The 57,671-nt window shown below is 49.0% G+C and carries 53 protein-coding genes (1 of these 53 running past the window's edge); 31 read left to right on the plus strand and 22 right to left on the minus strand.

Going from position 1 to position 57,671, the window contains the following annotated elements:
* The 8 genes from ICL07_RS27060 to ICL07_RS27095 form a co-directional block, all read right to left on the minus strand.
* Nucleotides 1–149 (minus strand): transposase (locus ICL07_RS27060; RefSeq protein ID WP_188091200.1); only part of this gene is annotated, 149 nt, incomplete at its 3' end.
* Nucleotides 150–237: 88 nt separating this feature from the next.
* Nucleotides 238–1,542, minus strand: coding sequence for a thioredoxin family protein (locus tag ICL07_RS27065; RefSeq protein ID WP_188091201.1), 1,305 nt, complete (start codon nucleotides 1,540–1,542; stop codon nucleotides 238–240).
* A gap of 29 nt (nucleotides 1,543–1,571) precedes the next feature.
* Complete coding sequence (locus ICL07_RS27070; protein ID WP_188091202.1) at nucleotides 1,572–3,014, minus strand: RagB/SusD family nutrient uptake outer membrane protein; 1,443 nt, start codon at nucleotides 3,012–3,014, stop codon at nucleotides 1,572–1,574.
* Nucleotides 3,015–3,024: 10 nt separating this feature from the next.
* Nucleotides 3,025–6,393: a SusC/RagA family TonB-linked outer membrane protein gene (locus tag ICL07_RS27075; RefSeq protein ID WP_188091203.1), complete on the minus strand. Its 3,369-nt coding sequence runs from the start codon at nucleotides 6,391–6,393 to the stop codon at nucleotides 3,025–3,027.
* A gap of 123 nt (nucleotides 6,394–6,516) precedes the next feature.
* Complete coding sequence (locus ICL07_RS27080; RefSeq protein WP_188091204.1) at nucleotides 6,517–7,635, minus strand: FecR family protein; 1,119 nt, start codon at nucleotides 7,633–7,635, stop codon at nucleotides 6,517–6,519.
* A gap of 161 nt (nucleotides 7,636–7,796) precedes the next feature.
* The gene (locus ICL07_RS27085; protein WP_188091205.1) at nucleotides 7,797–8,339 is read right to left on the minus strand and encodes an RNA polymerase sigma factor; all 543 of its coding nucleotides are present in this window, start codon (nucleotides 8,337–8,339) and stop codon (nucleotides 7,797–7,799) included.
* A gap of 210 nt (nucleotides 8,340–8,549) precedes the next feature.
* On the minus strand, nucleotides 8,550–9,155 hold the full coding sequence (locus ICL07_RS27090) for a dihydrofolate reductase family protein (protein WP_188091206.1): 606 nt from the start codon (nucleotides 9,153–9,155) through the stop codon (nucleotides 8,550–8,552).
* 26 nt (nucleotides 9,156–9,181) lie between these two features.
* The gene (locus ICL07_RS27095) at nucleotides 9,182–9,667 is read right to left on the minus strand and encodes a VOC family protein (RefSeq protein ID WP_188091207.1); all 486 of its coding nucleotides are present in this window, start codon (nucleotides 9,665–9,667) and stop codon (nucleotides 9,182–9,184) included.
* 114 nt (nucleotides 9,668–9,781) lie between these two features.
* Here ICL07_RS27095 and ICL07_RS27100 point away from each other — a divergent pair, with 114 nt between their 5' ends.
* The 3 genes from ICL07_RS27100 (at nucleotide 9,782) to ICL07_RS27110 (ending at nucleotide 12,622) form a co-directional block, all read left to right on the plus strand.
* Complete coding sequence (locus ICL07_RS27100) at nucleotides 9,782–10,777, plus strand: GlxA family transcriptional regulator (RefSeq protein ID WP_188091208.1); 996 nt, start codon at nucleotides 9,782–9,784, stop codon at nucleotides 10,775–10,777.
* Between the two features lie 13 nt (nucleotides 10,778–10,790).
* Entirely contained in the window at nucleotides 10,791–11,573 is a 783-nt protein-coding gene (locus ICL07_RS27105) for a helix-turn-helix transcriptional regulator (protein ID WP_188091209.1), read from the plus strand.
* A 74-nt stretch (nucleotides 11,574–11,647) separates the two neighbouring features.
* The gene (locus ICL07_RS27110) at nucleotides 11,648–12,622 is read left to right on the plus strand and encodes a S41 family peptidase (protein WP_188091210.1); all 975 of its coding nucleotides are present in this window, start codon (nucleotides 11,648–11,650) and stop codon (nucleotides 12,620–12,622) included.
* Here the strand turns inward: ICL07_RS27110 and ICL07_RS27115 are convergent.
* From ICL07_RS27115 to ICL07_RS27130, 4 genes are all read right to left on the minus strand, one after another.
* Nucleotides 12,569–13,141, minus strand: coding sequence for a dihydrofolate reductase family protein (locus tag ICL07_RS27115; protein WP_188091211.1), 573 nt, complete (start codon nucleotides 13,139–13,141; stop codon nucleotides 12,569–12,571). The genes ICL07_RS27110 and ICL07_RS27115 overlap by 54 nt on opposite strands.
* A gap of 69 nt (nucleotides 13,142–13,210) precedes the next feature.
* The gene (locus ICL07_RS27120; RefSeq protein ID WP_188091212.1) at nucleotides 13,211–13,963 is read right to left on the minus strand and encodes a hypothetical protein; all 753 of its coding nucleotides are present in this window, start codon (nucleotides 13,961–13,963) and stop codon (nucleotides 13,211–13,213) included.
* Nucleotides 13,964–14,018: 55 nt separating this feature from the next.
* Nucleotides 14,019–14,552 carry a uracil-DNA glycosylase family protein gene (locus tag ICL07_RS27125; RefSeq protein WP_188091213.1) on the minus strand — a complete coding sequence of 178 codons (534 nt, stop codon included), beginning with the start codon at nucleotides 14,550–14,552 and terminating at the stop codon, nucleotides 14,019–14,021.
* Nucleotides 14,553–14,565: 13 nt separating this feature from the next.
* Complete coding sequence (locus ICL07_RS27130) at nucleotides 14,566–15,378, minus strand: glycoside hydrolase family 16 protein (RefSeq protein ID WP_188091214.1); 813 nt, start codon at nucleotides 15,376–15,378, stop codon at nucleotides 14,566–14,568.
* Nucleotides 15,379–15,571: 193 nt separating this feature from the next.
* Here ICL07_RS27130 and ICL07_RS27135 point away from each other — a divergent pair, with 193 nt between their 5' ends.
* Together ICL07_RS27135 and ICL07_RS27140 are read left to right on the plus strand one after the other, a co-directional pair.
* A complete protein-coding gene (locus tag ICL07_RS27135; RefSeq protein WP_223152120.1) occupies nucleotides 15,572–17,074 on the plus strand; it encodes a glycoside hydrolase in 1,503 nt (500 codons plus the stop codon).
* 406 nt (nucleotides 17,075–17,480) lie between these two features.
* Entirely contained in the window at nucleotides 17,481–20,852 is a 3,372-nt protein-coding gene (locus tag ICL07_RS27140) for a M43 family zinc metalloprotease (protein WP_188091215.1), read from the plus strand.
* A 56-nt stretch (nucleotides 20,853–20,908) separates the two neighbouring features.
* On the opposite strand, the gene ICL07_RS27145 is transcribed toward ICL07_RS27140, so the two are convergent.
* Nucleotides 20,909–21,496, minus strand: coding sequence for a histidine phosphatase family protein (locus tag ICL07_RS27145; RefSeq protein WP_188091216.1), 588 nt, complete (start codon nucleotides 21,494–21,496; stop codon nucleotides 20,909–20,911).
* Nucleotides 21,497–21,601: 105 nt separating this feature from the next.
* Between ICL07_RS27145 and ICL07_RS27150 the strand changes: the two genes are divergently transcribed.
* On the plus strand, nucleotides 21,602–21,778 hold the full coding sequence (locus ICL07_RS27150) for a hypothetical protein (RefSeq protein WP_188091217.1): 177 nt from the start codon (nucleotides 21,602–21,604) through the stop codon (nucleotides 21,776–21,778).
* Nucleotides 21,779–21,780: 2 nt separating this feature from the next.
* Here ICL07_RS27150 and ICL07_RS27155 read toward each other — a convergent pair whose 3' ends face one another.
* Entirely contained in the window at nucleotides 21,781–22,671 is an 891-nt protein-coding gene (locus ICL07_RS27155; protein WP_188091218.1) for an NAD-dependent epimerase/dehydratase family protein, read from the minus strand.
* Between the two features lie 125 nt (nucleotides 22,672–22,796).
* Between ICL07_RS27155 and ICL07_RS27160 the strand changes: the two genes are divergently transcribed.
* Entirely contained in the window at nucleotides 22,797–23,870 is a 1,074-nt protein-coding gene (locus tag ICL07_RS27160; protein ID WP_188091219.1) for a class I fructose-bisphosphate aldolase, read from the plus strand.
* A gap of 189 nt (nucleotides 23,871–24,059) precedes the next feature.
* Here ICL07_RS27160 and ICL07_RS27165 read toward each other — a convergent pair whose 3' ends face one another.
* Together ICL07_RS27165 and proB are read right to left on the minus strand one after the other, a co-directional pair.
* On the minus strand, nucleotides 24,060–25,304 hold the full coding sequence (locus ICL07_RS27165) for a glutamate-5-semialdehyde dehydrogenase (protein WP_223152121.1): 1,245 nt from the start codon (nucleotides 25,302–25,304) through the stop codon (nucleotides 24,060–24,062).
* A 12-nt stretch (nucleotides 25,305–25,316) separates the two neighbouring features.
* On the minus strand, nucleotides 25,317–26,351 hold the full coding sequence (gene proB, locus ICL07_RS27170) for a glutamate 5-kinase (RefSeq protein ID WP_188091220.1): 1,035 nt from the start codon (nucleotides 26,349–26,351) through the stop codon (nucleotides 25,317–25,319).
* A 177-nt stretch (nucleotides 26,352–26,528) separates the two neighbouring features.
* Here proB and bla point away from each other — a divergent pair, with 177 nt between their 5' ends.
* From bla to ICL07_RS27205, 7 genes are all read left to right on the plus strand, one after another.
* A complete protein-coding gene (gene bla, locus ICL07_RS27175) occupies nucleotides 26,529–27,422 on the plus strand; it encodes a class A beta-lactamase (RefSeq protein ID WP_223152122.1) in 894 nt (297 codons plus the stop codon).
* A 33-nt stretch (nucleotides 27,423–27,455) separates the two neighbouring features.
* Nucleotides 27,456–28,136, plus strand: a complete 681-nt coding sequence (locus tag ICL07_RS27180; protein ID WP_188091221.1) for a response regulator transcription factor — start codon at nucleotides 27,456–27,458, stop codon at nucleotides 28,134–28,136.
* A 2-nt stretch (nucleotides 28,137–28,138) separates the two neighbouring features.
* Nucleotides 28,139–29,503, plus strand: coding sequence for a HAMP domain-containing sensor histidine kinase (locus tag ICL07_RS27185; protein WP_188091222.1), 1,365 nt, complete (start codon nucleotides 28,139–28,141; stop codon nucleotides 29,501–29,503).
* A gap of 114 nt (nucleotides 29,504–29,617) precedes the next feature.
* Nucleotides 29,618–30,724: an efflux RND transporter periplasmic adaptor subunit gene (locus ICL07_RS27190; RefSeq protein ID WP_188091223.1), complete on the plus strand. Its 1,107-nt coding sequence runs from the start codon at nucleotides 29,618–29,620 to the stop codon at nucleotides 30,722–30,724.
* A gap of 6 nt (nucleotides 30,725–30,730) precedes the next feature.
* Nucleotides 30,731–33,799 carry an efflux RND transporter permease subunit gene (locus tag ICL07_RS27195; RefSeq protein ID WP_188091224.1) on the plus strand — a complete coding sequence of 1,023 codons (3,069 nt, stop codon included), beginning with the start codon at nucleotides 30,731–30,733 and terminating at the stop codon, nucleotides 33,797–33,799.
* 5 nt (nucleotides 33,800–33,804) lie between these two features.
* Entirely contained in the window at nucleotides 33,805–35,064 is a 1,260-nt protein-coding gene (locus ICL07_RS27200; protein WP_188091225.1) for a TolC family protein, read from the plus strand.
* A 4-nt stretch (nucleotides 35,065–35,068) separates the two neighbouring features.
* A complete protein-coding gene (locus ICL07_RS27205; protein WP_188091226.1) occupies nucleotides 35,069–35,623 on the plus strand; it encodes an outer membrane beta-barrel protein in 555 nt (184 codons plus the stop codon).
* Nucleotides 35,624–35,701: 78 nt separating this feature from the next.
* Here the strand turns inward: ICL07_RS27205 and ICL07_RS27210 are convergent, their stop codons facing one another.
* Both ICL07_RS27210 and ICL07_RS27215 read right to left on the minus strand, forming a co-directional pair.
* A complete protein-coding gene (locus ICL07_RS27210) occupies nucleotides 35,702–36,157 on the minus strand; it encodes a hypothetical protein (protein WP_188091227.1) in 456 nt (151 codons plus the stop codon).
* A gap of 79 nt (nucleotides 36,158–36,236) precedes the next feature.
* Nucleotides 36,237–37,325 (minus strand): alkene reductase, encoded by a 1,089-nt coding sequence (locus ICL07_RS27215; protein WP_188091228.1) that lies wholly within the window; start codon nucleotides 37,323–37,325, stop codon nucleotides 36,237–36,239.
* Nucleotides 37,326–37,412: 87 nt separating this feature from the next.
* Between ICL07_RS27215 and ICL07_RS27220 the strand changes: the two genes are divergently transcribed.
* The 3 genes from ICL07_RS27220 (at nucleotide 37,413) to ICL07_RS27230 (ending at nucleotide 39,530) form a co-directional block, all read left to right on the plus strand.
* The gene (locus ICL07_RS27220) at nucleotides 37,413–38,291 is read left to right on the plus strand and encodes a helix-turn-helix domain-containing protein (RefSeq protein WP_188091229.1); all 879 of its coding nucleotides are present in this window, start codon (nucleotides 37,413–37,415) and stop codon (nucleotides 38,289–38,291) included.
* A 65-nt stretch (nucleotides 38,292–38,356) separates the two neighbouring features.
* A complete protein-coding gene (locus ICL07_RS27225; protein WP_078668053.1) occupies nucleotides 38,357–38,626 on the plus strand; it encodes an ArsR/SmtB family transcription factor in 270 nt (89 codons plus the stop codon).
* A 142-nt stretch (nucleotides 38,627–38,768) separates the two neighbouring features.
* Nucleotides 38,769–39,530 (plus strand): glucose 1-dehydrogenase, encoded by a 762-nt coding sequence (locus tag ICL07_RS27230; protein WP_188091230.1) that lies wholly within the window; start codon nucleotides 38,769–38,771, stop codon nucleotides 39,528–39,530.
* A gap of 185 nt (nucleotides 39,531–39,715) precedes the next feature.
* Here ICL07_RS27230 and ICL07_RS27235 read toward each other — a convergent pair whose 3' ends face one another.
* Both ICL07_RS27235 and ICL07_RS27240 read right to left on the minus strand, forming a co-directional pair.
* Complete coding sequence (locus tag ICL07_RS27235; protein WP_188091231.1) at nucleotides 39,716–41,143, minus strand: aminotransferase-like domain-containing protein; 1,428 nt, start codon at nucleotides 41,141–41,143, stop codon at nucleotides 39,716–39,718.
* 49 nt (nucleotides 41,144–41,192) lie between these two features.
* Nucleotides 41,193–42,632 (minus strand): aminotransferase-like domain-containing protein, encoded by a 1,440-nt coding sequence (locus tag ICL07_RS27240; RefSeq protein ID WP_188091232.1) that lies wholly within the window; start codon nucleotides 42,630–42,632, stop codon nucleotides 41,193–41,195.
* A gap of 93 nt (nucleotides 42,633–42,725) precedes the next feature.
* Between ICL07_RS27240 and ICL07_RS27245 the strand changes: the two genes are divergently transcribed.
* From ICL07_RS27245 to ICL07_RS27295, 11 genes are all read left to right on the plus strand, one after another.
* Nucleotides 42,726–43,082: a SnoaL-like domain-containing protein gene (locus tag ICL07_RS27245; protein ID WP_188091233.1), complete on the plus strand. Its 357-nt coding sequence runs from the start codon at nucleotides 42,726–42,728 to the stop codon at nucleotides 43,080–43,082.
* 12 nt (nucleotides 43,083–43,094) lie between these two features.
* Complete coding sequence (locus ICL07_RS27250) at nucleotides 43,095–43,532, plus strand: carboxymuconolactone decarboxylase family protein (RefSeq protein WP_188091234.1); 438 nt, start codon at nucleotides 43,095–43,097, stop codon at nucleotides 43,530–43,532.
* A 131-nt stretch (nucleotides 43,533–43,663) separates the two neighbouring features.
* Nucleotides 43,664–44,575, plus strand: coding sequence for a DNA-3-methyladenine glycosylase family protein (locus ICL07_RS27255; RefSeq protein WP_188091235.1), 912 nt, complete (start codon nucleotides 43,664–43,666; stop codon nucleotides 44,573–44,575).
* Between the two features lies 1 nt (nucleotide 44,576).
* Complete coding sequence (locus ICL07_RS27260) at nucleotides 44,577–45,056, plus strand: methylated-DNA--[protein]-cysteine S-methyltransferase (protein ID WP_188091236.1); 480 nt, start codon at nucleotides 44,577–44,579, stop codon at nucleotides 45,054–45,056.
* Between the two features lie 132 nt (nucleotides 45,057–45,188).
* Nucleotides 45,189–46,601 (plus strand): pyridoxal phosphate-dependent decarboxylase family protein, encoded by a 1,413-nt coding sequence (locus ICL07_RS27265; protein WP_188091237.1) that lies wholly within the window; start codon nucleotides 45,189–45,191, stop codon nucleotides 46,599–46,601.
* On the plus strand, nucleotides 46,594–47,505 hold the full coding sequence (locus ICL07_RS27270) for an EamA family transporter (RefSeq protein WP_188091238.1): 912 nt from the start codon (nucleotides 46,594–46,596) through the stop codon (nucleotides 47,503–47,505). Before ICL07_RS27265 ends, ICL07_RS27270 begins: the two co-directional genes overlap by 8 nt.
* A 124-nt stretch (nucleotides 47,506–47,629) precedes the next feature.
* Complete coding sequence (locus ICL07_RS27275; protein ID WP_188091239.1) at nucleotides 47,630–48,070, plus strand: GNAT family N-acetyltransferase; 441 nt, start codon at nucleotides 47,630–47,632, stop codon at nucleotides 48,068–48,070.
* 26 nt (nucleotides 48,071–48,096) lie between these two features.
* Complete coding sequence (locus ICL07_RS27280; RefSeq protein ID WP_188091240.1) at nucleotides 48,097–48,657, plus strand: NUDIX domain-containing protein; 561 nt, start codon at nucleotides 48,097–48,099, stop codon at nucleotides 48,655–48,657.
* Nucleotides 48,658–48,682: 25 nt separating this feature from the next.
* Entirely contained in the window at nucleotides 48,683–49,492 is an 810-nt protein-coding gene (rlmB, locus tag ICL07_RS27285) for a 23S rRNA (guanosine(2251)-2'-O)-methyltransferase RlmB (protein ID WP_188091241.1), read from the plus strand.
* Nucleotides 49,493–49,549: 57 nt separating this feature from the next.
* Nucleotides 49,550–50,398 (plus strand): hydroxymethylglutaryl-CoA lyase, encoded by an 849-nt coding sequence (locus ICL07_RS27290; RefSeq protein ID WP_188091242.1) that lies wholly within the window; start codon nucleotides 49,550–49,552, stop codon nucleotides 50,396–50,398.
* A gap of 3 nt (nucleotides 50,399–50,401) precedes the next feature.
* Nucleotides 50,402–51,373, plus strand: coding sequence for a GSCFA domain-containing protein (locus ICL07_RS27295; RefSeq protein WP_188091243.1), 972 nt, complete (start codon nucleotides 50,402–50,404; stop codon nucleotides 51,371–51,373).
* Nucleotides 51,374–51,501: 128 nt separating this feature from the next.
* Here the strand turns inward: ICL07_RS27295 and ICL07_RS27300 are convergent, their stop codons facing one another.
* Nucleotides 51,502–52,959 carry an MFS transporter gene (locus ICL07_RS27300; RefSeq protein ID WP_188091244.1) on the minus strand — a complete coding sequence of 486 codons (1,458 nt, stop codon included), beginning with the start codon at nucleotides 52,957–52,959 and terminating at the stop codon, nucleotides 51,502–51,504.
* 141 nt (nucleotides 52,960–53,100) lie between these two features.
* Between ICL07_RS27300 and ICL07_RS27305 the strand changes: the two genes are divergently transcribed.
* Nucleotides 53,101–55,362 (plus strand): patatin-like phospholipase family protein, encoded by a 2,262-nt coding sequence (locus ICL07_RS27305; RefSeq protein WP_188091245.1) that lies wholly within the window; start codon nucleotides 53,101–53,103, stop codon nucleotides 55,360–55,362.
* A gap of 91 nt (nucleotides 55,363–55,453) precedes the next feature.
* On the opposite strand, the gene ICL07_RS27310 is transcribed toward ICL07_RS27305, so the two are convergent.
* Nucleotides 55,454–56,050 (minus strand): MiaE family protein, encoded by a 597-nt coding sequence (locus ICL07_RS27310; protein WP_188091246.1) that lies wholly within the window; start codon nucleotides 56,048–56,050, stop codon nucleotides 55,454–55,456.
* Between the two features lie 80 nt (nucleotides 56,051–56,130).
* On the opposite strand from ICL07_RS27310, the gene ICL07_RS27315 reads away from it, so the two are divergent.
* The gene (locus ICL07_RS27315; RefSeq protein WP_188091247.1) at nucleotides 56,131–57,246 is read left to right on the plus strand and encodes an aminotransferase class I/II-fold pyridoxal phosphate-dependent enzyme; all 1,116 of its coding nucleotides are present in this window, start codon (nucleotides 56,131–56,133) and stop codon (nucleotides 57,244–57,246) included.
* Between the two features lie 55 nt (nucleotides 57,247–57,301).
* On the plus strand, nucleotides 57,302–57,671 hold the 5' portion of the coding sequence (locus tag ICL07_RS27320) for a penicillin acylase family protein (protein ID WP_188091248.1). It continues 2,057 nt past the right edge of the window; only the first 370 of its 2,427 coding nucleotides appear in the window; it begins with the start codon at nucleotides 57,302–57,304; its stop codon lies off the right edge, out of view.

Genomic DNA, 57,671 nt, shown 5'->3' on the forward strand with positions numbered 1-57,671 from the left:
ACTGCATCCAAGCCTCCGTAGCGTTTCTTCCAATTGTAAAAAGTAGCCTGGCTAATCCCTAATTTGCGGCAGACTTCTTCCACTGCAACTGTCTCTGACTGTTTAAGCGCAAATATGATCTGCGCCTCGGTGAATTTTGACCTTTTCATGGGCAATTTTTTCAGATTTAAGGTAAGAAAATTTGCCCCGAAATTTCCAATTTACACCGCTACATTTTTTCGGGGAGACGTCAATATACTAGTTCCCCCAGATAGCTTGATTGAATTCCATCTTTGAAAGTGTTTCTTTATATAATTTAATATGAGAATCTCGCTTTTGCAACATTGAAATTTTAAGTGCTTGTTTTTCTGTTTCTATTGCTTTGGATCTATCTCCATATTTGTAAAGCACATTGGCATAAGTGTCTAAAAATTCAACAATACCTGGATTGTTGTTGACAACTTCTTTCATATAAGAACAAGCCTTTTTTAAAATCAATTTGTCATTGGACTTCTTTAAAATAAAATCAAATACAAAATTATTTATTTGGGAGGACTCAAAAATGTCCGGCTGGATACCATTTTTATCTATTTTTTCTGTTTGATAGAGTATGTATTTATGCCAGTATTTATTTGATTTATACCAATTAATTTTATTATTTAGTATAATATTTGATGCTGTATTGTGATCCCAATATTCTTCGATCTTATTTTTAAGAGTTAACCAATCTGGTTCTTTTGAGGTATATTCTCCTGACAACTTAATTAATGGGAATATGATGTCTGAGTTTGTAATGTATTCGATTATTTGATTAGAGACACCAGGTTGTTTTAGAATGCTATCTATTTCAATTTTATGATGATAAATATATTTGGTCAACGTGTCATTAACCTTAAAAAGAATTGGAAAATTGTTAATTAGCGTGAAGAAGTTCGGATCGAATTCTTGGGATAATATACGCTTTGTTGTGATTCTTTCCTTATATTGTTGTGCAATCTTAATAGATAGTGAGTCATCCTTTATTTTGAGGTTTTTAGGCGCAATTTTTACTAGTTCTTCTTCTGTTAATTCATTTTCTGATATTTTTTTGTCGGTCAATTGGCGATTTTTTTTTATGTCGTCAATACTCTTGCATTGTGTTATCATTTCTTGGACATTGAGATACCCTTCTTTTTTATCAATGATGGTGCCATTGGACTCAAGGAAAATAAAAGTTGGTAGAATCCTAATGTCATATAATTTCTTGAGTTTTGCTGCCATTTCATAAGTGGATTTAATTGATTCATTGTCCTTTAAGCTTGTGTCTATTTGTATTTTTAACGTTATGAAATTGCCATTTATATATGTAAATACGTCATGGTGAGTGTAGACTTCTTTTTCCATTTTTTTGCAAAGAGTACACCAAGTGGCATAAAAATCGAGCAATATATATTTTTTTTCTTTTTTAGCTATTTTTACAGCTTCTTCTATGCTTTGAGAATTAGCAAATTTTATTGAATTCGTTTGGGCAATCGAATTCATTTGGATTACCATAAATATTGCTATAGCAATTTTTTTTTGCATGTTAGACCTGTTTATCAAATTGTTTAGTATTAGTATCCAGGATTTTGAATGAGTTTACTGTTTTTGTTAATTTCACTATTAGGGATTGGATACAATTGTTTATAAGAAGCCCATATTCCTCCTTTAGATGTTTCTGCTGTGCGCATAGTTGAGTCCAAGCTTCTATTTCGTTTTAGGTCAAACCAACGATGTCCCCATTCTGTGAAAAGTTCAATTCTCCTTTCTTTCTGAATATTCATTCTTAATTCATTAACATCAGATGTAGTGATAGCAGGAAGCCCTGCTCTATTCCTTATAGCATTTAGATCATCTTTTGCGCCAGCCAGGTTGTTTTGCTCAAGTCTGCATTCAGCTCTTATTAGATATTGTTCAGCTAGTCTGAAAACTATGCAGTATTCGTTTATGCCAGTGTTGTTCGCGTCTATTTTATATTTTGCTGGGAAGTAATATGTTTTGGTGGAATCCGATATTTTTCCAATCCATTTTTTAAACCTTTGGTCGTTGCTTTCGAAGCTCGATTGTAAAGATGATGAAATTGCGAAGTATTTGTTGGGCGCTGTTCCGGGGGAGTTTGTTAGTAAAAATGTTGCACCTTCCAAGGTGTTATATCCCAGAACTACTGGTTGTAAAGACCAAATTGTTTCTTTACTATTCTTTTTAAAAACAGAGTCCAAACCTACTAGCTGAAAAAGAGATGTCTTGTTAATTATTTCGGTGGATGACATTTCTGCAGCAGCATAGTCTTTTGTGTAAAGTTGTGATCTAGCTAAGAGTGCCTCAGCGGCTGAATAATTGGGCCTAACTCTTTCTCCAGTACTACTTATTATATTGGCATCGGTATATGTATCGGTCAAGAGTGTTTTGGCAGTGTTGAGATCACTAATAATCTGTTTGTATACGCTTGATTCGGGTGCTCTCGGTAGGGATGTATTAATTTTATAGTCAGTTGTTAAAGGTAACGGAATATCTCCATAGAGATTTACTAAATAGAAAAAGTAGAACGCTCTTAGGAAATGCGCCTCACCTAATAGGTGTTGTTTTATGGAGGGGGTTAAGCTATTGCTTCGCGTAAGACCTTCTATCGATGCGTTTATTGTATAAAGAATTGGATAAAAGTTAATGAAGTAATTGTAGCCTCCCGAATTGGCATAATCTCCATTATAGGAATTTTGCCAGTAGTTGAGATAGCTGATTTGATTTAGATCGTACAATTGCAGATTATCCGCAGCTAGATCTTGAAGAAGAGATATTGAAATGGCATTGGCATTTGTGAATGAAGTTGTGTTCATCATCGTTGCATAAATGCCAGTTAAAACAGATGCAGCAGTTGCATCATATTGATATACATTCTCAGCATTCATACTAGTTGTTGGAGCTGCTATTTCTAAGAATTTTTTGCAACTCGGAAATATTAACAATATAACTGTTAATACAATGATTGGAGTTATATTTTGACTGTTTATTCTTTTCATGATTTTTCTATTAAAGTGTAATATTGGCGCCGATAGTTATTACTCGTAATGGAGGAAGCGTGCCTATATAAGTTACTTCTGGGTCAATTCCAAAGAATTTGCTTATCGTTAACAGATTTTGTCCCTGCAGAAATATTTTCGCATAGTTGACTTTAATTTTTTTCAACCATTGGTTTGGGATGGAATACGAGAGACATGCTGATCTGAGTTTTATATACGATGCGTCTTCATATGCAGCTGTGCTAAGTGCCAGGGAGTAATATGAAATGTTTGGGTTTCCTGCCTTTTGATAGGTGGTATTATCGCCTGGAGAATGCCATCTGTCTGATACTGCCGTGGGCATGTTCGACATTGATCCAGGGGCATTTAATGCAGTTATTCGTTGAGTTGGTCCGATTTGCTTGACAAACTGAAAGGTAAAATCCAATGTGATACCTTTGAAGCTGAGAGTATTAGTTATACCTCCATAGTATTTCGGATTTATATCCATAAGCTGAGTACGGTCTTTGACGTAGTTAGGGCTGGATGTTGTTTTCCCGTCTTGAGTAAGATATTGATATGATCCGGTTTGAGGGTTTACGCCTAAGAATTGATAAACCCTCATTATATTCACAGGGCGCCCTATTACATAGCTGCTAGCTAGTGGGCTACTTTGAAGGCTATCGAATTTTATTAGTTTGTTTTGCTGTATAGTTAAGTTCGCGGATATGTTCCAGGTTAGTTTTTTCTGTTTTAATGGCGTAACATCAACCTGTAACTCAAATCCTTTATTTTGTATTGTTGCTTCTATATTTTTATTGATTCCTGAAAATCCTGTGACTAATCCCAACGGATAGTTAACCAATTGATTGGAAGAACGGTTGATATAATAGTTCGCACTTAGGAATATCCGGTTGTCAAGAAAGCCAAGATCTAATCCCACGTTTGTTTTTTTGGTTAATTCCCATTGCAGATATGGATTTGATAGGCGGGTTGATTGCAAGCCGACAGCCTGTTGATACGGTATTGTAACAGGAATGCTATTGTAAAGTGCCAAATATAGGTAGTCCTGTATTTGGTCATTTCCGGTAGTGCCATATGAGAGTCTAAGCTTTCCTAAGCTTAGTAAAGAGCCTCCTTTGAATATACTTTCTTCGCTAAAAATCCAAGCTCCGGCGAGTGAATAAAAGTTTGCAAATCTATTGGCAGTTCCAAATCGGGTACTACCATCGCGCCTACCTGCTAGTGTTAGTAAATATTTATCATGAAGGTTGTATGACAGACGGCTAAATGCTCCGTTATATCGGTATGTAGTTTCGAACAGTGAATTTATGACAATTAATGGCGCTGCCTGAATGTTTTGGAGCTGTGCGTCATTACTGAACCCTCCGCCTGCGGTTTCTAACGCGTAGTTTTTAGTTTGTTGAAAGGAACTGCCAAGTAGAATGTCAAATCGGCCTATGTTAAGTGATTTGGAGTACTTTAATTGTGGTTCTATTATCCAAGATGTAGAGTATTTGTTTGCCAACGCTGCTGATCTTTGATTGGCGACTGTATTAGGATTAAATGCAGCCTGTGGTGTAATACTTGTCTCGTTTGATTGGAGCCTGTTGTATCCTAATGTAACATTTAGATCTAGTCCTGGAAATATACTATATCCTATGTTTGAACTTGCCGTAAGATTGTTGGTACTTCCTTTAAATTTTCGTAGTAGATAGTTTAACGGGTTGTTAAATGTGTATATCGATGTTCCTGGAATATTACCCCAGTTAAGTGTTCCATCGTCATTATATAACGAAGGTGCGTTAGGGGCGAGGGTTAAGGCAGCCTTCATTAAGTCAACTGTGGCTAACGTGATGTCATCCTGTAGATAGGTTCCAGAAAAGTTTAGTTTGAACCTTTGGTTTTTAGAACGATGATTAAGATTAAAATGTGCATTCCCCTTGATATCTGCAAAGTCTCCAGGATATACAGTGGTTTCTTTTAAATACCCACCACCTATTCTGAATTGCGTATTTTCACTGCCTCCAGATACCGCAGCTTGTAGATTTGTAAATGTTGCTGTTCCGCCAACAAGCACCTTTTGCCAATCTGTATAACGGTTTGGATCCCAGGTTCCATTGATGTCGTAATCACTTTGCAATATTGGTGCGTTATCATTTTTCTTTCCCTCCAAACGTAGAGCTATATAATCTTTTGTATTTAACATGTTTAATTCTTTGGGCACCTTCCCCCATCCTGTTTGGAGATTGAAATCAACTTTGGTATTACCCATTTTCCCTTTTTTTGTTGTTATTAGTATTGCGCCGTTAGCAGCTCGTGATCCATAGATGGCAGTGGCATCGGCGTCTTTAAGGATTGAAACACTCTCTATATCGCTGGGATTGATATACGTCAAAGTACTCCCATAACTACCAACTATTGCACCACCTATAATTGATGATCCGATAAGCTGTGGTGGGTATGGGACGCCATCGACAACAAAAAATGGGGCAGTTCCCTGTGCAAGGCTATTTATCCCTTGGATGTTTACGTTTACATTCCCTGCCGATATTCCTGTAGTTTGTCGAATAAACAAACCAGGTACTCTTCCTTGTAATGCCAGTAGTGGATTTGATACTGGTTGTTTCTCGATAGTCTCTGCATCCACCGTTGCAATATTTCCTGTACTGGTCCGCTTCGTCGTCGTCCCATACGCAATCACCTGCACCTGGTCCAACGCCGTGTTCATCTGCTTCAGCACCACGTCTATCTCCCCATGCGCCGCCTTCACTTCTTTAGTAAGGTACCCAATGTAGCTAAACACTAATGTCGCAGCGGCGTTTGTTTTGAGATTGTAACTACCATCAGGGTTGGTCACAGTACCTGTTCCGCCACCTTTCACCCGAATGCTTACTCCGACAAGCGGCAGCCCTTTATCATCCACTACTTTCCCCTGCACATACACCACCTTCGTCGAATCCGGACCTCCATTATCAAACGTGAGAAAATCAGCGCCGGAAAGATTGTTAAGCCTTCTGCGCGTAACAACAATAACTTCATTCTGTATAGTATAGGTGAAGGGCTGATTTTCGAATATTTTATCCAGGGCTTCGTGTATGGAGGTAGCGGAAAGATTGAGGTTTACCGGTTTGGTATCGGTAAGGTTGTCGGTTTCTATGAAGAAGGAATATCCGCTTTGAAGCCGGATGGACTGGAGCACTTCTCTCAGTGGCATGTCTCTTACCGTAAGTGATATCCGTTGTGAATAAACGCTGGCAGTTACCTGAAAACTCAATAAAACCAACAATGCGATTAATTTCATAGCCACTATGATTTTGAGGGCTTTAGCGCCCTTACGGGTGGGGATTTTCCGCAAAGAAAAATCCATCCCCACGTTGGTGGGTACATTATAATCCATATCTTTGTGTGGTTGAAAATTGTGAAAAAATTGTTAGAGCAAGATTTTTTACATGTTCAATTCCGCCGGGAGTGTTGGTAGCACTTCCGGTTTTTTGTTTTTAATAAACTATTTGGTTGATGGTTACTGTACGTTGATTTTCCTACCGTTGATACTAAACTTCAGCTTACTACTCATTTCAATGATTTTGATCACTTCCAGTAGATTTAGATTCCTCGGGATTTCTGCATCAAATCGTTTGTTCGGAAGGTTGTTGTTGTAGGTGAAATCTACATCGTACCATCGGCCAATTTGGTCCAAAACTTCTTTTAGCGGGGTACTGTTAAATACAAACAATCCATCTTTCCAGGCTATGACGTCTTCTGCGTTGACTTTCCTGACTTCTACATTATTTCCTTGGAGTATTGCCTGTTGACCAGGCCTGAGTGGGTGAGGAGTGGATGAAGAGAGGGGCGTGATTTCCACACTTCCCTCCGCCAGGGTGGTGATGTCTGGCTGATGGAGATAACAGCATACATTGAAATGTGTGCCGGTCACCTTAATATTCTGTTGTGGGCTGGAAACTAAAAAAGGTTGCTGGTGGTTCTTAGCCACTTCGAAATAAGCTTCGCCGATCAATTTTACCTGCCGGGTAGCACCTGTGAAAGGTACAGGGTACGTTAAACTACTTTCTGCGTTCAGAAAAACTTTCGACCCATCAGGAAGGACCACCTGGTACTGGCCACCACGAGGGGTAGTGATGGTGTTGTACACAGGCCGGTCTCCTGAGGTAGAGCCAAAAGGTTGCTTTTTATTCAATACATAATCCAAGATGCCGGAGCTGTTATGTTGAGCAGTTACACCCGGTGCCGCCTGAATACTGTCTGGCTGGTCCCCCAGGGGAATCTGACGGCCGTCGGAAAGGGTCAGCATCGCTTTGCTGCTGCCGGGATGGACGGCGGCCATCATTTTCTCCTGCGGAGGTGCCGGTGTGCTCGTTTGCATATACAAGGTATAGGACAAAACAGAAATAAACGTTGCTGCCGCCGCCATCAGGTACCAGAGCCCATAAGACTTGCTGCCACCCAGGCCCAGACTGGCCCATATTTTTCGTTTGATAAGATCATAGTCCACATTGGTGGGTGCCGGTTCCTGCCGCTCGCAGAGATCACGGTACCAGTCCTCTACCAGCGCCCGCTCCTCCGGTGTGCAATCACCCCGCTCCACCCGCTCCAATAAATCTTTGGTTTCCTGGTCGCTCATACAAAGTTTTAGTTAGATGGTATACATTCACATGGACAATCCGATCAAACATTCACTACTTATTATTACGCACTATTAAATCGTCAGTTGAATGGAGATTATTAAATCTTTAACTTTTTGTAAACGATGCAAATTTTTTTTACAAGTAGTTTAGAATTCGGCTAAAAGTAACTCAGCTTCGTCCGCAATATCCGGATCGCATTATGGATCTGTTTACGCACGGTTTCTGTAGAAGTGCTGGTCCTTTCAGCGATCGTCTTGTAATCGCAATGCTGCTTACGACTCAGTTCAAACGTCAGCCGCATCCGCTCCGGTAGCCGGGATATCTCCATCTCTATCTGCCGCTGTAACTCCCGCTCCCGCACCTGTACATCGGTATATTCCACGGCGCATACATGGTTCTTCAAAGAAGCGAGGTACTTCTCCCTTACCTTCTCCCGGCGATAGTCATTAATGATCCGGTTACGGACGGTCGTATATAATAATAACCGCAAGGGTATCGCTTCCTGGATACGGCCATGTTTGATCAACGAATGAAACGTTTCCTGCACCACGTCCTGCGAGGCACACTCATCACGCAACATCCGTAACGCATGGCGGTACAGAACGGCCCAGTATCGATTGTAAATCTCGGTGAAACATTCAACGTTGCCCTCATTATAACCGGCAACCAGGTCACTGTCACTTAATTCATGGTAGGTCATATAAATAACAGGTTGAAGTGGCAAAGAATAAAACAAATAAATGGCGCCACTTATACAGAAGGAACGACTATAAAAAAAAGCTGGTTGTAAGTCATTTGTTAATCCGCAAAAAGCGTAGGGTTATTTAGTAAACTATAAACGAGGAAGCATGAGGCATAAAGAAAGAAAACCAGCCATCATGGCTGGTTTTGTCAAAAAAGAAAAAGTCGGCTAATCGGTCGGAACCAACGCGTTTTTAGTAACGATATACCGGAACCACACCACACCGGAACGGAAAGTCTGCATCTTAAACAGATCCAAAGCTACCTTTTCCATGCCTTCGCGGAACAAGGGCACGCCCTGACCCAGTACGACCGGATGCACCCATAAATGATACTCGTCCACCAGGTTCAGGGCTGTCAGCGCGGCTACCAGCTGACCGCTGCCATATACCAGGATGTTTTTCTCCTGCCCCGGCCGCGGCTGCTTTAAAGTGGCCACCACCCGGCGTAAATCTCCTTTTACCTGCCGGCTGTTATTCCAGGATAGCTCGGTCAGCGTCCGGGAATACACTAGCTTCTGACAGGTATTCAGCATCACGGCATGGGCAATGTCATCCCTGGGGAAAAAGGTGTCAATTTCTACCTCCCTCCAGTAAGATGCCATGGCTTCATAGGTGTTCCTTCCCAGCAACAGCGTGTCCGCCTGCGCCAGGTCCCTGGTGAGCTTTTCTGCCATGTCAGATCCCCAGCTGGCGAAATGCCAGTCCAGCTCCTGCCGGGAACCGGACATAAACCCGTCCAGCGAAATGTTCATGGATACGATCAGTTTTCTCATAGGCTGTTGATACCACAACTACATGGCTATTTTCCATCAAAGGCATTTTGTAAGGCCTGCATGTCGAGTTTTTTCATACCCATCATGGCCTGCATGGCACGGGCTGCTTTGTCGCGCTCGGGAGAACCCAGCAAACGCCCCAGCAACGTAGGCACTACCTGCCAGGAAACGCCGAATTTATCCTTCAGCCAGCCGCATTGCCCTTCGGCGCCGCCGTCGGCGGTCAGGTTATTCCAGTAATGATCTACCTCATCGGCGGTCTCACAGGAAATCACAAAGGAAACGGCTTCGTTAAAGGTAAAATAAGGCCCGCCATTCAATGCTATAAAATGAAGGCCCTCCAAACGGAAGGTGGCGGTCATCAAAGTGCCTTCGGGTAAAGGCGCACCGGCGGTATACCGGCTGATATCACCTATCTCGGCATCCTTAAAAATACCTTTGTAAAAGTGAATAGCTTCTTCCGCATTGTTGTTAAACCACAGAAAAGGTGTAATTTTTTGTTCGTTTTTCATAATCTTGCATTTGTGACTTCAAAGGTACCCTGCCATCCGCTTCGTGAAGGGGTGGTGTAGAGACATTCAATGGGTAGTTTGCGACTTTTTATACGATTAAATTCCCCCGGTTATATGAAACACGTTTCTATCCTCGTGCTCAACGACGCTGTAATGGCCAGTATTGTAGATCCCCACATGATGCTTTCCGGTGTAAATGGCTTTCTGGCAGATGCGGGTAGACTGCCGGCTTTTAAAATTCAATTGCTGGGCCTGACGCCACTCGTGAAACAATACAACGGTATCTTCAGCGTCCATACTGATAAAATGCTGAAAGAGGTAAAACGCACGGACCTCGTGATTATTCCCGCTATAGAAGGAGATTTTGAAGCTACTTTATATAAGAACCGGGAATTTATCCCCTGGATTATCCGACAATATAAAGAAAATGGAGCAGATGTGGCCAGTCTTTGTTCCGGCGCTTTTGTGTTAGCGGCTACCGGCTTGCTCGACGGACGTGAATGCTCCAGCCATTGGGCGTCGGCCAACCTGTTCCGGCAACTATTCCCTGATGTGACGCTGGTCAACGGCCGCATTGTGACGGAGCAGCAGGGGCTCTACTCCAGCGGCGGCGCCAACTCTTACTGGAACCTGCTGCTACACCTGGTGGAGAAATATGTGGACCGGGAAACGGCGATCATGGCGTCTAAAGTATATGCGTTGGATATAGACCGCACCAGCCAATCGCCCTTCACCATGTTCAGCGGACAAAAGAAACATGAAGACGCGCCCATCCGCCAGGCACAGGAATATATTGAAGCCAATATCCACCAGCGTATCTCGGTGGAAGAACTGTCGGACCGCTTTGCCATCGGGCGCCGCCATTTTGTACGCCGCTTTAAAAAGGCGACGGACAATACGCCACTGGAATACATCCAGCGGGTACGCATGGAAGCGGCCAAAAAGAAACTGGAAACCAGCCGCATGAACGTCAATGAAGTGATGTACGAAGTGGGATACTCCGATAGTAAAGCCTTCCGGAGCATCTTCAAAAAACTGACCGGTATGCTGCCCGCCGATTACCGGCAAAAATATAACAAGGAAGGCGCTGTGGAAATCAGCCGCCGTTAGCATCTCTAAGAACATGACGACACCATTGGGCAGCGGCACTTTCCTGGGCAAAAACAGGGTCAATTACCATCTCTCAGGGATTATACTGTCAGAAACAGTGTACCATACGGCGGTATCGGAGGACTGGCACTATCACGCCAATCCGCATTGTTCCCTGGTACTGGAAGGCGGCAACCTGGAACACCGCCGGCATAGCGAACGGGAAGTGCTGCCCGGAACATTGGTCCGCTATGCTGCCGGGGAAATACATCGCAATGAACAAACCCTGCATCCGTCGCGTAATCTTAATCTGGAAATAGAACCCGGTTTTCTCAAAAAGTATGAGTTGACCGAAACAACCTGGAATACCCTGCCGGCTCATGATCTGCAACTGGCTATCCTGAAACTGTACCGGGAATGTGCCCTGGAGCCGCAACAAAATACCCTCGCTCACGCTATCTTGCTACAACACTGGGGCACACGGGTCAAAGCGGGCCTGGGTACCCCTGCCTGGGTGCAGCAGCTGCGCCAGTTACTGCACGATCAGTGGGATGCGCCCCTGTCGCTCGACAGCCTGGCGGCTGAAATGAATATGCATCCGGTGTCTCTCTCCAAATATTTCCCCCTCTATTTTCATGACACCCTGGGGGCATATCTCCGGAAAATAAAAGTGGCTAAATCACTGGCCCTTGTGCGTAATAAAAAACATTCGCTGACCAGTATCGCGCTACAGTGCGGCTTCTTCGACCAAAGCCATTTTATCCGTTACTTTAAACAATACACCGGTTTTCTGCCTGGCGCCTTCCGGAAACTATAATTTTTCCCCTGACTAACGCTGTACAATTTTGGCTCCTGTGCCGATGCTAGCTTTACAGGATTAATCTATATCACATGAAAAAATACTATGCCTTTATGGCCGCTTGCCTGTGCCTGTCAACGGCCTACGGACAAACCATATCTCCTGCTGAAAAGCAGGCGGTGATCCGCCAATCGGCACAACTGCTGGAACAGCATTATGTATTTGCAGACAAAGGAAAAACACTGGCAGCTGCCCTGCGGCGACATGAAAAACAATTGTCAAAAGGTACGGACAGCGTAGGCACCTTTGCCCGTGCAGTCACCAGCCTGTTACAAACAACAGTGAAAGACGGGCATAACTACCTGCGCTACGACCCGGCTATGGTGAAGGAACTGGCGGCGCCATCGAAGGATACGGCGAAAGACCCTTTTCATTACGGTGAACGGGCCGCCCGGATGAACTATGGTTTTGCGGAAGTGAAAGTGTTACCGGGTACCATCGGGTATATCCGTTTGTCGGAGATCAATTTATCGCCGAAAAGCGTGGACCTGCTGAAAGCGGCCATGGTACTGGTGCAGCATACACAGGCGCTGATACTGGACCTGCGCGATAACGGCGGCGGTGGTAGCGAAATCGGTGCGGTGCTGGAGGGATATTTTGTAAAAGCAGGTACGCCGTTATTGTCAACGCAACAGCGGAATGGCGATACCATGTTGCTGAAAGCGGAGGCGTTAAGCGGCACAACAGCTTATCGGCGGCCTGTATACATACTGGTCAACAACCGGACGGCATCGGCAGCGGAAGCCATCACTTTTGAATTGCAACAACTGAAAAGGGCAGTGGTAGTTGGTCAGCGTACGGCTGGCGCTGCCCATATGAACGATTGGTTGCCGGCGGGAGAGCGTTTTTACCTGTCGGTAGCCAGCGCCGCGCCGGTATTTCCGGGCACAGACCGTAACTGGGAACTGACCGGTGTACAACCGGATATCCCGACTACCAGCCGGGAAGAAGATCTACCGGTGGTATTGCGGCTGATAGAAAAGGACCACGATACCGCAGGAAAATGAAGTGGCCTGCATCAGTTTCATAGGTAACTGTTTTTCCAGCAGATGGAAGATAGGCAACCCTTTACCGATAGCGATGGGATTGACGAAGAGATGGAATTCATCCACGAGTCCTTCCTGTATGAGGGTAGCCGCCAGACTGCCGCCACCATAGGTGATCATATCCCCTCCGGGAGATTTTTTCAGCAGGAATACTTCCTCCGCCAGGTCCTCATTGATGAGTGCTGTGTTGGTCCAGCCATGGTCAGTTTGGGTACGGGAGAATACTACCTTAGGGAGATCATTAACGCGGTGCGTGTAGGCGTCTGCGATATCTGCATCGCCGGCACGGGCGGCCCAGGCGGGCAACATGTGGTCTGCGGTTTTGCGGCCCATCAGTATCAGGTCTACCGGCTCCGTGAGCGCCAGTGCATAGCTTTTCAGCGGCTCGTCCCAGTCCCGGACGAGCCAGCTGGTATCTCCCTGGGCATCGGCAACGAAGCCATCTATACTCACCTGCATTTGAAGGATCAGCTTTCTCATGGTTATTCTTTTGGAGGATGCTGATACAAACTTACAGGTTAAAAAGATTTTTGACCGGGGGTGAATCCGTCAAAATAACACGTATTGCCGGTGATAGGTAGTGAATGGTATGAGCGTATCCATGATGGGCAGTGGCCGGATCGGGATGATGGTATCCTGGTGATAGGTGGGCCGGTCTTCGCCGTCATAAGGCTCCTGTTTATGAATGTAGCGGCCGGTAGAGAGATTGTACTCGTCGCTGATGATGAGGCCCTGTCCGTCTGATTCACTGCGGCTGTAGCCGATTAATTCGAAACGCTGGTTCTGATAACGATAGAGGTACTCCACCATACCGCGCAACAATGAAATACTAACGGTGAGCACACCTTTATTGACCCTGATAGTATCGAAGGTGATACCATCATGCCGGTTATCACCGCCTTCCGGCAGGATAGCCTTGGTGGAAGTGGCTCCCAGACGGTATTGGCCATCGGGCTGGCCGAAAAATACCTGCAACCGGTAACCCTGCCAGGAAGTGGTGGTATCGTGCATGACCACTACAGAATCACTGATATTGTCTTTGTTAAGATCGCCGGTAGCGCGGGCGGAGAGAACGTTATAAACGGCGCCTCTTTCCTCAAAGTCCTCGTTATCATTAACGGCGGGTTCCATGCCGGAGGGCAGGGAGTCAACAACAGCACTGTCAACGGCGGAGCTCTCAACATGGGTACTGTCGATATGATCAACAGTATTGGACCGTAAATGACATCCGGTAGTAATCATCAGGTATATGGCGGGTAACCAAACAACCAGGGCAATGGGGCGAATCTTGTATCGGTTCATTGTATCAGAAAAAAATTGACTGAGGGCAAACTAATAAAAATAAATGATTCCGGCATTAGGGATGTTGCCGGAAGAAGTGGGTCCATTCTGTTTGTTTGGCCTGATGGTAGCCCCTTGCCGGTGTTGTTAAAAACTGAAAGGGAATCATTTTTTCATCACAGTGAGCTTTGATGGCGGCTACTTTCGCTTTTATATTCGGGATACCACCAAATGTTCTCCGGGTAAGACAAATCCGTTTGAGGTGAGGGAGTTTATCAATTTCGGAAATAACATCTGTCCATGCAGTCACCTTGTTATCGAGATAGTCATCCTGGTAGTTGGTGGCTTCGTCTACATCTACCGCGGAAATCACGTCAATGAAATCAATTTTATGTTTGGCCATGAAGGCCTTTTTTTCTTCTTTAGGCCTGCCTTTTAAAGATGTTTCCCCCAGGGCTACCGGAATCAGTGTCCAAAGGAAGTTTCTTTGTCTGCCGTAGAAGAAGTCAGCCAGGTTATTATCGGTATCCGGGTTAAAGGTCCCGATGATCAGCGTTTCCGTTTCCGGGTTTATCCGATGGTGTTTCATCCGGTGTGTTAGTATAGCCATCTGCGTTATTTATTTACTGATATACCTTCACCCAATCCACGATCATCTGCACCGGCAAATCATCCGGATTCACTTTCCCTACCCAGTTGCCACCCAGCTGCTGGTCTATCAGCAGATAGAAAGGCTGATCATAAGGCCACTGTGACGGATCTACGCCTTTTACCCTTGGGTAGGTGAATGTTTCCTTCCCGTTGAGGAGGAAAACAATTTTGTCCGGGTACCAGGAGATGCCGAATACATTGAACTCGCCGTTGCGCAGCGCTGCTGTCCCGCCATGAGGTGGTTTTTCCGTTTGTTTCAGGTCCAGCGTATAGTAGGAGTGGGTAGTTTGATAAATGATGCTATCATAGTTCAGGTGTTCCATGATATCGATTTCGCCGTTGCGAGGGTAAGCGCCGTATTTATCCGTTTCTGCCAGCATCCAGATAGCGGGCCAGGCGCCTTGTGCGCATTCCAGTTTAGCCCGGATTTCTACTTTTCCATACTGGAACGCAAATTTACCTTTTGTATAGATACCGCCGGTGAGAAAGGGGCGGGGATCTTTGGTGGTATCGGGGTTGTTGATACCACGCAGATACAGTTTACCATCCTTTAATGCATAACAGCGGTCGTCGCTGGTCATATGTTTTCCCCAGGCGGCATTGTTCGGTGGGATGCGGGTCCACTTGGTGGTATCCAGCGTATGCCCGTTGAAGTTATCCTCCCATACCAGCTTCCAGGGCTGCTGGGAGCGGCCTTCTTTTTGAATATACAGTCGTTGCTGTGCAGCTGTTTTACAGGCGATCATTCCTGTCAGCAGACAAAAAAGCGGAAGGATGTATTTCATGGTTCACTTTTAAATTTATGTTATGAGTTTCCGTTCTGTAAAAGTATAGTTTTTGTGAACTAAATAATCAGTAGTTTTAGAAAAGATGCCATTGAGCCCGTGTTTTTGCAGTGAACAATTTTGAGAAAAGTATACCTATTTTAAACATTTTCAGTACCCTATTATTTCCATAAAAACCCAAACATCCGTAACAATGAAAAAAGTTTCCCTGTCCGTCATGGCCATGGTATTGGCTTCCGCCTGCAGCAAAAACATGCAGGGCGATCTGAAAGAAAACGCTAACGGTGCCCTGTCCAACCAGTTTATCAGCGCGGCCCTGAGTACAGACACCGCCAACATCACTCTGAACTGGGGCATTACCTACCAGCGCATAGAAGGCTTCGGTGCTTTTGCCGGCCGCGCTACACCTTTCTTTGAATCACCGAAACGCGACAGTATCATGAAACAGCTCTGGGGCGCCGATGGCCTGCAGCTCAACATGGTCCGCGGTGAAGTGATGTACACCTATCCCTTCAACAAATCCGCCGGTACCGTTACGATCCAGCCTGCCGGTACAAGCATCGACATGGACGTGGCCAGCGCTGCCTACCAGGCGCTGACCAGCGACCAGAAAGCGCAGCTGTCGCAGTTATGGATACTGAAGAAACTGAAAGAGCGATACCAGGTTCCCATTATGTTTGCCAGCACCTGGACACCACCTTTATCTATGAAGAACAACACTTCCCAGGAGAGCGCCAAAAACTTCAATGGTCTTAATTACAGCTGCTGCTCTACAGACTTTGCCAACTATGTAGCCGGTTTTGCGAAAGCCTATCAAAATGAAGGTATCAACTTTTACGGTATCTCTCCCAGCAACGAACCTGAAAACGTGTTCTCCGACTGGGCTGCGTCGTACTGGACCGCCTCCCACCTGGGAGAATTCATCTCCAATAATCTGCGTCCTGCCCTCAACGCCAAAGGCCTGAATACCATGAAGATCATCTCTTCTGAAAATGCTGCCTGGGGTACGGCCAACAGCTTCCTGTCCGGTATGGATAAAAGCAACGTCGATATCCTGGCAGGTCATGGTTATGTAGAAATCGGAGATCTGATATTGGGTAAACGCGGTCTGAATCAAAATCCGCAAACATGGAACTACGCTACCGGCAACAGGCCGGTATGGATGACCGAAGCTTCCGACGACAGCGGCGTATACGACAACACCATGACCGGCGGTTTGAAACTGGCTGTCAATATGCACAAATTCCTGGCCGAATGTAACGTGAACGCCTATGTGTATTGGTTAGGTATGCTCGCCATCCGCAACAACGAATCACTGATCTGTACCAATGCCGACGGTTCACTGGATTATCCCAAAACCTACGATGTAATGGGGCAGTATTCCCGGTTTGTGCATGCCGGTTATTACCGTTTCAACTCGGCGCTGGCCAATAACGCTACGCTGAAAGTGTCTGCCTGGAAAGATCCGGTTACCGGCAAATTCAGTGTAGTAGTGGTGAATCCGGGCAGCTCCGAAACCCGCACCCGGATTAAGTTAGCCGGCTTCGCCAGCAGCCAGCTCACTTCTTTCCTGACAGCGGATAATACCACCGCTCACTGGCAGCAAAGCGCACCGGTTACCCCGCAGGCCGATGGTAGTTTTGTAGTGGTAGTGCCATCTGCCAGTGTGATTACTTTCACCGGAACGGCACAATAATATACTCATAAATGCCCGGGGGGTCAAAGCCCCCGGGCATTCATAACATCCTATCCCATGAAACCCCGGAATGTTAAAATCCGCTCATAACTCATCAATTTCAGGGCATGCTGTTAACCGATACTCCGTTAAATTCGTGATGTTGTTGTATGTAGAGCACAAAATCTGAGAAACTGACGCCTGTAATATCAACCAAATAAGAATCGATACTGCTCTTTTGTTGCCTGTACCCGGCTCCCGGGTAACACTATCCTGAATAAACCATTTTCAACCATAAAATACACGATATGAAATAGAATTCTTCCCTCTTGCCAGACACCCTGTGTCTACCCTCACCTTATTACATATACTACCGCGACGTACTGCCGCGGATAATATTTTCCTTGTCCACTTTTAAACCATTTATATGTCACCTTTATCACGAAAGATAATAACGCTATTGTTATGTCTGGTGACCAGTCATTGGGCTATGGCCCAGCTGGCGCCGTTACCGGAACACTGTTCCTCCTCAAAAGCCATGCAGGACCTGTATAAAAAACATCCTGCTTCCCGGCAGGCTGCTATTAACCAGGAAGTCCAGATCAAAAAGATGATCGCCAATATGCGTATGCAAAGAGCGGCGCTGGCTGGTCCTGTTCAATATACCATTCCGGTGGTATTTCACGTCAACGATCCGGTGAATCCCTATAAGGTAACGCTGGAACAGATTCGCTCAGCCATCGATATTCTCAACCAGGATTATAATCTGCTGAATGCCGACTACTCGCAGATTGATCCGCGCTTTATCGGGCTGGCGGCCAATCTGCACATTACTTTCAGACTGGCAGATATTGATCCGCAAGGCAATCCTACTAACGGCGTTACCTATCATTACAACGACCTCGATGGCCGTTCGCCGGATGGTACCGGATCTGCGGTGAAAAACATCTCCTACTGGCCGGGTAATAAATACCTGAACATCTGGATTGTGAGTGAAGTAGAACAGAAAGGCGTGTACAATAACTCCGGATGGACTTACCTGCCGGACGACTGGGTGGCTGCCAATCACCTGGATGGTGTCGTGTATAACTGGCGTTATCTCGGCGCTCCCGGCGTGGGCGTGTCTGAAAACGGTTACCCCTATATGAAAAGGGTACTGACCCACGAAGTAGGCCACTTCCTCAATCTGCAGCACACCTTTGAAAACGGTTGTACCGCCCCTGGTGATGAGGTGGATGATACGCCGCCTACACAATCCAACTTCGGCGGCTGTAACCTCAATGCCAACTGGTGTGGCGCGGTAGCCAACGTAGAAAACTACATGGATTATTCCTCCTGCGCTAAAATGTTTACCGCCGGTCAGCGTGACCGTATGCTGGCAGCCCTTACCGGCAACGTGGCACAACGCAGTAACCTGTGGTCTGCCGCCAACCTGGCTGCTACCTTATTACCGGATACAGTAAAAAGAATGGTCGCCAATTTCACGCTCTTTAATGAAAGTGATGTGAATAATGGCGCTGTAACGGGAACGGATACACTGAAAATGCTGGGCGGCGCACAATTCGCGGTGAGCAGCGGTACCCTGACCGCCGGTACACACTTCACCGTGCAAAACGTTCCCGCCGGCCTGACAGCGCAGATCCAGGTGATCAACAACAAGACCGCCGTACTCACTTTTACCGGTCAGGCTACACAACACGCTGCCTCTAATAACAACGACAGCGTAAAAATCACCTTCCTGAACGCAGCCATACAAGGTGGCGCCGGCTCTCTGTACCGTGCTTATCTTGTTTTCGGCATTCATTTCATCGATCCCTACAAAATTGTGTATACCGATATCCCCGATGTGACGATCAACAGTACCAACAACTGGAAATATCTCTCCTTCGGCGCCGGTGATGCAGAATACGGGGGATGGTTCGATAGCAACAAGCTGCGTTTTGAAACCTATTCGAAAGCAGTTGTCTGCGAAGGTACTACCCGCAACATTACCCCACTGGCGGTTAACACCACTATCGGCGATACCTCCAATTTTGTGCCGGGTGGGGCTTATCCTAACGAGCATGATATTTACAGTGCCACCTATACCAAATGGGCAGGTAAAACAGCTTACATCGGACTGAAATTCACCATGGGCGGTAAACCCCGCTACGGCTGGATGCGTATTACCGTATCCGCCGACGGTAGTAACTATACCATCAAGGACTATGCATGGAACCAGGCGCCTAATGGCAGCATTAAAACAGGCGATGCCGGTAAAGCCACGCTTTCCTGGTCCAGGACGGATTTCCGTGAATCGCTGCCCAACGACGGCGCTATAACGGACACGGCTGAACTGGGAATACTGGGTACTACTTTCGCTGTCAATTCCGGTAACTTCACGGCTAATACCCATTATACGGTAAGTAATGTACCGGCGGGTATGAGCGTGCAACTGAAGGCGCTCAACAGCACTACGGCACGGTTGTCCTTTACGGGTAAGGCTACCAACCATGCGGCGGCCAACAGCACCAGCATTACCCTCACTTTCCTGCCGGCGGCATTCAGTAATGCGCAAACACCGGACAGCAGCCAGAAACAGCTGGGTATCAGTTTCCGTGATCCATACCAGATCAAATACGTGGATGTGAACGATACCACCTATACCGTTACGGCTGCCAATAACTGGTACTATTTCCGGGTAGATAATATCAATGAAGCTGAATACGGTCTGTGGTCCGATAGTGGAAAACTGCGCCTGGAAACCTATCAGAAACCGATGATTACGGTAGGCACTACCAAAAACATTGCGTTGCTGGCGGCTAACACGGTGATAAGCGATACCTCCAACTTCGTGGCAGGCGGCGCTTACCCGGATGAACATAACCTGAACACCGCTTCCTATACTGCCTGGAAAGGGAAGACCGGCTACGCAGGATTCTCTTTCAGCACCGGCGGAGAAAACTTCTATGGCTGGTTCCGCTTTAAAGTGAATGCTAACGGTACCAGCTATACGCTGATGGACTACGCCTACAATACCATGCCGGGTGGCAACATCAAAGCGGGGCAGATGTCTTCCACTACGCCGCCAACTGATTCGGGCGTGCATGTACAGGATTATTGCAGTGCCAGCACTGCGTTGAATTACAACTCCATCACCCGGGTACGTTTTGCAAACCTGGATAACAGTTCGCTGTGGGACGGCTACAAGGATTTCACGGCGCAAACAGCCAATGTGGTAGCCGGACAGTCCTATCAACTGCAGATTAACCTGGGTGTGGAATACTGGCCCGACATTTCCGTGGCGGTATGGATTGACTGGAATGGTGATAAACAACTGAATGATACCACAGAAAAAGTATATGTACAAAGAGGCAGTGGTCCGTTTACGGCAACAGTCGCCGTGCCGGCCAATGCGAAAACCGGCGCTACCCTGATGCGGGTGAGAATGGGCTATGGCAGTAATGTAAAACCTTGCGGTCTGGATACCTACCAGGGAGAAGTGGAAGACTATACCGTGAAAGTAAGCGGTGGTGCTTCCCCGATGATGATGACGAAAATGGGTGTGGATAAACCGGCGCTGACGGCTACCAGTCCTTTCAATGACCGCATACAGGTATACTGCCAGTCCACCTATGAAGGTATGGCTACCCTCCGTTTATACGGTCTGGATGGTCATATCCTGAAAGAACAAAAAGTACAGCTGATGAAAGGCATGAACAATTTGCAGTTGAACAGTCTTTCCACGCTGCCATCCGGTATTTATCTGATTGATATTACCCATGGTATGCAACGCATGAGCGTGAAAGTGGTGAAGTAGTTCCTGACTGGCCAACCAATAACAAGGCGTCTCACCTACCGGTGGGGCGCCTTTTTTTAGGATGCCGTTTCGAGGTGTTCGATGCAGTTGAAGAGCGGGCATTCCCATTTACCATCCAAAAATTCCAGGTGGGTGATGGAGGTGTTTTTCATGGGCGGCGGCGGTGGCATATGTGGCAGCAGGTGCGCCAGCATTTGCCGGATAAAGCTGCCGTGGGTAACGAGTACGATCTGTTTGCCCGGTTCTGCGGCAAGGAGTTCTTCCAGGAAAGACATGCCTCGTGCCAGTACAGCGGCGTTGGGTTCCATGCCGAGGTCCTGTTGTTTCCAGTCGGGCCCCCATTTTTCCAGTCGTTCTGCTTCTGTGGTGCCTTCTATAAGGCCGCCGCCGGCTTCGCCGATGCGGGCATCCTGCCAGATGCTGTCGATGCCCAGTTGTTCCGCTACGATAGCGGCTGTCTGCCGGGCGCGGATCAGGTGGCTGGAGCAAACAATGTCCCACGTTTCGCCGGCCAGACGTAATCCCAGTTTGCGGGCTTGTTCCAGCCCTTCCTCATCGAGGGGAATATCAGAATGTCCTTGCAGGCGGCCTGCCTGGTTCCAGGAGGTGCTACCATGACGAATAATTGCGATACGGGTGACCATAAATTTGTCTGCTCTTTTTTTCGGGTGACAAAGATAAACAACAACGGGCGTAAATTCAGCCTTTTATGAGCGGGAAAGTGCAGGGATATTCCATATTTTTGTCATATGGAAGCAATGATTATACCTGCAGAGAATAGTCCGAAGCCAGCCAATACGGAAACCCCGGCGGAAGAGCCGGTTACGATTATACACGATGGTTCGGGAGGTGCTTTTGAAGGAACGGAAACAGTATCGGAAGAGCAGGAGGAAGGACCGGAGCGTGAGAAGCCCCGGCCATATTGATGTTAATCGTGTTCGCTATGGAAGATAGTCGACAGCAGGTTGTTATGTACCGGTAACCAGCCCAGGCTACGTGCCGCCACCGCGGATACAATACTGTTGGACCCCAGTCCGAATTGCGCGCCCTCCATGCCCCAGCGGTGTATGGCCTCTTCTATGGTGATAGAGGCTGTTTTTCCGCCAAAACCCAATGATTTGCTGATAGCGCCGGCAATTTCCTTCAGGGAATGGATACCGTTTTCCGCATAGTAGAAGCTGCCGGAAGGCGCCTGCTCCAGTGCCAGCAGGTAGAGATTAGCCAGGTCTTCAATGTGTACATTGGACCAGCGGTTTTCGCCTTCCCCGATGTATACGCCGTGACCCAGTTCCCTGGCGGCTTCCGTTAACAGGGGCACCTGTACGGAGTCTTTTTTGATACCTAAGCCGTTACCATAGATCATGGTAGGGCATATCACGATATAATGACCTCCACCAGCCAGCACGGCCCTGTCTATCGCTACCCGGGCGGCCTTCTCCAGTCGCGGGTTTTTAGGGATGAAGGTAAACGCTTCTGTCGCCGCATAACCTCCACGGGCTTTATCACCTGCAATACTTGAACCGGAAGTATGAATGAATTTTTTGCCGCTACCCGCCAACGCTTCGAGGATGGTGGCTACTACATAAGGATTGTCTGCCGAAGCAGTGTTGATCACCGCATCTGCGGCGGCGGCTTCTGCTGCGATGATGGCTTCGTCGTTCAGCGTGCCGGCAACGGGTTGAATACCCAGCGCTTTGAGCGCCGGAAAATCTTTTTCATTTCTTGCCAATCCTCTGACATCATAGCCCGCCTGTAAAAGCCGGACTGCTACGGAGCCGCCAATATAACCGGTGACACCCGTCATGAATACTGTTTTCATCTGTAGTTATTTTTTTAGATGGATGACCAATAGGGTAGAAGCGAGTGTCCAAACAGAATTTTCCTGGCTATGTTTTTGTGCGGGATTAAATCCTTACTTTTATTTTAACCAAAAAGAATGCTGTTATGTTATCCTTGGAAAAAATCAGTGAGTTACTCGGTAAAGATAGCGATATCCTTTTACAACACGAAAGCAAGACCATCTCCAAAGAGCTGCTGCACCTGCCCGGACCGGATACCATAGAACGTATTTATCAGCCTTCCAGCCGTAACCCGCAGGTATTGCGGAGCCTGGGACAGTTGTATCATTCCGGCCGTTTGGGAGGAACCGGTTATATGTCCATCCTGCCGGTAGATCAGGGCGTGGAACACAGCGCCGGCGCTTCTTTTGCAAAGAATCCCGCTTATTTTGATCCGGAAAATATTGTGAAACTGGCCATAGAAGGCGGCTGTAATGCGGTGGCTTCGACTTTTGGCGTGCTGGCGGCCGTATCCCGTAAGTATGCGCATCGTATACCCTTCATCGTTAAAATCAATCATAACGAACTGCTTACCTATCCCAATAAAGCAGACCAGGTCATGTACGGCACCGTGCAGGAAGCCTGGAACCTGGGCGCAGCCGCAGTGGGCGCTACCATTTACTTCGGTTCCGATAACGCCGACAGGCAGCTGGTAGAGGTATCACAGGCTTTTGAACTGGCGCATGAACTGGGCATGGCCACCATTCTGTGGTGTTATCTCCGCAATGATGCTTTCAAAAAAGACGTGGATTATCATCTGTCGGCAGACCTGACAGGACAAGCCAATCATTTAGGGGTGACTATCCAGGCAGATATCATCAAACAAAAATTACCGGAGGTAAATGGAGGTTACAAAGCATTAAATACCGGCGCCTCTTCCTATGGTAAACTGGATGAACGTATCTATACAGAATTGACTTCCAATAACCCGATTGATCTTTGCCGTTACCAGGTGGCGAACTGTTACATGGGCCGCATGGGACTGATCAACTCCGGTGGCGCTTCACAGGGAGATGCTGATCTCGCGGATGCTGTCCGCACGGCTGTTATCAATAAAAGAGCCGGCGGCATGGGACTGATATCCGGCCGTAAGGCTTTCCAGCGGCCAATGAAAGATGGCGCTGCGTTATTAAATGCCATCCAGGATGTATACCTGAACCAGGAAGTGACCATTGCGTGACGATAAAGCATTTACGCTGCCACCGCACCCGCGGATGCATCTTAAATAGAAAAGGCTGACGCAGGTCAGCCTTTTCTATTCGTTATAATCATTCGTTATAATCATTCGTTATAATCATTCGTTATAATCATTCGTTATAATCATTCGTTATAATCATCCGCTAATCAGCGAAATCAGCAAAAATCATGGCTATCTGACTTGCCCGCTTCCATACACAAACCATTTCTCCGTCACCAGTTTCTCCAGTGCAAAGGGCCCGCGGGCATGTAGTTTTTGTGTGGAGATACCTATTTCTGCTCCGAGACCGAATACCCCTCCATCGGTGAAGCGCGTAGAGGCGTTCACGTATACGGCGGCAGCGTCTACGGTGTTCAGGAATGCTTCGCTGATGATAGGATCGCGGGAGATGATGGCTTCGGAGTGCCGGGACGAATGCGCCTGGATATGCGTCAATGCAGCAGCGGTGTCGGGCACTACTTTGATAGAGCATTGGAGCGACAGGAATTCGCGGCCAAAATCTTCCGGCTGGGCCTTGTGCAGGTGCGGGTATTGTTGTGCTTCCAGCAGGGCGTAGGCGGTATCATCTGCGTATATCCCTACCTGGTAGGCGGCCAGTTGTGGCGCCAGCAGGGCAATGAAGCCGGCGGCCACGGGTTCATCTACCAATACGGTGTCCAGTGCATTACACACGGAGGGTCGTGATACTTTGGCGTTGGTAACGATAGCGGCGGCCTGTTCCAGGTTGGCGGAGCGTTCCACATAGGTGTGACATACGCCGGCGCCGGTTTCTATGACCGGTACGCGGGAGTGTTCGCGTACGAAGTCGATCAGCTGCTGGGAGCCGCGCGGGATGATGATATCGATATATTGGGAGGCGGTCAGCATGTCGGTGACCAGCGCACGATCGGTGGGGAGTAACTGCACGGCGCTTTCATCTGTTTCGAAAGCCCGCAGGGTGTCCTTTATCAGGGATACGAGGATAGTGTTGGTATGGATGGCATCGGAGCCGCCACGGAGCACGCATACGTTGCCCGAGCGGATGCAGAGGGCGGCCACGTCTACGGTCACGTTAGGGCGTGATTCATAGATAACGCCTACAACGCCCAGGGGAACGGTTTTTTTCTGCACCAGCAGCCCGTTTTCGAGGTGGTTTTCCAGCAGCAGCTGGTTAGCCGGGTCAGGGAGACGGGCGATGTCCAGCAGGCTGGCGGCGAGACTGCGGATACGTTGGGCATTGAGCAGGAGACGGTCCTTTTTGGGATCATCGTCCGGCATGCGGTCCAGGTCTTTTTGGTTTTCCGCTATGATAGCGGGGATATTTTCGTTGAGGGTACGCGACAACTGTTGCAGGAGCGCCTGTTTCTGCGCATCGGGCAGTGTACGGATAGATGCCGTGGCCTGCCGGGCCTTCTCTAAAAGGGGTTGGATCGTCATGATACATTATATTTAGAGCAGCACGATATCATCGGCATGTGCTACTTCTGTGTTCTGTGCTTTGTGATTTGTTTCCAGTATATCGGAAGATAATTTAGCCCTGCCTACGGCAATGACTATATCCTCTTCATTGATGATTTCTATCACTTCGCCGCATTCAAATTTCTCCAGGACAGCTTTCACGCCTACGGCGAGCAGGCTGTGACGCTTTTCCAGCGCTTGTTGGGCGCCGGCATCGATTTGTATCCTGCCGGTCACCAGGCTGCCGCTGGCCAGCCACTTGCGGCGGGCGGGCATGCTGCAGGGCTGTGGTAAACAAAGGGTGCCCGTTTTGCCGGCGATAGCGTTGAGGATACCGTCGGTAGTGCGGATACCGAAGATCACTACCCGGATACCCATGCGGGTGGCCAGCCTGGCGAAGGTGAGTTTGGATACCATACCACCCAGTCCCAGGGCTGATTTCTCTTTGTCGGCCAGTCCCAGGGCTGTTTTGTCGATCACATCTATCTGTGGTACTACCTTCCCTTCCCTGTCCAGTACACCGGCTACGCTGGTGCTGAACAGCAGCAGGGAGGCGCCGAAGCCGACTGCTATCAGCGTAGCGAGTTCGTCGTTGTCGGAGAACTTCAGCTCCAGGCTGCTCACCACATCGTTTTCATTGGCGATGGGGATGATATTGCTGGCCCACAGCTCTTCGTAGGTACGTTTCAGTTGAAGGAACTGGTCGCGGTTGGAGAAATGCTGCCGCTCACAAAGACTTTGCGCCACTGCAATATTATAAGGCGCAAAGTAGCGGCTGTATTTACTCAGCAGCAGCGGATTGCCGATAGCGGCTGCCGCTTTACGTTCGCTGATGGTACCGCTGTATTGTTGCAGGTATTGTTTACCTGCGGCCACAGCGCCGGAAGATACCAGTACAATATGATACTGTCCGTGCAGTTCGGCCACCTGCCGTGCAATGCCGGCAATGACCGTCTCATCGAGATCGCCGTTTCCATGCGTAATGGACGCTGTACCGAATTTTATGACTAATATGGGTTTGCTCACAGCCTTTCGTTTTAAAAGCTAAAAATAATATCTGATCGCGGAAATTCTAAATAGAAAATGAGCCGGCCACCATCTTCGCTAAAAAATGTGGATAGCTGGATAAATAGTGGTTAATTATACACCACGCGATATTGGTATTTTTCTACCTTTGGCTATCCTAAAAACTAATTACATTTTATGTTAATGCACCGGTTTTCCCGCTTGGCTTTGCTGCTGATATGCCCGCTCGTGTCCATGGCTCAATCAAAAACTACCCTTCCTCAACAATTTGAAAGCATTGCCAAAGCGTCTAAAGGGACGGTCGGCGTATCAGCATTGATATTGGAAACCGGCGAAACGGCAGGGCTCAATGCTGAGGCGCGTTTCCCGATGCAGAGCGTATATAAGTTCCCCATCGCTATGGCGGTGCTGCAACAGATTGATAAAGGTAAGTTCAGGCTGGACCAGCCGGTGCGGGTATTACCTTCCGACTATATTCCTAAACCAGGTCATAGCCCGTTGCGCGATGAACATCCGGGTGGCAATGTAGATGTTTCCATCGCGGAATTACTGCGGTACAACGTGGCGGAGAGTGATGGTTCGGCCTGCGATGTGCTGCTGCGCATCATCGGCGGCACAGCGGTGGCCGACAAATACGTACATTCCCTCGGTATCAAAAATATGCGTATCGCGCTCACAGAGCAGGTACAGGTGCCCAATGAACCGATGCAGTACCAGAACTGGTCCACCCCGGCAGCGATGACCGCCCTGTATAAAAAGTTTTACACCGGGCACGTACTGTCCGACAGCAGTTACAACTTCCTGTTGGACCTGCTGGTCAATTCCGGTCCGGGCGCCAGGCGGCTGAAAGCGCAGCTGCCCAAAGGAACCGTGGTAGCGCATAAAACGGGTACCTCCGGTACTGTGGATGGCCTCACCCGCGCTACTAACGATGCAGGCATCATCACTTTGCCTAATGGCCGGCACCTGATCATCACCGTCTTCATAAAAGATTCCTATGCCGACCAGGAAACCCGCGAACGGACCATTGCCAATATCGCGAAAGCCGCATGGGACCATTTTGTGCCATAAAGAAAAAATGGATAGCTTTGGCTTTTAGGCATCATGAAGATATTAGTCATAGAAGATGAAGAACGCGTGGGAACACTGATCCGGCGCGGACTGGAAGAGCAGGGCTATACCGTAACACTGGCATGGGACGGGGAAGCCGGCCTGAAGCTCGCGATGGGCGGTGGGTTCGATCTCGTTATCACAGATATTGTACTGCCGCGCATCAATGGCCTTGAACTGAGCCGCGCGGTGCGGGCTGCTCTTCCGGCTATTCCCATCCTCATGCTCACTGCCCTGGGCACCACCGATGACAAGGTAGAAGGTTTTGATGCCGGGGCAGACGACTACCTCGTGAAACCTTTTGATTTGCGGGAGCTGCTGGTGCGTATCCGTGCCCTGCTGAAACGCAACCATGGCCCGGTAACGTCGCAGCCCACGGTGCTGCGGTATGCTGACCTGGAAATGGACCTGCAGACAAAAAGCGTTACCCGTAATGGTCAGGATATCAACCTGACGCCCAAAGAATTCCGGCTCCTGGAATATATGCTGCAAAACAAAGAAAGGGTGCTGTCCCGTGCAGAGATCGCAGAAAAAGTATGGGAAACCCATTTCGATACCGGTACTAACTTCATTGATGTATATATCAACTATCTGCGTAAAAAAGTAGATAAAGCTTTCGAGGTAAAACTGATCCATACCAAACCTGGTATGGGATTCATTTTTAAAGCAGGCTAACCATGAAGATCCGTAACAGGCTCACCTTATTGTTCACTGGTATGATAGCAGCCCTGCTGCTGTTATTTGCCTGGGTAGTATATGCTTCCTACTCCCACGACAGGGAAGATGAATACTATAAAACCCTGCAGGAGCAAGCCGTTACGAAAGCCAATCTTTTGCTCGACGCCAAAGTGAGTCCCGAAGTATTGCAACTGATTTATAAAAATGCTGCCGGCTCCCGTTCCCAGGAAGAAGTAGCAGTATATGATACCGCGTTTAACCTGTTGTACCACGATGCGGTAAACATCGACAAAGTAAAGGAAACGAAGCAGATGATCGGGGAGATCATCCGGCACCGCGAAATCACTTTTCATGCCGGACGCTTGCAGGTAGTGGGTTTCCTCTTCCCGCATAACGGTACCGACTATGTGGTAACAGCAGCCGCGGAAGATGAATACGGTCTGAAACAGTTACAAAACCTTTTTAAAACGCTGGCCATCACTTTCCTGGTGGCGGTGGTGTTTGTGTTCCTGGCAGCGCAGTTTTTCTCGCGGCAGGCGCTGAAACCCGTGTCTGATATGGTAGATAAGGTAGAAGAAATTACCGCCACCAACCTGGACCTGCGACTGGCAGGTGCAGCGGGGAAAGATGAAATCGCTGAACTGGCACAAACCTTCAACCGTATGCTGGACCGGCTGGAGCAATCTTTTGATGCGCAGAAACAATTTGTTTCCAATATCTCGCATGAGCTGCGTACCCCGTTAACCGCTATGATGGCGGAATTGGAGATCACCGCTTCCCGGGACCGGCCTGCCGAAGAATACCGTCAGTCTATGCGCCACGCTATCGCCGATGCGCAACGGCTGGTGAAACTCTCCAATAGTTTGCTTGATCTCGCCAAAGCCAGCTACGATCCTTCCGAGATCAATTTCCGCGAAATACGGCTCGACGAAGTGCTGATGGACGCCCGCAGCGCTATTCTCCAGGCGCATCCGGAGTATAAAATCAACGTGGTATTTGAAGAAGCCGATGACGATGATATGGTGTCTGTTAACGGTAACGAATACCTGTTGAAAGTAGCGTTTATCAATCTGCTGGAAAACGGCTGTAAATTTTCTACCCCACCACAAACCACGGTCACCGTCACCTGGTTTAAAGCCCATACCATCCTGCGTTTTGCCGATGAAGGTATTGGTATGTCGAAAGATGACCTGCCGCATATTTTCACCCCTTTTTACCGGGGAGACAACCGGCCCTATGCCGAAGGCAATGGTATCGGACTGTCGCTGGCCATGAAAATTGTGCGCTTGCATAAGGGGAATATCAGCGTGGTATCTAAACCCGGCCATGGAACGGTGTTTACGGTGGAGCTGCCGCATATTTAACCCCCTCTAATAGATTTCTAATAACATTCTAAATCATCTCTAACGGCTACCTCCTGCGGTGGCACTTACCTTTGCGGCGCTTACTGTTACAGATATACGAAAAAACAGATCGTCATGAAAAGGTTTACTGCAGCTTGCGGCGTGGTATTGATTGCTGCGTCCTGTCAACATCCGGAGAAGGAAAAAGAAACGGTAACATGGGAGAGCCGGGGAGATACCGTGGAGGTACCCGCCACTGCTCCGCTGGCGGCCAAACTCAGCCTGTATACGGTGGTTGAGAAGCCTTATCAGTTACAGCTGCTGACGGCCGGTATTGTAAAGGCTATTCCCAATAACTATGCTGAAATAGCGCCGCCTTTTGCCGGCAGGGTGGTGAAATCCTATGTACGTTTAGGCGAGAGGGTGAGTGCCGGCGCGCCGTTGTTTGCCATCTCTTCGCCTGATTTTTATGCTGCTCAGAAAGCCTGGTTTCAGGCCAGTCAGCTTTGCCAGCAGGCGGTGCTGGCCCAACGCCGGCAGCAGGACCTGCACCGGCACGGTGTAGGCGCTGCCCGCGACCTGGAAGAAGCCAATACCAACCTGGCGGTGCAACGGCAGGAGCTGGAGAATGCCGCGGCGGCATTGAAAGTGTTCAACGTAAACCCGCAACACCAGATGCTCGGTGAGCCGCTGATCGTGAGAGCGCCTATAGCCGGAGAAGTGATCAGCAACAAACTGGTTACCGGTCAGTTTATTAAGGCGGATGACGGTCCTGTGGCCGTGGTGGCACAACTGGCGCAGGTGTGGATAGCCGGTCTGGTAAAAGAAAAAGACCTGCGGTTTATGCATGAAGGCGATGCAGTGAACATGCAGGTGGCGGCATTGCCGGATACCACGTTCTCCGGCACTGTGTTTCATGTAGGCCGCACCATTGATGAAACCACCCGCGCAGCGGATGTACTGATGTTATGCAACAACCCTGAACATCAATTGAAACCAGGTATGTATGCCAGCGTACACTTTAAGGATGCCCCGGAGAAAGTGCTGACAGTCCCTGCCAAAGCGGTGTTACAGGAAAATAACTACAGTTATGTATTGGCGGCCATAAAACCGGGGACCTATGTGCGTCGTAAAATCGTGACCGGTGAAACGACGGAACAGCAAGTGGTAGTGCGTAGCGGCTTACAGCCCGGCGACAAAATTATAGGCGAAGGCGCCTTCTATCTCTCAGCAGTAAAATAAGGGCTTATGAAACAACTGATCGATACAGCTATACACAAACGTTGGCTGATGGCTACGCTATTTGCCTTACTGGCCGCCGGCGGCTGGTACAGCTGGCAGCAACTGGCGGTAGAAGCCTATCCCGATATTGCCGACGTTACCTCACAGGTGGTAACACAGGTACCGGGACTGGCAGCAGAAGAAGTGGAGCAACAAATTACCATACCCCTGGAACGTGCGCTCAACGGTATGCCGGGCATGCATGTGATGCGCTCCCGTTCCACTTTCGGGCTCTCTATGATCACCCTGGTATTTGACGATGGGGTAGATGATTATTGGGCACGGCAGCGTATCAAAGAACGCCTGGGCGATGTAACGCTGCCCTATGGTGCGCAACCGGGGCTGGACCCGCTTACATCGCCTATCGGGGAAATTTACCGCTACATCATTGAAAGTGATCAGATGGACCTGCGCGCACTCACTGATCTGCAAAACTGGGTGATCATTCCCCGTATTAAACAGGTAACCGGCGTAGCCGATGTGACCAACTTCGGTGGTATCACTACGCAGTACCAGGTGGAGCTGGACCCCCAGAAGCTGGAGCAGTACCATCTGCCGCTGCATACCGTCACGGAGGCGATTAATAATAACAACAGCAACAGCGGTGGCAGCGTATTGGAACGGGGTGATCTGGGGTATGTGGTGCGTGGTATCGGTCTGCTGAAATCGCTGGATGATATCGGCAGGACTGTGATACAGTCGCCGGGCGGGGTACCGTTGTTTTTACAGGATGTCGGGCACCTGCGTTATGGTAACCTGGAACGCAAGGGCGTACTGGGGTTCACGGACCATCAGCGGCATTACAGTGAAAGCATTGAAGGTATTGTGCTGTTGCTGAAAGGACAGAACCCTTCCAAAGTACTGGAGGGCGTGCATAAAGCTGTAGATGAACTGAACAACGGCGGCCTGCCGCCTGGTGTGAAAATACATACCTTCCTCGATCGTACCGCGCTGGTGAATACCACGCTGAATACGGTATCGCATACACTTCTGGAAGGCATGGCACTGGTAGTGCTGGTGCTGATCATTTTCCTGGGTAGCTGGCGCGCCGCTTTGCTGGTGGCAGTGACGATTCCCCTGAGTTTATTGTTTGCCTTTATCCTGATGCATTTTACGCATATACCGGCCAACCTGTTGTCATTAGGGGCGGTGGATTTTGGTATTATCGTGGATGGAGCCATTGTGATGATAGAAACCATGTTGCGGCAACGGGAAGATCATCCCATGGAGATGCTGGAGGAGCGCAGTTTTGCGCAGAAGGCCCGTTCCGTGGCGCGTCCTGTATTTTTTGCAACACTGATTATTATCACGGCTTATCTTCCTTTGTTTGCTTTTGAACGGGTAGAGAAAAAACTCTTCACCCCGATGGCTTTTACCGTGGGCTATGCGTTGTTGGGTGCGCTGGCGGTGGCGCTGTTGTTGATTCCCGGCATGGCGTATATGCTTTACCGTAAGCCACAAAAATTATATCACAATCGCTGGCTGGAAAAACTCACCGACGGTTATCAGCAACGGATGCAGCGGGTGATGGAACGTCCCCGGCAGATATGGGCGCCGTTAGCGCTGATATTGGCAGCAGCTGTCGGACTGACCGTCATGGTGGGCAAGGATTTCCTGCCACCGCTGGATGAAGGTTCCATTTGGTTGCAGGTGCAGCTGCCGCCGGGCGTATCGCTGGCCAAAGCCCGCGAAATGGCGGATACGCTGCGGCAGCGGACTATGCAGCATCCGGAGGTGACGTATATGATGACGCAGACCGGCCGGAACGATGATGGTACCGATCCTTTCACACCCTCACATTACGAGTGTTCTATTGGTTTGCTGCCTTATAAGGAATGGCCTTCCGGCAAAACGAAGCAGGACCTGATCAGGGAGTTGTCCGCTGATTACGCCGCTATGCCCGGTTATACCGTGGGGTTTAGTCAACCGATGATTGACGGTGTAATGGACAAAATCGCCGGCGCGCATAGTGAGCTGGTCGTGAAAGTATACGGAAAGGATTTCGCGGAAACACGGCGTACAGCCGAGTCCGTGATGGCCACGCTGGCAACGGTACCCGGAGCTGCCGATCTGGCCATAGACCAGGAACCACCATTGCCTCAGCTGCAAATACAGGCCGACAGGGCCGCCATTGCCCGCTATGGTCTCAATATCGGCGATGTGGCGGAGCTGGTGGAAGTAGCGGTGGGTGGTAAAGCAGTCGCCCAGGTATTTACCGGCGACAGGGTTTACGATATTAGCTGCCGTTACCAGGAGGAGGCGCGTAACACGCCGGAAAAAATCGGCAACCTGATGCTCACTAATGGCGACGGTGTGAAGATACCATTGTCGCAGGTAGCGAAAGTGCAGTTAGCCACCGGGGAGAGTACCATCACCCGCGAAATGGGCCGTCGCCATCTGACGGTACGGTTAAACCTCCGGGGTACTGACCTGACAACCTTCCTGCGCACTGCGCAGCAGCGTATTGATCAGCAGGTGAAATACAACAAAGACAATATTACCATAGCCTGGGGCGGACAGTTTGAGAACCGGAACCGCGCCTACAGCCGCCTGGCCATTATTGTACCGGTAGCGCTGGGATTGATGTTCATTTGGCTGTATGCCGCTTTCGGTATAGCGCGGCAAGCGGCGTTGATATTATCCGTTGTACCGTTGGCGTTATTCGGTGGTATGCTGGCGCTGAATATACGGGGCATGACATTGAATGTGTCGTCTGCCGTAGGTTTCATCGCTTTGTTTGGGGTGGCTATTCAGAATGGCGTATTGATGGTATCGCAGATGAACTTGTTGCGCCAGGAGATCCCTTCCCTGAAAGATGCGGTGATACAGGCTGCCCGGGACCGTTTCCGCCCCGTGTTGATGACCGCCACTGTGGCCATGTTGGGCCTGTTGCCAGCATCGTTGGCTACCGGTATCGGCTCTGATGTACAACGGCCGTTGGCTACCGTGATTGTATACGGACTCTTATGCTCTACGCTCATCACGCTGTTTGCCTTGCCGGCATTGTATTACCTGACAGAGAGAAAAACAAAATGATTTTTATGAAGAAAAGATGGCTCTTGTTTGCAGGCCTGTTCTATAGTGGCCTGGTGGCTGCACAGGAAAAACAACTGGACTTTTCCACTTACCTCGCCGGTGTGCGATCTCATAACCTGGGTTATGCTGCGGAAAAATTCAACATGGACGTAGCCGCTGCCAATGTATTAACGGCAAAGGTATTTCCTGATCCTGAAATCAGTGCCGGCGTGTTTGATAATGGTCAGCGCCGGATGCAGCAGGGTTACGGCTTTAGCAGCGGTATTGGCTATACGCTGGAGCTGGGTGGTAAAAGACGCGCCCGTATCGGCGTCGCCAAAAGTGAAGCCGAAGTAACGCGCTATCTGCTGGAAGATTATTTCCGCAACCTGCGTGCCGATGCTACCCTGGCATTTTTGAGCGCAATGCAACAGCAACGCCTGTACGATATTAAAATGGAAGCCTATCAGTATATGCAGCAGTTGGCGCAGGCGGATAGTATCCGGTTTAAGGCCGGATTAATACCCGAAGCCGATGCGCGGCAGTCGCTCATAGAAGCGGATATGTTGCTGAACGAAGCCTATGGCATTGCGGCTGAGGTGAAAACCGCGCTGGTACAGCTGCATCAATTCATGGGCGCTTACCGGGGTGATACGCTGGTGCAGCCGGTAGGGGATGTGAGCCGTTTTAAACGCAGTTTTTCCCTGCCGGAGCTGGTAGCCCGGGCGCAGGACGAGAGGGCTGATCTGCTGGCAGCCTTACGGCAGAAAGATGTGTCGGTGAAAACATTGCAGCTGGCTAAAGCCGCCAGGATGATAGATCTGGGGTTGAACCTGGGTGTTAACAACGCTGCGGTGGTAACGAACGTGGTGGCGCCTACGCCTTCGATGAATACATTATCTGCCGGTATCAGTTTACCGCTGAAATTTTCCAACCGCAACAAGGGCGATCTGATGGCGGCCAATGCCGGTGTAAAACAACAGGAAGTGACATTTCGGCAAACGCTGGTGCAGGTGCAAACGGAAGTCACCACTGCCTGGTTTGGTTACCTGGGTGCAGGGCGACAGTTACAGCAGTTCGACGGAGGCCTGCTGGATGAAGCCAAACGGGTGCTGGAAGGCCGCCGCTACAGCTACCAGCGGGGAGAAACCTCCCTGCTGGAGGTACTGAATGCGCAGCGTACCTATAACGAAGTGCAACAAACCTATTATGAAACCATCTATCGACATGCATCGGCCCTGGTGGAACTGGAAAGGGCTGCCGCCGTGTGGGATATTCAATTCTGATTGTATGAAAATAACAGGATGTATTTTTTTATTGCTTTTGGTGATGACGAGTGTGGCCGCACAGGAGTCGCTGGGTTTTTCCTTACAGGTAAAAGCCGGCTGGCAACGGCCACGGATATACGGCGCGGAGAAAGACAGCATGTCCGGTTATGCCAAAACCGGATGGATACTTGGGTTGAGTGCATTATCTCCCATTGGCAAATCCCTGGTGTTAAAACATGATGCGTGGCTGGCTATGCAGAAAGGAGAGACCCGGTTGGACCTGTTTCCTGTGAGCGCTGCTTACCGGAAATACGATATGGAAATATTTGCCGGTCCGTATATGGGTATTTTATTACGGGCTGATAATTATGGTAATGGCAGTATGGAAAATGGATATGCTACTAAAAATGATCTTGGGTATACTATCGGTGCCGGCTATACGTTTCGCAAACGCCTTAATGCCGAAATACGGTACGTACAGGGATGGTCTCCGTTGGCGGAAAATGCTGGCACGAAAGCGCAGTTAAAAGCGTACCGGCAATATCTGTCGTTTACGCTGGGATATGTATTATTTTGATATTTTATTATTTAGTTATTTGGTTATTGAGAGCATCCATGTCTTCATCAATAACTAAATAACTAAATAATAAAATTCCTAAATAGACAGTTTTTTGTATTCGCTTTCGATATCGGTGATATCAATATTCATCACTTTTTTGCCGTCGAAGAAGAATACTTCCCAGGTATATTTTTCATCGTCGAGATTGATGACGGTAGTGCCGCCATCCTGGTGTTTAAACGTGATTTTCCCGCCTGCTGCGGTGATTGTTTTTAATGTTTTGTCTTGCAGGAAAGCGTGGCAGTCTTCGATACAGGTTTCGTTATCATCTGCGAGTGCATAATATGCTTCTTCTCCGTTTTCCTGTTTAAGTTTTTCCAGTTTGTTACTATCCGGTGCATAAAAAACGGCGCAGGGTTCCGAAATCACGCCGATGGCGGCGTGTATAGGTGGTGCGGCGTCCGTACTTTCCGTTGTGGCGGGTTGTTGGTGGCAGGCAACCAGCGCCAGCAGGGCGATGGTCAACAGGCTACAGCTTTTTATCCGATACATAGGCGGTATTTGTTTGGCATACAGGTTTGCGTTGTCTACGGGACAGCGCAAACCTTAAAGGTAAACAAAAAAAGCCAGTTTACGTGGTAGCGGGGCAACAGAAGCTAGGGTAGTCGATGAGGCCTTTGGCGCCGCCTTCGTAGAAAGTAGTCTTATCCGCCGGCGCAAAAGGCTGCCGTTGCGCAATGCGGGCTACCAGGTCGGGGTTGGAGATAAATGGTCTGCCGAAGGCGATTAAATCGGCATTGAACTGCTGTAATGCATCCTGGGCGGTACAGCTGTTGTAGCCGCCGGCGAGGATCAGCCATTGATGGAACTGCTGGCGCAGCAGGGAGATAAATGCCGGTGGAATAGGAGGAAAACCGTTGCTCGACTGATCGGAAAGGTGAACGTAGCGGATCTTTAGCTGGTTGAGTTTTGCGGCCAGGTAAAGATGGGTGGCCGCTTCTTCTTCGTAGGCGGAAAGACCGTTCAGGGAGGCGAAAGGAGAGAGACGTATGCCCACCCTGTCGGCGCCGGCGATGGCCACCATGCCTTCCAGGATACGCAGCGGCAGGTGGCAGCGGTTTTCGATACTGCCACCATATTCGTCTGTACGTTGATTAGCGGCAGGATGCATAAACTGTTCCATCAGGTAGCCGTGGGCGGCGTGGAGCTCTACACCGTCGAAGCCTGCTGCGAGCGCGTTGCGGGTAGCTTGCAGATGCAGTTCATACATTTCTTCCACCGCAGCGGCGGACAGGGCTTCGGGCACCGGAAGGGGATGCGTGCCTGCCGGAGTGGAGATGGTACCCTTTGCTGCAATAGCAGAAGGCGCCACAGGAGCGCCGCCGCCGGGGATGTTCAACGAATGGCCGATACGGCCGGAATGCACCAGTTGTACAAATATTTTTCCGCCTTGCGCATGCACCGCATCGGTGACTTTTTTCCAGCCGGCTATTTGTGCAGCGCTATAGATGCCGGGCAAACGGGATATGCCCATACCATCGCGGCTAACCACGGTGCTTTCAGCGATAATGAGGCCGGCGCTGGCACGTTGTGCGTAGTAACGGGCCAACAGCTCGCTGGGCACGCCTTCATCTTCCACTCTTCTTCTGCTCATGGGGGCCATCACAATCCTGTTGGTCAACGACAGGGAGGAGGTGGCAATTGGTTCCAGTAGTTTCATAATTTTTACTTTGCTATTGCAAAAGTAGACCGGCGCTCAAAGGGCAGGCAGGTACAATCCCGGGAATCTGTTGTAATTTTGGAGGCTATGGGAGAAAGAAACCTGCATATGCCTTTCGAGTTGTTCGAGGCAGATATGAGCGAGTGGCAATCACGCCCGCTGATATATTATTTTTTTGAGATCATACATGTTTGGGAAGGCTCCGGTACCCGTGTGGTGAATCAGAACCGTTTTCCCTATGCGCCCGGCAGCGTGCTGTTGTTTACCCCGCGTGACTGCAGAGGTTTTGAAGTAGAGACGCCTACGCGTTTTACCTCGGTACGTTTTTCGGGCCAGTTCCTGGAAAAGGCGCATGCTACGGAAGAGCGCCATCGTATCTGTCAGTGGTTGAAACAACTGGAGTATATCTTCTTTCAGCATAACCGGCATGAACCTATCCTGGTAAAACATACGGATGATTGTAAGATGATTACTGCGCTGATCCGCAACATGGTGCAGGAGTACAAACAGCGGCCGCCGTATTATGAAACCAATCTGCAGCATTATGTAGCATTGTTGCTGAATATCATCGCCCGTAATGTATCGGAAGAAATGGATTTTGCGGGACAGACGGGCGAGGAGCCATTGATCAGCCGGATGATCGGTTATATCCGTCAACATATATATTTCCCTGACCAGCTGAAGCTGGAAGTGCTGGCGGCGAAGTTTAACCTGTCGGTAAATTATATCGGTGAGTTTTTTAAAAAACAAACCGGGGAAAGCATCCAGCAGTTTATTATTAACTATAAGCTGAAGCTGGTGCAGTTACGGGTAGAAAACAGCGGGCTGACCATCGGGGAAATCGCTGATGAACTGGGGTTTACCGATGAAAGTCACCTGAGCCGGTTATTCCGGAAATATTATGGGGTAAGCCCGGCGATGTACCGGCGGAACAAACTGGCCGAAAAGGCGGGCACAACCGCATAATTATCTTCCGAAAAAAAATCATCGAAAAATTTCAATGTTTCAAAAAAAGCATTTACTTTTGTGTCATGGATGTGGGAATTATAGAAAAAGCAGCAAATGCCATAGCCGATAAACACAGATTATCAATAATTATGGAAATCGCCCAAAAAGGAAGTATTGTTTGTGGTGATGTTTGTTGTCTTTGTTCCTTGTCTCAGCCTACTGTTTCGCATCACGTGAAGATCCTGGTGGATAGTGGTGTGTTGAATTCCGTGAAGAATGGACGTATTGTGGAATTGACCATTAATAAAGAGATGATGAAACAGTTATCGTTGTTCTTTTTACAGTTAAGCTGATCTGTCAGCTTTTTTTATCCGGCAATATATTGATACTTTTAAATAAATAGATACCTGGATAAAGGGATAGAGACGGGCATCTCTATTTTTTTACTCAGAAACATTGATACTTTTAAATAAATCAATCGTAAGAATCAACAGCATGGACCAGCTTAGGAATAAAACGGCTATTATCACTGGTGGTAATAGTGGGATTGGATATGCAACAGCAGCGGAATTTTTGGCGAAAGGAGCAAGGGTATTGATAACCGGTCGGAATCCGGGTGCGGTGCAACGGGCCGTACACGCACTCGGTTTTCCGGCAGAGGGGTTAACAGCAGACCAATCTAAGCTGGAGGACTCAAAGAAACTGGCAGAGTATGCGCGTAGTCGTTATGGCAAAGTAGACATCCTGTTTATCAATGCCGGTATCGCTAAGTTTGCTCCTTTTGAGGGAGTAACGACAGAGATGTTTGATGAGATCATCGACATTAATTTCAAAGGGGCCTTTTTTACTGCGCAACAGTTACTCCCTTTGTTAAATGATGGCGGCAGTATTGTCTTTTTATCGGCCATTAACGCCTACGCCGGCATGCCGGGCACCACGGTGCTGGCGGCGAGTAAAGCGGCGCTCAACGCTACGGCCAGAACACTGGCCAGGGAACTGGCGCCGCGCAATATCAGGGTCAATGTGATCAATGCGGGACCTATTGATACGCCCCTGATCGAAAAAATTGGTGTCAGTCATGAAGAGGCTGGCGCTATCAGAAAGAAAATGACAGCCAGTGTTCCGCTGGGAAGATTGGGAGAGGCAACAGAAGTGGCTAGTCTGGTGTCCTTCCTCGTATCTGATGAAGCAAGGTTTATTACCGGCGGAGAATATACCATAGATGGTGGCCTGATGGTTCACCCGGGAATCAATTAGTTATTTAGCTATTTGGTTATTTAGGACAGCTGTTTATACGCAGGGAGCCTTAAATAACCAAATAACCAAATAACAAAATGTTTCGATTTACAGTTGATAAGTTACAAGGTTGCCATTGAATGTATAATTCCCAAATATTTGCTTGCCGGGCGTAGGTGGTTGCCACCTGCGTCCGGCAGCTTTTTTTAATTCATTTTGCGAATCAGTTTACCAATCGTTTTTAACCCCTCATCTACCTGTTTACTCCAGGGATTACCATAACTGATACGCAGACAGTTGTTGTACCGGTTCTGCAAGGAAAAAATACGGCCGGGACAGAAGCTGATCTTATGTTTGAGGCTTTGCTGGAATAATTCAAACGTATTGATATGTTCATCCAGTTCTACCCATAATACACAGCCGCCCTGCGGGCGGGATACCCGCGCACTTTCCGGAAAATATTCACAGAGGGCCTGTGCATACCGCAGACTTTGGGTATGCAGCATCTTGCGCAGGTTACGCAGGTGAAACTCGTACCGTCCTATTTCGAGGAAATGTCCGGCAGCCGCATGGGTGAGCGAAGTACAGGAAATAGCATGGTGGTGTTTCATGCGCAATACCTTGTCCTTATATTTGCCGGGCATGGTCCAGCCCACGCGGTAGCCCGGCGCCACGGACTTTGACAGCGAATTACACAACAGTACGTTGCCCTGTGTATCGAACGTTTTGCAGTTGGCAGGCCGTTGTTTACCAAAATAAAGATCCCCGTAGATATCATCTTCAATCAGTGCGATATCATATTTCTCTATGATTTTAACCAGTTCCTGTTTGTTTTTATCAGGTATGCAGCAGCCCAGCGGATTGTTGAAGTTGGTCACAAACAGGCAGGCTTTGATTTTATGTTTGGGAATGGCTTTGTCGAGATAGTCGAGGTCCACGCCGGTAATCGGATTGGTGGGCACTTCCAGTACTTTGAGGCCAAGGCCTTCCGCCAACTGCAACGCGCCGTAGTAAGCCGGGCTTTCCAGCGCGATAGTGTCGCCGGGCTGTGTAGTAGCCGTCAGGCAAAGCGTGAGCGCGTCCATGCAGCCGTGGGTGGTCACTACATCATCGGCAGTATGCACACCCCATCCGAGCGACAGCCGCGCGATCTGGGTACGGAGCAGTTCATTGCCCTGCAGGGGTTCATATCCGATACCGCCTGCCTGTAGGTCGCGCATGGTATGTACCACGGCTTTGGCCATCTTGGCAGAAGGCAGTACGCTCACCGGCAGCGTGGCTACAGAGAACTTCAGGATGTTATCGTTGGACATGTGGTTGAACACCTCCATCACCATATCACTGACCGACACTTCGGCGGCGGGTTTTCGTACAGGCGCGCAGGTGCCCGGCATAGCTGCCATGCGGCGGGTGTTGCGGCAGATATAGTAGCCCGATTTAGGCCTGGATTCTATCAATCCTTTTCCTTCCAGGTGATAATAGGCCTGAAAGGCCGTCGTCAGGCTGATGCCCTGCTGTTTGCTTAGCATGCGTACAGAGGGCAGTTTTTCGCCCATTTTCATGACGTCTTTTTCTATCATCTGTTCAATTTTATCTGCAACCTGCAGATACAGATGGTCGGCAGTCTTAATCATAACCGGAGAAATCTGATATGCTTCAAAAGTACGAAATGTGATCTGATATTTACCGGCGGTTATCCAATTGTTGCCGTATCAGTTTACCGAGTGTTTGAACGGCCCAGGCCTGGTCTTCATCAAACGGATTGGCGTTGGACAGGCGCAGGCAGTGGTTATACTGGCCCTGGCTGGAGAACAGGCTGCCGGGTGTAAAAGAAATATGTTGCAGCAGCGCTTTACGGTGCAGTTCCCAGCCATCCGCCTGCGGCGGTAGCACCACCCACAGGCTAAGACCGCCTTCCGGGCGGGTAAGGCGGGTATCGGCAGGGAAATATTGTTGTATGGCGCGGCTGATCTGTAGTTGTTGGGTGCGCAGCGCCTGTCGCAGCGGTTTCAGGTGAAGATCCATCCGTTGCTGGTCCAGGAACCGGGTGAGCACCAGTTGCGGTAATAGCCCGGTACTGGCGGAGGACATGAACTTGAGCTGTGCCAGGCGGTCGTGATAGCGGCGGCTGATAATCCAGCCGATGCGTAATCCGGCGGCGATGCTTTTGGAAACAGAAGAGCAGTACAGCACGAGGTCGGCGCGGTCAAAACTTTTGATGGTGCGTGGCCGCTCCGGGTTAAAGTGCAGATCGCCATAGGCATCGTCTTCGATGAGGGGTACCTGGTACTGTTCTATCAGTCGTGCCAGCTGTTTTTTATGCTGGTCCGGAATACAGCAGCCGAGTGGGTTGCTGTAATTGCTGATGATAAGGCAGGCGGCCACTTTTCTTTTGCGCAACGCTGTTTCCAGGTGTTCGAGGCTGATGCCGGTGACAGGATCGGTGGGTATTTCCAGGGCTTTCATGCCCAGGTTTTCGATGGCTTGCAACAGTCCTACAAACGTAGGCGATTCAATAGCAATGGTATCGCCGGCTTTAGCGACCGCCCGCAGGCAGATGGTGGCTGCTTCGATAGCCCCGTTGGTGATAAGGATATCATCGACGGCAACGCTACCACCCCATGCCAGGGATAGTTTGGCGATATGGCGGCGCAGTGGCAGGTGCCCGTCGATATCACCGTAAGGGATATACGCTGTTTTTTCTTCGCGGGCAGCCTGGCGCAACGCTTTGTTGAGTTTGGCCACGGGCAGCAGGCTGGGATGGGGGGCCGCGCCAATCAGGGATACGATGCCTTTACGCCCCATGGCATCGCGTATCAGTGCTGCGCGTCCGCTGATGTTAACCGGCGCCGGCGTGCGTGCCGGGAGGGAGATCTCCGGCAGTTTCGGTAATAGTTGCCGGGAATAGCTCACATAATAACCCGATTTCTCGCGGGCCTCCACCAGGCCTTTCCTTTCCAGTTGCAGGTACACCTGCAGCGCAGTACTAACACTGATGCCATGTTCCCGGTGAAGGCTGCGCACCGACGGCAGCTTATCGCCGATGGCGTAGGCGCCGTCGCCAATCATGGCTTCGATCTTATCGGCCAGTTGCTGATATAAAAAGTCCTTCTTGTTATTCATCTCCCGAAAAAAAATCTGTTATGGTCAAAAGTAAACAATTCTGTGTCTGTTCTGGTGTCTGTTTTTATGGTTATTTTGTAGGAATCAATTTTTATGAGCACACCTATTCATACACTCGCTCAACAGCTGGTAGCCCTTTGCCGGGACTGGAAATTCCTGGAAGCGCAAGCCACACTGCTGCATGAAGACGCCGTTAACATAGAATCAGATGGGCGTATTACCCGTGGACGCGAAGCTATCATGGCCAAAGAAAAAGCATTCCTCGACAATATAGAAGCTGTTCACTTGTTGGAGATATCCGACCCGGTAGTGGCGGATGGTTATTTTGCAGTGCAGTTTCATTCGGAACTGACGGTGAAAGGTATCGGTCGCCGTAGTCGTAATGAAATCATTGTATACGAAGTGAAGGATGACCTGGTGATCCGGGAACAATTTTTTTATCATGTTTAAAATCAGGTAGTCATGGGACCCAGAATGGACATTTCCAAACTTTATCCGGCAGGATTTAATGCTATGCTGGAACTGGACGGGACACTTAAAAAGAGTGGCATCGACAAAACGTTGTATGCACTGGTCAAGATCAGGGCATCGCAGATCAACGGCTGTGCATTCTGTATTAATATGCATTCCAGGGAGGCCCGTGCCGCAGGGGAGACAGAACAACGCATCTATCTGCTCGACGCCTGGCGGGAAGCGCCGTTTTACACAGAGAAAGAGCGGGCGGCACTGGCTTTGACAGAGGCTGTTACCCTGCTGGCTGATACGAATGTACCCGATGAAGTATACAACGCTGCCAGTGCTGTTTTTACACCGGAAGAGATAGCGGTCGTCACGATGGGCATTGTGGTGATCAACGCCTGGAACCGGATCGTAGTAACCTCCCGGACACAGGTTATTTAGTCATTAGGCTATTTGATTATTTAGCTATTGATAGGGCCTCAATAACTAATATATAATCAAGTAGCCCAATGATTGAATAGCAAGAAACGGGCTTGTTGCTGTTACCGGTTTCTGTAATTTTGTATATGACCATGCAAAAGATAAAGATTTCGGTGAATGATCCTGTCAACTTCTCTTTCCAGGAATGTCTGCATTTCCTGGGCAGGTCCGACAAAGAATGTTTGCATTATATCGTAGATGGAAAACTGCGCCGTATGTTACTGGCGGGAGGAGAACCGGTGGTGGTGGAGATCGCGCCCGGAGAAGATACCGCTTACCTGGAAGCTACTGTACTGGCGCCTTTGGATGTGACTGTTCCGGAGAAAGATATTCAGGATTTTGTTACACGCTGGCTCCACCTGGATGCAGATTTGCGTGCTTTTTATGATTACACCTTAACAGACCCGCTGTTGCGGGGGCTGGCTACCGACTACCGTGGTCTGCGGCTGATAGGGATGCCCGATTTATTTGAAGCGATTACCTGGCCTATTATCGGGCAACAAATTAATCTCTCTTTCGCCTATACGCTGCGACAGCGTTTTATTCAACATTTCGGTTATCATACTGCAGTAGACGGAACGGATTATTATCTTTATCCGCATCCGGCGGTGATCGCGTCGTTATCTCCGGAGGTGTTAACGCCGATGCAGTTTTCCCGCAGTAAAGCATTGTATCTTGTTGAAACAGCCAAGGTTATGGCTAGTGGTGAACTGTCGGAAGTTATCATGGCCTCGCTGGACTATGCCGCCGCCCGCGACCGGCTCGTGGCGCTGAAAGGTATCGGCAACTGGTCGGCCAACTACACATTGATGAAATACAGCCGGTTTCCGCAAGCGGTACTGCTCGAGGATGTAGGATTACAGAATGCTATCCGGCAACGGCTGCAACTGCCCGCCAAACCATCGATGGCGGAACTGATGGAATATGCGCGGCCCTGGCGGCAACATACGGCATATGCTATCTTTTATTTGTGGCGCTCTTTATTGTCCCCCTTAAATGTTTGATATGGAACTCGCACATCTTCGTATAGATACTCCCGTTGGACCACTGCTGATCAGTGGCACCGACGAATATATAGCCTCCGTTTCGTTTACCGAAGAACCGGAGACAGATTTCCCACAGCCACCACACCTGGTACTCGATTGCGCACAACAGCTACATGAATATTTCGCCGGCGACCGCAAAGTGTTTGAAGTACCTACCCGGCAGCCGGGTACCGATTTCCAGCAAACGGTCTGGGAACAGCTGACACATATCCCTTTCGGTCAGACGATTTCTTACCTGCAGCTGGCCCGTAGAATCGGCAATCCTAAAAGTATCCGGGCAGTAGGCACTACCAATGGTAAAAACCAGCTGGCTATTATAGTGCCCTGTCACCGGGTCATCGGCAGCAATGGTACCCTGGTGGGTTATGCCGGCGGCGTATGGCGCAAACGCTGGCTGCTGGAGCATGAGCGGCTGGATTTGTTTACGGGGCTGATGTGAATGATTAAATCTTCTGCCAGGGCGGTGTAAAATCTGATCTGCTCAAAAAACACAAAACTGAATCTGTTTTAGGTTCTTTTTTATCCGCACTTTTGTGTTTTGAAACGATGAACCTATCCAAACTGCCCAAAAATGAAACTTCAGGATGATTTAAAACATACGGACCGCCTGTTACAATTAACAAAAGAATTCAGTAGCAAATTTTTATCCTCTTTGGACAGGCTGGCTGCAGAAAAAACGATTGATATACCCGTAAGGCAAACGATACCGGCAGCAGGTGTAGGCGGTGTAGCGGCATTGGAGCTGTTCCGGCAGCAATATGGGAGTGCGCTTACAGCGGCGGTAGGTCCGCGTTATTGGGGTTTCGTGACCGGCGGCGTAACACCTGCCGCGTTAATGGGCGACTGGCTGGCATCTACCCTGGATTTGAATGCGGCTGACAAAAGTTCTGCCGCTTTTGCCATAGAAACGGAAACCATTGTTTTATTGAAACAGTTGCTGGGCTTGCCGGAGGCATTCCTGGGTTGTTTCGTTACCGGCGCTACCATGGCCAATTTCACAGGTCTTGCGCTGGGCCGCCAATGGCTGGGACATCAAAGGGGTATCGATATCGGTCGGCAGGGAATGGCCGGACTGCCGGACTTGCAGGTTGTTTCCTGTTTGCCGCATTCCAGCATTACCAAATCCATGTCCATGTTGGGACTGGGCCGTAATAATGTAGTGAAAATACCGGCGCTGCCTGGCAGGGAAAGTGTGGACATCGATGCTTTGCGTAGTTATCTCGAATCCCGGAAGGGACAGCCGGTTATATTTGTAGCCAGTGCGGGAACCGTAAATACCGTGGACTTTGATGATATCGCCGCTATCGTGGAACTGAAAAAACAATTTCCTTTCTGGTTGCATGTAGATGCCGCCTTCGGCGGATTTGCGGCCTGTAGCGATACTTACAGGCACTTGTTGAATGGTTGGGAAGAGGCAGATACTATCACCATCGATGCTCATAAGTGGATGAACGTACCTTATGATGCGGCGATGATTTTCTCGCGGTATCCGGGATTGCAGGCAGAAGTGTTTCAGAATGCCGGCGCTGCTTACCTGGGTGATCCGGCAGAGGATTTTAATTACATTAATCATGTTCCCGAGAATTCACGCCGGCTGCGGGCGTTGCCTGCCTGGTTTTCGCTGATGGCCTATGGTCAGGATGGCTACCGGCACATCGTAGAAGAAAATGTGATGCTGGCCCGTCAACTGGAGGAACTGATCGGGAATAATCCGGCTTTCCGTCTGCTGGCGCCGGTGAGAATGTGTGTGGTGTGTTTTACATTGAATGTGCCGGCAGAAGAACAGGAAGCTGCGGTGGACCGGTTCCTGCAAGCCCTGACCGCTACCGGTGTGGTAAGCATGACGCGTACCGTGTATGCCGGTCAGCCGGGTATCCGCGCGGCACTGGTCAACTGGCGTACCACCGCCAACGATGTGCAATTGGCTTATCAAACCATGAAAGAAGTGGTTGTAACCGTTTTGAATCTTCCTGCATATGCGTAAATCAAATACCAATGCTTATATCGCATTGGCTATTGTCAGTATCTTTTGGGGAACCACCTACCTGGCTTCAAGAATTGGTGTCAGACATATTCACGGGATCATGCTGGCGGGCATCAGGCAAAGTACTGCCGGCTTGCTGATCACCGCTTTTTTCTTCCTGAAAGGATATAAGTTGCCTGAAAAAATTGTGTTGTCCAAACTTTTTGTGATGGGGCTGTTAATGCTGGTGGGCAGTAACGGTCTCATGACCTGGGCCATGCAATATATTCCCAGTGGGCTGGGAGCGGTGATCAGCGCCACGGTACCCATCTGGATCACCATCTTCAGCTATTTCCTGGTGAAGAAAACCCGTATCAGTATACAGCTGTTGACCGGTATGTTGCTGGGCTTTGCAGGTGTAGCCGGTATTTTTTATAATTATCTGGCGAGCCTGATGAATCCTGATTTTCAGTTTGGGATTATGTTGTCCATTTTCGCCTGTATCTTTTGGGCGCTGGGCTCTGTATTGACCGCCAAATGGGCGTTGGGAGTGAATTATCTTTTTGGTGCAGGATTCCAGATGTTGTTCAGCGGTATTGTGATGTTGTTGATTGGTACACTGTTCCTGGGGCAGCACCTGGAAGTGAGCAACTTCACGGCGGAGCTGTGGGAAAGCTTGCTGTATCTCATTCTGATAGGATCGGTACTGAGTTATTCAGCTTATGTGTTTACGCTGAATAATCTGCCGCCTTCGCTGGCTGCCGTGTATGCCTACATTAACCCGATTGTGGCCGTGTTGCTGGGATGGATATTGCTGAGAGAAAGTCTGACCTGGCTGATGGGCTTCTGTAGCCTGGTAACGATAGGAGGGGTGTACCTGGTCAATGATGCGGTGAACAAAAACAAACAACGACAGTTGCAATAAATATTTAAGGTAGAAGTTAAGAGTCCGATGCTCGCCCCGGTTTTTACCGGATGAGCATCTTTTTTTTGTCTGTTGAAATGCGCTAATTTTAGCTAGGTTATCCCGCAATCTAAAAATATAACGTATGGAAATCGTCCAGGCCTCAGCCATGCATACCAATGAAGTTGCCGTATTGTTTGATGCATACCGCAGTTATTTTGATCAGGCGCCCGATTTCAAAGGTGCGCTGGCTTTTATCAGCGAGCGGATCAAACAGCAGGACAGTGTTATTTTTATAGCTTTTGATAAAGATGAAATTGTGGGTTTTGCCCAGTTATACCCATTGTTTACTTCCCTGGGGATGAAGCGGGGCTGGCTGCTCAATGATGTGTATGTACTGGAGGAACATCGTGGCAAAGGCGCCGGTGGCGCACTGGTAGACGCGGCGGTAGAACATGGCCGGCAAACAGATGCGGCCTGGATCATGTTGCAGACGTATGTAGCCAATACCGGCGCTCAGAAACTGTATCAATCCAAAGGGTTTAAAAAAGATACCAACTCCTTCTATTTCTACCTGGCAGTCTAGTGCGGTATTTTCCTTTTCTTTGCAGCATGGATATTACAAAGAATCCCTGGACGATACATTCCAGCGAGGTAAGATATGACAACAACTGGATACAGGTGATCCATCACGAAGGATTAAATCCGGCTGGTGGTCCGGGTATCTATGGCGTTGTACATTTTAAGAACCTGGCTATTGGTATCGTAGCGCTGGATGATCAGCAAAATATTTATCTCGTCGGACAATATCGTTTTCCGTTAAAAAAATTCAGCTGGGAGATACCGGAGGGTGGAGGCCCATTGGGAGAGTATCCGCTGGACACCGCTAAAAGGGAGTTGCTGGAAGAAACCGGGCTGATCGCCCATCACTGGGAAGTGATTTGTGAAACCGCATTGTCCAATTCGGTATCAGATGAAACCGGTGTCATATTCCTGGCACGGCAGCTGGAGCAGCGGGAAGCGGAGCCGGAAGAAACGGAGCAGCTGTTGGTGAAGAAAATACCCTTTGAAGAGGCTTATCAGATGGTTAAAAACTATGATATTACAGATTCCCTCTCGGTGATGGCCATTCAGAAAATAAAGCTGATGATGCTGGAAGGGGAGCTGGTTTGATAGAAAATACGTTTCTTTGCAGCAAATGGAAAGAAAATTTAACGCTTTCAAAGGTGAAAGAAGACCAGGCGGACCTAAAAAGTTCGCCAGCCCGCGGCCGAAACAATCCTCGCTGATTATTGGCCGTCAACCGGTGATGGAAGCCCTCAACAGTGGTAAACCGATAGAACGGATTTACATGCTACGCTCTGCCACCGGCGATATTATCCCTCAGATCAAAGAACAGGCGCTCGCCAACAATATTCCGGTCAATGTGGTGCCGGTAGAAAAACTCAACGGCCTCACGCAGGCTAACCACCAGGGGGTGATTGCCCTCACCGGCCAGGTTACCTATCTCGACCTCCAGGACGTTATTTCCCATGTAACAGACCAGGGCGAAACCCCGCTGTTCCTGATCCTCGACGGCATTACCGATGTGCGTAATATTGGCGCTATTGCCCGTAGCGCAGTATGTTGCGGTGCGCAGGCCATCATCATTCCCGATAAAGGCATTGCCGCGCTCAACGAAGAAGCCATGAAATCTTCTGCCGGCGCGTTGGAAAAAATCGCTATTTGCCGGGTGAACAGCCTGCTGAAAGCGATTGACACCCTGCATCTCAACGGTATCAAGGTACTTTCCAGTGAAATGGAAACAGATCTCAAACTGTATGACTGCGATCTCCGTGAACCGGTAGCCGTGATCATGGGTTCTGAAGATAAAGGCGTATATCCCGCGCTCATCAAAGCATCGGATGTGTTGTTCCGCATCCCGATGGCCGGTAATTTTGAATCTTTCAACGTATCTGTGGCGGCAGGCATCATCCTGTATGAGGCCATGAAACAGCGGACCATATAGCCGGTGACGGCGGACGGATTTAAATTCGTAATTTGTAGCTGGTAACCGCTCACTACTATGAAACTTATCGAATGTCCGCGTGATGCCATGCAGGGATGGCACAGAATGATCAGCACGGAAGAAAAGGCAGCATACCTGCAGGCCTTGCTTAAAGTAGGTTTTGATACCCTCGACTTTGGCAGTTTTGTCTCTCCTAAAGCTATTCCGCAAATGGCGGACACCCGTGAAGTATTGTCGCGCCTGGACTTGTCGGCCAGCCGCAGCAAGCTGCTGGCTATCGTCGCCAACGTAAGGGGGGCAGAAGAGGCGGTCATCCATGAGGCGATTCATTACCTGGGCTTCCCGTTTTCGGTGTCTGAAACCTTTCAGCTCAGAAATACCAATAAAACCATCGCTGAATCACTGGAACAGGTACATACCATGCAGGAGCTGTGCATCAAAAACGGCAAAGAGCTGGTGGTGTATATCTCCATGGGATTCGGTAATCCCTATGATGATCCTTACAGTCCGGAGATAGTATTGCAGTGGGTAGATGAAATGGTGAAGATGGATATCACCACTATTTCCCTGGCAGATACCGTTGGCGTAGCCAATCCCGCTATCATCAGCAGCCTTTTTCAGCAATTGATACCTGCCTATCCCCGCGTGGAATTTGGCGCGCACTTCCACTCCGCCCCGCATAACTGGGAAGAGAAAGTGCAGGCCGCCTGGGAACAGGGCTGCCGCCGTTTCGACAGTGCTATCAAAGGTATAGGAGGCTGTCCCATGGCTAAAGATGAACTCGTGGGGAACCTGGCTACCGAAAACCTGATCTGGTTCTGTCAGCAGCACCAGGTGTCTCCGGGCCTCGATATGACCGCACTGCAGGCTGCACAACAGCTGGCAGATGTGGTGTTTAAAGACTAAGACATGCAATTTCACCTGAGTTTCCCGGTAGATACCATAGAACCGGGCATACAATATACAGATAAGATAATGCTGCTGGGCTCCTGTTTCGCAGAAGAAATCGGCGCCCGGCTACAGGAACATCGTTTTAATACCCTCCTGAATCCGCACGGGATTCTTTTTAATCCCCTCAGCATTACCAAAGCGCTGACGGCTTATCTTGACGGTAAAGTCTATACGAAAGCGGACCTCTTCCAACACCAGGACCTTTGGCACAGCTGGGACCATCACAGCCGTTTCTCCGGCACTACGCAGGAAAGTGTGCTGGAACAGATCAATAGGGAACAACAAGCAGCCATACAAACTATCGAACAGGCCGACTGGCTCATACTCACCCTGGGTTCTGCCCATGCTTATTTTCTGAAAGAAGGGAATCAACTGGCAGGCAACTGCCATAAAGTGCCGGCAGCCAGCTTTTATAAAAGATTGCTCACCGTAGAAGAGATAGTGACGGCCCTCGATAATATGATGCACCGGCTGTTTTTCCGCAACCGAAAAGTAAATATACTTTTTACCGTTAGTCCGGTACGGTATATCCGCGATGGGGTAGTGGAGAATAATCTCAGCAAAGCCGTGCTGCTACAGGCAGTACATCATATGGTCAATAAGTTTTCCCGCCTCTGGTATTTTCCGGCGTATGAGCTGGTGATAGATGATCTGCGCGATTACCGTTTTTATAAAGAAGATATGGTGCATCCCAATGAAACGGCTGTCAACTATGTTTGGGACCATGTGGTGAAGTCGGTGATTCACAGCGGTAGCCAGCCGCTACTGCATACTATTGCAGACATCAACAGGGCTGCGCAGCATCGCCCGTTTAACCCGGATAGCAGCCAGCACCAACAGTTTCGCCAGACGTATGCCGCCAAGGTAAAACAACTGATGCAGGCGCATCCGTACCTGCGCCTCAGGGACCTCCACGATTTTTTTATTTAGGGATTTACGGATTTTTTGATTTACGGATTTCGGGGATTGGACCTGCATTTGTTGAAAAAATTATATAACAAAAGGTAGGTCCAATCCCCGAAATCCGTAAATCAAAAAATCCGTAAATCCCTAAATTCCTACATCTCTACATTTTTATTGTCCCGGATATACACCAGGCCTATCAGAAAGCAGATAACGGCCACGGCTATGGGATAAATCAATCCGGCCAGGTGGTTACCTGTTTTGGTAACGAGGATGGTGGAAATGGTGGGGAGCAGTCCGCCGAAAACGCCGTTACCGATATGATAAGGCAGCGACATGGAGGTATACCGTATCCTTGTCGGGAACATTTCTACCAGGAAAGCCGCAATAGGCGCATATACCATGGTCACAAACACTACCTGCACAAAAATCAGGAACACCAGCATAGCCATACGTGTATTGCTGACCGTTAGTTCGGATTTACCCTCACTTTGCCGGAGTATGCTGCCATCGGCATAGGTGTGTACCTTGGTGGTATGCTGCACAAACCGGCCGTTTTCATCTTTGGCCTGGTTGCTTTCGATTTTGTACAGTTCCGTCAGCTCCGTTTTTTGTTTTATATCGCCAATGGTGTCCATCGCCTTATAAATAGGGTAGTAGGCCAGTGCGGCGATAAGCATTCCAGCCAGCATGATCTTTTTACGGCCGATACGGTCCGACAGTGAGCCGAAATAAATAAACAGCGGCGTACCCAGCAACAGCGCCAGCGCGATGATGACATTGGATTGTACAAATTCGATGTTCATCGTTTTCTGGAGGAAAGAGAGGGCATAAAACTGTCCGGTATACCATACTACCCCCTGGCCCATGGCCGCGCCAAAAAGGGCTATCAGCACCAGTTTCAGGTTTTCTTTGTTGCCAAAGCTCTCTTTGATGGGGTTGGTGGATGTTTTACCCTCTTTTTTCATCTGGACAAACAAAGGGGACTCCTGCAGGCGGATACGGATATAATACGACATCATCACCAGCAGGATAGACAGCAGGAAGGGAATACGCCAGCCATAGTTGTTGAAATCGGCGGGCGTCATCACCGAGCGGGTAATCAGGATCACCGCCAGTGAAACAAACAGTCCCAGTGTAGCCGTGGTTTGAATGAAGCTGGTATAATAGCCGCGACGGTCGTTGGGGGAATGCTCCGCCACGTAGGTAGCTGCGCCGCCGTATTCACCGCCGAGTGCCAGTCCCTGTAGTAACCGCAGTATCAATACCAGCATGGGTGCCAGTACCCCGATGGTATGGTAGCTGGGTATCAGGCCGATAGCGAAAGTAGAGCCGCCCATGATGAGCAGTGTCAGCAGGAAGGTGTATTTACGGCCTACCAGGTCGCCCAGTCGTCCGAAAACGATGGCGCCAAAAGGTCTTACGATGAAGCCCACAGCGAAAGTAGCCAGGGTGGCTATATAAGCCAGTTCCGGGTTGCTGGGCGGGAAAAATTTCTCTGAAATAATGGCCGACAGGCTGCCGAAGATGTAGAAATCGTACCACTCTATCAGTGTCCCGGCAGAAGAGGCCATAATCACCTGCCAGATGGTTTTAGTTCCGGTTTGTTGCATTAGCTGATTTTTAAGCGATGGGTTTTGGTTGTAGCGTTGAAGCAAAAAAGATAGGAAATAATTATTATGGGTGCAAGTTCTGAGACAGGAATCTTGAAATGAATAAAGACTTATCTTTAAGGACAGCAGCAATCCTTCAAGATGAATCAACGACAGTTACCATATCCCGGCAGGTTACTTTTTATATTGCTACTTAGTCAGTTATTCTGCTGTACGCTCCTGCAGGCGCAGCAACGCGCCCATGACCGCCCTTCTATAGGGCTTACGCTCAGTGGTGGCGGTGCGCGCGGACTGGCGCATATCGGTATCCTGGAAGCCATCGACAGTGCCGGGCTGAAAATAGACTATCTCACGGGCACGAGTATGGGAAGTATTGTAGGGGCACTGTATGCCATGGGTTATTCCGGCGACAGTATTGAAGCTGTGGCGCGGCGGCTGGACTGGACCAGCCTATTTACCAATCAGCCGGTACTGACGGATGTTTCCTACGAAGAAAAAGCGGAGTATAACAAATATATTATCGAGATACCTTTTGAGTATGGTAAACCGAAACTGGCTTCCGGTGTTATTTCCGGGGAGGCCCTATGGCTGGAACTGGCCAAACTCAGCTGGCCGGTAAAGGATAAAAAGACTTTTTCCCAGTTTGATATTCCCTTTAAATGTATTGCCACTGATGTGGCCACCGGTCAGATCGTGACGCTGGATTCGGGGGAAATTGTTACGAGTATGCGTGCCAGTATGGCCATCCCTTCTATCTTCACAGCAGTAAAAATAGGCAACCGTAAACTGGTAGATGGTGGCGTGGTGCGCAATTTCCCCGTTATCACCGCCAAGGATATGGGCGCTGATATTGTCATCGGCTCCAATGTAAGCGGCGGGCTGCGCAAAGCCGACCAGCTGATTACGCCTTTTGATATCCTGTACCAGCTGGGCTTTTATAAAGATGCCGCCGATTTTGAAAAGGCGCGTAAGCTCTGTGATATCTATATTCCGGTTAATGATGAGTTGGAGAATTACTCTGCTGCTGCTTTTGGCAGTGTGGATTCCATCATCGAGATCGGTAAACGGAAAGGGAGGGAGATGTACCCTGTGTTCAAACACCTGGCCGATTCCCTGAATGCCCGCCTGGAAGTGGTGAACCGGCTTCCTTTCGCTGCCGACGTAGAGCTGAGCAGCATCCATGTATCGGGACTGATACATTCCGATGAGAAATTTTTCCTGCAGAGGCTGCACCTGAAACCCGGGGGGTGTTATTCCAACACACAGCTGCGCGAAGGTATCCAGCGGGTATATGGTACCCGCTTCTATAAGCTGATCACCTATAACCTGCATCCCGAAGGTTATGGTCAATACCGGATGGATATTGCCGCGGAAGAAAACCCGCTGACATATGTAAAGTTCGCGCTTAACTATAATACGCTGACCGGCGCCAGCGCCATCCTTAATCTTACGCAGCGTAATTTTATCGTGCCTAACTCCCGTTCTTTCGTGAGTGTGGCCATCAGTGAAAATCCACGGTTGGAAGCGCAATATTTCAAGTACCTGGGACGCAGCCGTAACTTCGGTTTCGGACTTGGCGCGTACTATGAGAATACCGGTCTCACTTTCTACGATGAAGACCTGACTAAGATGCAGCCCTACCGCAACAAATACGCGAACGTAGATATCAACCTACAGTATACGCCCAATGGTAACGTGGCTTTCGGCGGAGGTACCCGCTGGGAATACATTAAATACAAGCCGCAGTTTTCGCCGTTTGTAGAGGTGAGGGGCAGCACCAATCAACTGAATTCCTATGCTTTCCTGGGTGTGAATTCCCTTAACCGCAAGATGTACCCTACCAGTGGCGTGTTGTTAAACATCGAAGGCGGATTTATCTACAATCAGCATTCCGGTATTAACGTCAACAACAGCGGCGTTCCCCTGGACCTTGACAGTGCCGGTATACGGTTCAATAATTACCAGCGGCTGGTAGCGAACCTCAAATATTATGTTCCGCTGGGAACTAAGTCAGCATTGGAGTTTGACGGTAACCTGGGATGGAATTTTAACTATCATGAATCGGTGGTGAGTAGTTATATAGTAGGAGGTATGAATGAGGTGGTCCGCAACCAGTTGCCTTTTGTGGGAGTGTTTGAAGGTGAGGTGATTTCGCCTAAAGTGGCCGCGGTGCAGGCTGCATGGCAATGGGAAGTGATCCGTAATATTTATGCGATACCAAGAGTAGGCGCTGCTTTGTATAATACCAGTTTACTGGAGGCGCAGAATGCTTACCGGGGATTGACAGGGTATGGGCTGGGAGCAGGCTATAGTAGCAGGTTAGGGCCTATTGAAGCGACGATGATGTATAGTGATCAGTCGGGTAAGCTGAAGTTTTATGTGAATCTTGGGTTTAACTTTTGATTTTTTCATTTTGATATTTAGCTATTTTATTGGGCTTTGGGAGATGAAAGAAGCTGATAAAATAGCTAAATATCAAAATGAAAAAATATCATTAGTGCATGCGATCGCCGCGCACTTCAATATTCTTCAAGATTTCGGCTTCCATTTTCAGCCATTCTTCCCATCTTTTACGCACTTTTTCTTCCGGGAAATATTCATTGGCCAGGTCGATGAACAGCCGGTAGTGGCCAGCTTCGGATATCATAAAGCGGCGGTAGAATTCGCGCAGGTATTCATCTTCCAGTCCTTCGCTGAGCAGGCGGAAACGTTCGCAGCTGCGTGCTTCGATGAGGGCAAAGATGAGCAGGGCATCGAGGAAGGCATCGTCGGCATGACCGCCTTTAACGCGATGGTCCATGAGGGCGTTCACATAATCGTCTTTCCGTTGTTTGCCCAATGGCAATCCTCTTTTTTTCATCTCGGCCAGTACCTGCCGGAAATGCCCCCATTCCTCCGTTACGATAGGCGCCAGTTCCTGTACCAGTCGTTCTCTTTCCGGGTTTTTTTGGATCAGTGAGATGGCGGAGGAGGCAGCTTTCTGTTCACAGTAGGCATGATCCGTGAGGATATCCTGCAGCGAGATCGCTGCGAGATTCACCCAACGGGGGTCGGTAGGTAATTTTAATCCGAGTATGGATACTTTGCTCATGTTTTCGCTTTCTGGTATTGATTATTTTTGTTGTGCGAAGATAGTATTGAATCTGTTAATTTGCTAAAGCCCATTCGTTTATGCATAGAAGTCCAGAGTCCTTTTTACTGCAACCGTTATTACAGCGGCGTGAACAGCATTCCTTCCGGGAGCTGCGGCTGCCGGGGCAGCTGGTTGATTTCTGTTCCAATGATTACCTGGGACTGGCGCGTAGTGCGGCCTTACAGGAAAAAGTACATGCTTTGCAGCAGGAGCGTCCGGTGATGCAGGGCAGCACCGGTTCCCGGTTGCTGGCCGGCAATTACCAATGGATCAACGATGTAGAAGCAGATCTGGCGACCTTTCACCGCGCTGATGCCGCGCTGATCTATAATTCCGGCTACGATGCCAACCTGGGGTTGTTTTCCTGTGTACCGCAGAAAGGGGATACCGTGGTGTATGATCAGCTGGTACATGCCTCTATCCGTGATGGGATGCGTTTATCCCATGCGCAGGCCTTTTCTTTCCGCCATAATGACCTGGAAGATCTTCGTAAAAAAATCAATAATGCCAGTGGCAATTGTTTTGTAGCGGTGGAGTCGGTTTATTCCATGGATGGCGATATGGCGCCGTTGCAGGCTATTGTGGCGTTGTGTAATGAGTATGGGGCTCATCTGATTGTAGATGAAGCCCATGCCACCGGTGTAATCGGTCCACAGGGAGCCGGACTGGTGCAGGCTTTGGGATTGGAAGACGCTTGTTTCGCGCGGGTGCATACTTTCGGCAAAGCCGTGGGGTGCCACGGCGCCGTGGTGCTGGGATCTGCTACGTTACGGGATTACCTGATCAATTTTTCAAGATCGCTGATTTATACCACTGCCTTACCTTCCGCAGCTATCGCCGCTATCCAGGCGAGTTACAGTCTTTTTCCCTATATGGACGAAGCCAGGGCGCAGTTAACCGCGCTGGTACACCGTTTCCGTGAGGGCGTGCAGTCGTTGACGTTATTACCCGGCGAAACGCCTATTCAGGGCGTGCTGACCCGTGGCAATGAAAATACCCGCACCATCGCCGCGATGCTGCAGGCCGCCGGGCTGGATGTGAGGGCTATCCTGCATCCGACGGTACCACAGGGAGAGGAAAGGCTGCGAATCGTGCTGCACAGCTTCAATACAATGGAAGAAACCGACCTGCTGATAAAAGTATTATTGCATTAGCTCGTTTGATGCAAAAAATGATGTATTTTACATATATACATCTGAGCTACTATTTATGAGAATCATCCCAGCTGTTATTACCGCCGCCGTTACCTTGTCGCTTACATACGCACTCAGCACCAAGATAGGCCAGTTACCCCCGATGGGCAAGTTGTTAAGTCCGCAGACCGGTTTTTGGCAGAATGCCGAAGTAATAGGAGAGCGGCCGCATGAGACCATGGTATTACCGGGGCTGACCGGTAAAGTGGAGGTTTGGTATGATGATCGTGCAGTGCCGCATATTTTTGCCGACAACGATGCCGATGCCTATTATGTACAAGGATATGTGACCGCCCGTGACCGCCTCTGGCAGATGGAATTGCAGACTTTCGCTGCTGCCGGCCGTCTTTCGGAGATCCTGGGACCCGGGCTGATAAACTATGACA

The organism is Chitinophaga qingshengii (assembly GCF_014529935.1).
GTDB lineage: Bacteria > Bacteroidota > Bacteroidia > Chitinophagales > Chitinophagaceae > Chitinophaga > Chitinophaga qingshengii.

Excerpts from the sequence above, each read along its gene's own strand:
- ICL07_RS27265 (WP_188091237.1), top strand. The coding sequence starts at position 45,189 with ATGAAACTTCAGGATGATTTAAAACATACGGACCGCCTGTTACAATTA.
- ICL07_RS27295 (WP_188091243.1), top strand. The coding sequence starts at position 50,402 with ATGCAATTTCACCTGAGTTTCCCGGTAGATACCATAGAACCGGGCATA.
- ICL07_RS27165 (WP_223152121.1), bottom strand. The coding sequence starts at position 25,304 with ATGACGATCCAACCCCTTTTAGAGAAGGCCCGGCAGGCCACGGCATCT.
- ICL07_RS27270 (WP_188091238.1), top strand. The coding sequence starts at position 46,594 with ATGCGTAAATCAAATACCAATGCTTATATCGCATTGGCTATTGTCAGT.
- ICL07_RS27070 (WP_188091202.1), bottom strand. The coding sequence starts at position 3,014 with ATGAAAAGAATAAACAGTCAAAATATAACTCCAATCATTGTATTAACA.
- ICL07_RS27235 (WP_188091231.1), bottom strand. The coding sequence starts at position 41,143 with ATGATTAAGACTGCCGACCATCTGTATCTGCAGGTTGCAGATAAAATT.
- ICL07_RS27120 (WP_188091212.1), bottom strand. The coding sequence starts at position 13,963 with ATGAACCGATACAAGATTCGCCCCATTGCCCTGGTTGTTTGGTTACCC.
- ICL07_RS27305 (WP_188091245.1), top strand. The coding sequence starts at position 53,101 with ATGAATCAACGACAGTTACCATATCCCGGCAGGTTACTTTTTATATTG.
- ICL07_RS27135 (WP_223152120.1), top strand. The coding sequence starts at position 15,572 with ATGAAAAAAGTTTCCCTGTCCGTCATGGCCATGGTATTGGCTTCCGCC.
- ICL07_RS27075 (WP_188091203.1), bottom strand. The coding sequence starts at position 6,393 with ATGGATTATAATGTACCCACCAACGTGGGGATGGATTTTTCTTTGCGG.
- ICL07_RS27315 (WP_188091247.1), top strand. The coding sequence starts at position 56,131 with ATGCATAGAAGTCCAGAGTCCTTTTTACTGCAACCGTTATTACAGCGG.
- ICL07_RS27085 (WP_188091205.1), bottom strand. The coding sequence starts at position 8,339 with ATGACCTACCATGAATTAAGTGACAGTGACCTGGTTGCCGGTTATAAT.
- ICL07_RS27220 (WP_188091229.1), top strand. The coding sequence starts at position 37,413 with ATGGGAGAAAGAAACCTGCATATGCCTTTCGAGTTGTTCGAGGCAGAT.
- ICL07_RS27185 (WP_188091222.1), top strand. The coding sequence starts at position 28,139 with ATGAAGATCCGTAACAGGCTCACCTTATTGTTCACTGGTATGATAGCA.
- ICL07_RS27145 (WP_188091216.1), bottom strand. The coding sequence starts at position 21,496 with ATGGTCACCCGTATCGCAATTATTCGTCATGGTAGCACCTCCTGGAAC.
- rlmB (WP_188091241.1), top strand. The coding sequence starts at position 48,683 with ATGGAAAGAAAATTTAACGCTTTCAAAGGTGAAAGAAGACCAGGCGGA.
- ICL07_RS27260 (WP_188091236.1), top strand. The coding sequence starts at position 44,577 with ATGGAACTCGCACATCTTCGTATAGATACTCCCGTTGGACCACTGCTG.
- ICL07_RS27225 (WP_078668053.1), top strand. The coding sequence starts at position 38,357 with ATGGATGTGGGAATTATAGAAAAAGCAGCAAATGCCATAGCCGATAAA.
- ICL07_RS27155 (WP_188091218.1), bottom strand. The coding sequence starts at position 22,671 with ATGAAAACAGTATTCATGACGGGTGTCACCGGTTATATTGGCGGCTCC.
- ICL07_RS27280 (WP_188091240.1), top strand. The coding sequence starts at position 48,097 with ATGGATATTACAAAGAATCCCTGGACGATACATTCCAGCGAGGTAAGA.
- ICL07_RS27130 (WP_188091214.1), bottom strand. The coding sequence starts at position 15,378 with ATGAAATACATCCTTCCGCTTTTTTGTCTGCTGACAGGAATGATCGCC.
- ICL07_RS27110 (WP_188091210.1), top strand. The coding sequence starts at position 11,648 with ATGAAAAAATACTATGCCTTTATGGCCGCTTGCCTGTGCCTGTCAACG.
- ICL07_RS27240 (WP_188091232.1), bottom strand. The coding sequence starts at position 42,632 with ATGAATAACAAGAAGGACTTTTTATATCAGCAACTGGCCGATAAGATC.
- ICL07_RS27310 (WP_188091246.1), bottom strand. The coding sequence starts at position 56,050 with ATGAGCAAAGTATCCATACTCGGATTAAAATTACCTACCGACCCCCGT.
- ICL07_RS27160 (WP_188091219.1), top strand. The coding sequence starts at position 22,797 with ATGTTATCCTTGGAAAAAATCAGTGAGTTACTCGGTAAAGATAGCGAT.
- ICL07_RS27080 (WP_188091204.1), bottom strand. The coding sequence starts at position 7,635 with ATGAGCGACCAGGAAACCAAAGATTTATTGGAGCGGGTGGAGCGGGGT.
- ICL07_RS27100 (WP_188091208.1), top strand. The coding sequence starts at position 9,782 with ATGAAACACGTTTCTATCCTCGTGCTCAACGACGCTGTAATGGCCAGT.
- ICL07_RS27140 (WP_188091215.1), top strand. The coding sequence starts at position 17,481 with ATGTCACCTTTATCACGAAAGATAATAACGCTATTGTTATGTCTGGTG.
- ICL07_RS27210 (WP_188091227.1), bottom strand. The coding sequence starts at position 36,157 with ATGTATCGGATAAAAAGCTGTAGCCTGTTGACCATCGCCCTGCTGGCG.
- ICL07_RS27095 (WP_188091207.1), bottom strand. The coding sequence starts at position 9,667 with ATGAAAAACGAACAAAAAATTACACCTTTTCTGTGGTTTAACAACAAT.
- ICL07_RS27150 (WP_188091217.1), top strand. The coding sequence starts at position 21,602 with ATGGAAGCAATGATTATACCTGCAGAGAATAGTCCGAAGCCAGCCAAT.
- ICL07_RS27215 (WP_188091228.1), bottom strand. The coding sequence starts at position 37,325 with ATGAAACTACTGGAACCAATTGCCACCTCCTCCCTGTCGTTGACCAAC.
- ICL07_RS27180 (WP_188091221.1), top strand. The coding sequence starts at position 27,456 with ATGAAGATATTAGTCATAGAAGATGAAGAACGCGTGGGAACACTGATC.
- ICL07_RS27250 (WP_188091234.1), top strand. The coding sequence starts at position 43,095 with ATGGGACCCAGAATGGACATTTCCAAACTTTATCCGGCAGGATTTAAT.
- ICL07_RS27230 (WP_188091230.1), top strand. The coding sequence starts at position 38,769 with ATGGACCAGCTTAGGAATAAAACGGCTATTATCACTGGTGGTAATAGT.
- ICL07_RS27065 (WP_188091201.1), bottom strand. The coding sequence starts at position 1,542 with ATGCAAAAAAAAATTGCTATAGCAATATTTATGGTAATCCAAATGAAT.
- ICL07_RS27125 (WP_188091213.1), bottom strand. The coding sequence starts at position 14,552 with ATGGCTATACTAACACACCGGATGAAACACCATCGGATAAACCCGGAA.
- ICL07_RS27205 (WP_188091226.1), top strand. The coding sequence starts at position 35,069 with ATGAAAATAACAGGATGTATTTTTTTATTGCTTTTGGTGATGACGAGT.
- bla (WP_223152122.1), top strand. The coding sequence starts at position 26,529 with ATGTTAATGCACCGGTTTTCCCGCTTGGCTTTGCTGCTGATATGCCCG.
- ICL07_RS27300 (WP_188091244.1), bottom strand. The coding sequence starts at position 52,959 with ATGCAACAAACCGGAACTAAAACCATCTGGCAGGTGATTATGGCCTCT.
- ICL07_RS27105 (WP_188091209.1), top strand. The coding sequence starts at position 10,791 with ATGACGACACCATTGGGCAGCGGCACTTTCCTGGGCAAAAACAGGGTC.
- ICL07_RS27290 (WP_188091242.1), top strand. The coding sequence starts at position 49,550 with ATGAAACTTATCGAATGTCCGCGTGATGCCATGCAGGGATGGCACAGA.
- ICL07_RS27190 (WP_188091223.1), top strand. The coding sequence starts at position 29,618 with ATGAAAAGGTTTACTGCAGCTTGCGGCGTGGTATTGATTGCTGCGTCC.
- ICL07_RS27200 (WP_188091225.1), top strand. The coding sequence starts at position 33,805 with ATGAAGAAAAGATGGCTCTTGTTTGCAGGCCTGTTCTATAGTGGCCTG.
- ICL07_RS27255 (WP_188091235.1), top strand. The coding sequence starts at position 43,664 with ATGCAAAAGATAAAGATTTCGGTGAATGATCCTGTCAACTTCTCTTTC.
- ICL07_RS27245 (WP_188091233.1), top strand. The coding sequence starts at position 42,726 with ATGAGCACACCTATTCATACACTCGCTCAACAGCTGGTAGCCCTTTGC.
- ICL07_RS27115 (WP_188091211.1), bottom strand. The coding sequence starts at position 13,141 with ATGAGAAAGCTGATCCTTCAAATGCAGGTGAGTATAGATGGCTTCGTT.
- ICL07_RS27195 (WP_188091224.1), top strand. The coding sequence starts at position 30,731 with ATGAAACAACTGATCGATACAGCTATACACAAACGTTGGCTGATGGCT.
- ICL07_RS27275 (WP_188091239.1), top strand. The coding sequence starts at position 47,630 with ATGGAAATCGTCCAGGCCTCAGCCATGCATACCAATGAAGTTGCCGTA.
- ICL07_RS27090 (WP_188091206.1), bottom strand. The coding sequence starts at position 9,155 with ATGAGAAAACTGATCGTATCCATGAACATTTCGCTGGACGGGTTTATG.